The 57177-nt window shown below is 53.5% G+C and carries 54 protein-coding genes, 2 tRNA genes and 2 pseudogenes (2 of these 58 cut by a window edge); 30 read left to right on the forward strand and 28 right to left on the reverse strand.

The genetic code is table 11. The features are described 5' to 3' along the window. The 5 genes from LQ945_RS04480 to LQ945_RS04500 all read right to left on the reverse strand — a co-directional run. Positions 1 to 527, reverse strand: partial view of an amino acid permease gene (locus LQ945_RS04480; RefSeq protein ID WP_262240680.1) — the 5' end (the start) only. It extends 895 nt beyond the left edge of the window; 527 of the gene's 1422 nt are visible here — the first part of the coding sequence; it begins with the start codon at positions 525 to 527; its stop codon lies beyond the left edge, outside the window. 17 nt (positions 528 to 544) lie between these two features. Then, positions 545 to 1732 carry an amino acid aminotransferase gene (locus LQ945_RS04485; protein WP_270102355.1) on the reverse strand — a complete coding sequence of 396 codons (1188 nt, stop codon included), beginning with the start codon at positions 1730 to 1732 and terminating at the stop codon, positions 545 to 547. Between the two features lie 59 nt (positions 1733 to 1791). Beyond that, positions 1792 to 2163, reverse strand: coding sequence for a RidA family protein (locus LQ945_RS04490; RefSeq protein WP_269933669.1), 372 nt, complete (start codon positions 2161 to 2163; stop codon positions 1792 to 1794). A 3-nt stretch (positions 2164 to 2166) separates the two neighbouring features. Beyond that, complete coding sequence (locus LQ945_RS04495; RefSeq protein ID WP_270102356.1) at positions 2167 to 2961, reverse strand: alpha/beta hydrolase; 795 nt, start codon at positions 2959 to 2961, stop codon at positions 2167 to 2169. Between the two features lie 161 nt (positions 2962 to 3122). Beyond that, a complete protein-coding gene (locus tag LQ945_RS04500; RefSeq protein ID WP_270102357.1) occupies positions 3123 to 4022 on the reverse strand; it encodes a LysR family transcriptional regulator in 900 nt (299 codons plus the stop codon). A 98-nt stretch (positions 4023 to 4120) separates the two neighbouring features. Between LQ945_RS04500 and LQ945_RS04505 the strand changes: the two genes are divergently transcribed. Then, complete coding sequence (locus LQ945_RS04505; RefSeq protein WP_270102358.1) at positions 4121 to 4738, forward strand: glutathione S-transferase; 618 nt, start codon at positions 4121 to 4123, stop codon at positions 4736 to 4738. A gap of 5 nt (positions 4739 to 4743) precedes the next feature. Beyond that, the gene (locus LQ945_RS04510) at positions 4744 to 5664 is read left to right on the forward strand and encodes a pyridoxamine 5'-phosphate oxidase family protein (RefSeq protein WP_270102359.1); all 921 of its coding nucleotides are present in this window, start codon (positions 4744 to 4746) and stop codon (positions 5662 to 5664) included. Between the two features lie 30 nt (positions 5665 to 5694). On the opposite strand, the gene LQ945_RS04515 is transcribed toward LQ945_RS04510, so the two are convergent. Beyond that, a complete protein-coding gene (locus LQ945_RS04515; protein WP_020827617.1) occupies positions 5695 to 5910 on the reverse strand; it encodes a glycogen synthase in 216 nt (71 codons plus the stop codon). A 228-nt stretch (positions 5911 to 6138) separates the two neighbouring features. On the opposite strand from LQ945_RS04515, the gene gabD reads away from it, so the two are divergent. Together gabD and LQ945_RS04525 are read left to right on the forward strand one after the other, a co-directional pair. Continuing rightward, positions 6139 to 7614: an NADP-dependent succinate-semialdehyde dehydrogenase gene (gene gabD / locus LQ945_RS04520; protein WP_182822919.1), complete on the forward strand. Its 1476-nt coding sequence runs from the start codon at positions 6139 to 6141 to the stop codon at positions 7612 to 7614. Positions 7615 to 7696: 82 nt separating this feature from the next. Beyond that, positions 7697 to 8065 carry a glyoxalase superfamily protein gene (locus tag LQ945_RS04525; RefSeq protein ID WP_044552262.1) on the forward strand — a complete coding sequence of 123 codons (369 nt, stop codon included), beginning with the start codon at positions 7697 to 7699 and terminating at the stop codon, positions 8063 to 8065. A gap of 11 nt (positions 8066 to 8076) precedes the next feature. Here the strand turns inward: LQ945_RS04525 and LQ945_RS04530 are convergent, their stop codons facing one another. Further along, positions 8077 to 8487: a cupin domain-containing protein gene (locus LQ945_RS04530; RefSeq protein WP_270102360.1), complete on the reverse strand. Its 411-nt coding sequence runs from the start codon at positions 8485 to 8487 to the stop codon at positions 8077 to 8079. 120 nt (positions 8488 to 8607) lie between these two features. Further along, entirely contained in the window at positions 8608 to 9597 is a 990-nt protein-coding gene (locus tag LQ945_RS04535; protein WP_270102361.1) for an aldo/keto reductase, read from the reverse strand. 459 nt (positions 9598 to 10056) lie between these two features. Here LQ945_RS04535 and LQ945_RS04540 point away from each other — a divergent pair, with 459 nt between their 5' ends. Together LQ945_RS04540 and LQ945_RS04545 are read left to right on the forward strand one after the other, a co-directional pair. Further along, a complete protein-coding gene (locus tag LQ945_RS04540) occupies positions 10057 to 12432 on the forward strand; it encodes a glucose/quinate/shikimate family membrane-bound PQQ-dependent dehydrogenase (protein ID WP_270102362.1) in 2376 nt (791 codons plus the stop codon). Positions 12433 to 12755: 323 nt separating this feature from the next. Then, positions 12756 to 12950, forward strand: a complete 195-nt coding sequence (locus LQ945_RS04545) for a hypothetical protein (protein ID WP_044552266.1) — start codon at positions 12756 to 12758, stop codon at positions 12948 to 12950. A 12-nt stretch (positions 12951 to 12962) separates the two neighbouring features. Here the strand turns inward: LQ945_RS04545 and LQ945_RS04550 are convergent, their stop codons facing one another. Beyond that, complete coding sequence (locus LQ945_RS04550; protein ID WP_269933679.1) at positions 12963 to 14219, reverse strand: MFS transporter; 1257 nt, start codon at positions 14217 to 14219, stop codon at positions 12963 to 12965. Positions 14220 to 14300: 81 nt separating this feature from the next. Then, positions 14301 to 15608: an alpha-glucosidase/alpha-galactosidase gene (locus LQ945_RS04555; RefSeq protein ID WP_270102363.1), complete on the reverse strand. Its 1308-nt coding sequence runs from the start codon at positions 15606 to 15608 to the stop codon at positions 14301 to 14303. A gap of 200 nt (positions 15609 to 15808) precedes the next feature. Between LQ945_RS04555 and LQ945_RS04560 the strand changes: the two genes are divergently transcribed. Further along, the gene (locus tag LQ945_RS04560; RefSeq protein WP_270102364.1) at positions 15809 to 16666 is read left to right on the forward strand and encodes an AraC family transcriptional regulator; all 858 of its coding nucleotides are present in this window, start codon (positions 15809 to 15811) and stop codon (positions 16664 to 16666) included. 3 nt (positions 16667 to 16669) lie between these two features. On the opposite strand, the gene LQ945_RS04565 is transcribed toward LQ945_RS04560, so the two are convergent. The 3 genes from LQ945_RS04565 to LQ945_RS04575 form a co-directional block, all read right to left on the reverse strand. Then, a complete protein-coding gene (locus tag LQ945_RS04565; RefSeq protein WP_270102365.1) occupies positions 16670 to 18133 on the reverse strand; it encodes an EmmdR/YeeO family multidrug/toxin efflux MATE transporter in 1464 nt (487 codons plus the stop codon). A gap of 146 nt (positions 18134 to 18279) precedes the next feature. Next, positions 18280 to 18642: a diacylglycerol kinase gene (locus tag LQ945_RS04570; RefSeq protein WP_262240664.1), complete on the reverse strand. Its 363-nt coding sequence runs from the start codon at positions 18640 to 18642 to the stop codon at positions 18280 to 18282. A gap of 229 nt (positions 18643 to 18871) precedes the next feature. Continuing rightward, entirely contained in the window at positions 18872 to 19996 is a 1125-nt protein-coding gene (locus LQ945_RS04575) for an N-acetyltransferase (protein WP_262240663.1), read from the reverse strand. 792 nt (positions 19997 to 20788) lie between these two features. Between LQ945_RS04575 and LQ945_RS04580 the strand changes: the two genes are divergently transcribed. From LQ945_RS04580 to spt, 4 genes are read left to right on the forward strand one after another with little or no spacing between them, the layout of a single operon-like run. Beyond that, on the forward strand, positions 20789 to 22528 hold the full coding sequence (locus LQ945_RS04580; RefSeq protein WP_262240662.1) for a fatty acyl-AMP ligase: 1740 nt from the start codon (positions 20789 to 20791) through the stop codon (positions 22526 to 22528). Further along, a complete protein-coding gene (locus tag LQ945_RS04585) occupies positions 22525 to 23439 on the forward strand; it encodes an NAD-dependent epimerase/dehydratase family protein (RefSeq protein ID WP_270102366.1) in 915 nt (304 codons plus the stop codon). The genes LQ945_RS04580 and LQ945_RS04585 overlap by 4 nt, the downstream gene beginning before the upstream one ends. A gap of 31 nt (positions 23440 to 23470) precedes the next feature. Continuing rightward, positions 23471 to 23731, forward strand: a complete 261-nt coding sequence (locus LQ945_RS04590; protein WP_020827632.1) for an acyl carrier protein — start codon at positions 23471 to 23473, stop codon at positions 23729 to 23731. After that, the gene (gene spt, locus LQ945_RS04595) at positions 23718 to 24890 is read left to right on the forward strand and encodes a serine palmitoyltransferase (protein WP_269933684.1); all 1173 of its coding nucleotides are present in this window, start codon (positions 23718 to 23720) and stop codon (positions 24888 to 24890) included. Before LQ945_RS04590 ends, spt begins: the two co-directional genes overlap by 14 nt. A gap of 127 nt (positions 24891 to 25017) precedes the next feature. On the opposite strand, the gene LQ945_RS04600 is transcribed toward spt, so the two are convergent. Beyond that, a complete protein-coding gene (locus tag LQ945_RS04600; protein ID WP_044552291.1) occupies positions 25018 to 25749 on the reverse strand; it encodes an ATP-binding protein in 732 nt (243 codons plus the stop codon). Between the two features lie 373 nt (positions 25750 to 26122). Between LQ945_RS04600 and LQ945_RS04605 the strand changes: the two genes are divergently transcribed. The 7 genes from LQ945_RS04605 (at position 26123) to lptG (ending at position 33083) form a co-directional block, all read left to right on the forward strand. After that, complete coding sequence (locus LQ945_RS04605) at positions 26123 to 26833, forward strand: hypothetical protein (RefSeq protein WP_420136123.1); 711 nt, start codon at positions 26123 to 26125, stop codon at positions 26831 to 26833. A gap of 30 nt (positions 26834 to 26863) precedes the next feature. Continuing rightward, on the forward strand, positions 26864 to 27619 hold the full coding sequence (locus LQ945_RS04610) for a hypothetical protein (RefSeq protein WP_270102367.1): 756 nt from the start codon (positions 26864 to 26866) through the stop codon (positions 27617 to 27619). Positions 27620 to 28065: 446 nt separating this feature from the next. Further along, the gene (locus tag LQ945_RS04615) at positions 28066 to 29403 is read left to right on the forward strand and encodes a lipopolysaccharide biosynthesis protein (protein ID WP_041415487.1); all 1338 of its coding nucleotides are present in this window, start codon (positions 28066 to 28068) and stop codon (positions 29401 to 29403) included. Next, complete coding sequence (locus tag LQ945_RS04620; protein ID WP_081835859.1) at positions 29400 to 30236, forward strand: hypothetical protein; 837 nt, start codon at positions 29400 to 29402, stop codon at positions 30234 to 30236. Before LQ945_RS04615 ends, LQ945_RS04620 begins: the two co-directional genes overlap by 4 nt. A 63-nt stretch (positions 30237 to 30299) precedes the next feature. After that, the gene (locus LQ945_RS04625) at positions 30300 to 30866 is read left to right on the forward strand and encodes a YtfJ family protein (protein WP_270102368.1); all 567 of its coding nucleotides are present in this window, start codon (positions 30300 to 30302) and stop codon (positions 30864 to 30866) included. A gap of 70 nt (positions 30867 to 30936) precedes the next feature. After that, complete coding sequence (lptF, locus tag LQ945_RS04630; protein WP_270102369.1) at positions 30937 to 32007, forward strand: LPS export ABC transporter permease LptF; 1071 nt, start codon at positions 30937 to 30939, stop codon at positions 32005 to 32007. Next, positions 32004 to 33083: an LPS export ABC transporter permease LptG gene (gene lptG / locus LQ945_RS04635; RefSeq protein WP_270102370.1), complete on the forward strand. Its 1080-nt coding sequence runs from the start codon at positions 32004 to 32006 to the stop codon at positions 33081 to 33083. The genes lptF and lptG overlap by 4 nt, the downstream gene beginning before the upstream one ends. A 57-nt stretch (positions 33084 to 33140) precedes the next feature. Here lptG and LQ945_RS04640 read toward each other — a convergent pair whose 3' ends face one another. From LQ945_RS04640 to LQ945_RS04650, 4 genes and pseudogenes are all read right to left on the reverse strand, one after another. Then, positions 33141 to 33509 carry a VasL domain-containing protein gene (locus tag LQ945_RS04640; protein WP_122079764.1) on the reverse strand — a complete coding sequence of 123 codons (369 nt, stop codon included), beginning with the start codon at positions 33507 to 33509 and terminating at the stop codon, positions 33141 to 33143. Then, positions 33478 to 33773 (reverse strand): annotated as a pseudogene (locus LQ945_RS24875) (hypothetical protein). Before LQ945_RS24875 ends, LQ945_RS04640 begins: the two are co-directional and overlap by 32 nt. Continuing rightward, the gene (locus LQ945_RS04645) at positions 33682 to 34362 is read right to left on the reverse strand and encodes a hypothetical protein (protein WP_270102371.1); all 681 of its coding nucleotides are present in this window, start codon (positions 34360 to 34362) and stop codon (positions 33682 to 33684) included. Before LQ945_RS04645 ends, LQ945_RS24875 begins: the two are co-directional and overlap by 92 nt. Positions 34363 to 34894: 532 nt before the next feature. Further along, the gene (locus tag LQ945_RS04650; protein ID WP_270102372.1) at positions 34895 to 36097 is read right to left on the reverse strand and encodes an MFS transporter; all 1203 of its coding nucleotides are present in this window, start codon (positions 36095 to 36097) and stop codon (positions 34895 to 34897) included. 226 nt (positions 36098 to 36323) lie between these two features. On the opposite strand from LQ945_RS04650, the gene LQ945_RS04655 reads away from it, so the two are divergent. Beyond that, positions 36324 to 37238, forward strand: coding sequence for an AraC family transcriptional regulator (locus LQ945_RS04655; protein WP_122080647.1), 915 nt, complete (start codon positions 36324 to 36326; stop codon positions 37236 to 37238). A 39-nt stretch (positions 37239 to 37277) separates the two neighbouring features. On the opposite strand, the gene LQ945_RS04660 is transcribed toward LQ945_RS04655, so the two are convergent. The 4 genes from LQ945_RS04660 to LQ945_RS04675 all read right to left on the reverse strand — a co-directional run bounded on the left by LQ945_RS04660 (position 37278) and on the right by LQ945_RS04675 (position 41157). Continuing rightward, positions 37278 to 38741 (reverse strand): aldehyde dehydrogenase family protein, encoded by a 1464-nt coding sequence (locus LQ945_RS04660; RefSeq protein ID WP_270102373.1) that lies wholly within the window; start codon positions 38739 to 38741, stop codon positions 37278 to 37280. Positions 38742 to 38763: 22 nt separating this feature from the next. Continuing rightward, positions 38764 to 39513, reverse strand: a complete 750-nt coding sequence (locus LQ945_RS04665) for an SDR family NAD(P)-dependent oxidoreductase (protein WP_219648247.1) — start codon at positions 39511 to 39513, stop codon at positions 38764 to 38766. A 127-nt stretch (positions 39514 to 39640) separates the two neighbouring features. Further along, positions 39641 to 40273 (reverse strand): LysE family translocator, encoded by a 633-nt coding sequence (locus tag LQ945_RS04670; RefSeq protein ID WP_270102374.1) that lies wholly within the window; start codon positions 40271 to 40273, stop codon positions 39641 to 39643. Between the two features lie 68 nt (positions 40274 to 40341). Continuing rightward, positions 40342 to 41157, reverse strand: a complete 816-nt coding sequence (locus LQ945_RS04675; protein WP_238387471.1) for an AraC family transcriptional regulator — start codon at positions 41155 to 41157, stop codon at positions 40342 to 40344. Between the two features lie 324 nt (positions 41158 to 41481). Between LQ945_RS04675 and LQ945_RS04680 the strand changes: the two genes are divergently transcribed. After that, positions 41482 to 41787: a helix-turn-helix domain-containing protein gene (locus LQ945_RS04680; RefSeq protein ID WP_270102375.1), complete on the forward strand. Its 306-nt coding sequence runs from the start codon at positions 41482 to 41484 to the stop codon at positions 41785 to 41787. An 85-nt stretch (positions 41788 to 41872) separates the two neighbouring features. On the opposite strand, the gene LQ945_RS04685 is transcribed toward LQ945_RS04680, so the two are convergent. After that, positions 41873 to 42793, reverse strand: coding sequence for a TolC family protein (locus LQ945_RS04685; protein ID WP_333482956.1), 921 nt, complete (start codon positions 42791 to 42793; stop codon positions 41873 to 41875). Between LQ945_RS04685 and LQ945_RS04690 the strand changes: the two are divergent. Then, positions 42752 to 42946, forward strand: a pseudogene (locus LQ945_RS04690) (DUF4942 domain-containing protein); the annotation flags it as partial. The gene LQ945_RS04685 and the pseudogene LQ945_RS04690 sit on opposite strands and share 42 nt — an antisense overlap. 140 nt (positions 42947 to 43086) lie before the next feature. On the opposite strand, the gene LQ945_RS04695 reads toward LQ945_RS04690, so the two are convergent. Continuing rightward, positions 43087 to 43176, reverse strand: a tRNA-Ser gene (locus LQ945_RS04695). Positions 43177 to 43268: 92 nt separating this feature from the next. Between LQ945_RS04695 and mtfA the strand changes: the two genes are divergently transcribed. Next, positions 43269 to 44057: a DgsA anti-repressor MtfA gene (gene mtfA / locus LQ945_RS04700; protein ID WP_270102376.1), complete on the forward strand. Its 789-nt coding sequence runs from the start codon at positions 43269 to 43271 to the stop codon at positions 44055 to 44057. Positions 44058 to 44158: 101 nt separating this feature from the next. Beyond that, positions 44159 to 44234 (forward strand) — tRNA-Asn (locus LQ945_RS04705). A gap of 208 nt (positions 44235 to 44442) precedes the next feature. Here LQ945_RS04705 and LQ945_RS04710 read toward each other — a convergent pair. Both LQ945_RS04710 and LQ945_RS04715 read right to left on the reverse strand, forming a co-directional pair. Next, a complete protein-coding gene (locus LQ945_RS04710; RefSeq protein ID WP_270102377.1) occupies positions 44443 to 45060 on the reverse strand; it encodes a dTMP kinase in 618 nt (205 codons plus the stop codon). A 581-nt stretch (positions 45061 to 45641) separates the two neighbouring features. Beyond that, positions 45642 to 46322, reverse strand: coding sequence for a Crp/Fnr family transcriptional regulator (locus tag LQ945_RS04715; RefSeq protein WP_182822874.1), 681 nt, complete (start codon positions 46320 to 46322; stop codon positions 45642 to 45644). Between the two features lie 232 nt (positions 46323 to 46554). On the opposite strand from LQ945_RS04715, the gene LQ945_RS04720 reads away from it, so the two are divergent. From LQ945_RS04720 to LQ945_RS04730, 3 genes are all read left to right on the forward strand, one after another. Then, the gene (locus LQ945_RS04720) at positions 46555 to 47517 is read left to right on the forward strand and encodes a nucleoside hydrolase (RefSeq protein WP_270102378.1); all 963 of its coding nucleotides are present in this window, start codon (positions 46555 to 46557) and stop codon (positions 47515 to 47517) included. Then, positions 47514 to 48527 (forward strand): adenosine deaminase, encoded by a 1014-nt coding sequence (gene add / locus LQ945_RS04725; RefSeq protein WP_270102379.1) that lies wholly within the window; start codon positions 47514 to 47516, stop codon positions 48525 to 48527. The genes LQ945_RS04720 and add overlap by 4 nt, the downstream gene beginning before the upstream one ends. Positions 48528 to 48593: 66 nt before the next feature. After that, entirely contained in the window at positions 48594 to 49754 is a 1161-nt protein-coding gene (locus LQ945_RS04730) for an MFS transporter (RefSeq protein WP_270102380.1), read from the forward strand. 207 nt (positions 49755 to 49961) lie between these two features. Here the strand turns inward: LQ945_RS04730 and LQ945_RS04735 are convergent, their stop codons facing one another. Next, positions 49962 to 50879 carry a LysR family transcriptional regulator gene (locus LQ945_RS04735; RefSeq protein WP_269933697.1) on the reverse strand — a complete coding sequence of 306 codons (918 nt, stop codon included), beginning with the start codon at positions 50877 to 50879 and terminating at the stop codon, positions 49962 to 49964. Between the two features lie 104 nt (positions 50880 to 50983). On the opposite strand from LQ945_RS04735, the gene LQ945_RS04740 reads away from it, so the two are divergent. Then, the gene (locus LQ945_RS04740; protein ID WP_044552325.1) at positions 50984 to 52192 is read left to right on the forward strand and encodes an MFS transporter; all 1209 of its coding nucleotides are present in this window, start codon (positions 50984 to 50986) and stop codon (positions 52190 to 52192) included. Between the two features lie 330 nt (positions 52193 to 52522). Here the strand turns inward: LQ945_RS04740 and LQ945_RS04745 are convergent, their stop codons facing one another. Beyond that, the gene (locus tag LQ945_RS04745) at positions 52523 to 53575 is read right to left on the reverse strand and encodes a LacI family DNA-binding transcriptional regulator (RefSeq protein WP_081835861.1); all 1053 of its coding nucleotides are present in this window, start codon (positions 53573 to 53575) and stop codon (positions 52523 to 52525) included. 207 nt (positions 53576 to 53782) lie between these two features. Between LQ945_RS04745 and LQ945_RS04750 the strand changes: the two genes are divergently transcribed. The 3 genes from LQ945_RS04750 to LQ945_RS04760 form a co-directional block, all read left to right on the forward strand. Further along, the gene (locus LQ945_RS04750; protein WP_020827657.1) at positions 53783 to 54811 is read left to right on the forward strand and encodes an ABC transporter substrate-binding protein; all 1029 of its coding nucleotides are present in this window, start codon (positions 53783 to 53785) and stop codon (positions 54809 to 54811) included. A gap of 106 nt (positions 54812 to 54917) precedes the next feature. Then, the gene (locus tag LQ945_RS04755; protein WP_270102381.1) at positions 54918 to 57146 is read left to right on the forward strand and encodes an ABC transporter permease; all 2229 of its coding nucleotides are present in this window, start codon (positions 54918 to 54920) and stop codon (positions 57144 to 57146) included. Next, positions 57143 to 57177, forward strand: the 5' end (the start) of a protein-coding gene (locus LQ945_RS04760; protein WP_044552333.1) for an ABC transporter ATP-binding protein. It continues 1027 nt past the right edge of the window; the window shows 35 of its 1062 coding nt (coding positions 1-35); its start codon is at positions 57143 to 57145; its stop codon lies off the right edge, out of view. The genes LQ945_RS04755 and LQ945_RS04760 overlap by 4 nt, the downstream gene beginning before the upstream one ends.

Raw genomic sequence — 57177 nt, forward strand, 5'->3', positions numbered from 1 at the left:
ATGGCGATAAAGGCCGCGATGGCCACCACCTTGATGGTCGACAGCGCATATTCCACCTGGCCGAACGATTTGACGCCAATCACGTTAATCAGGATCACCGCCGCAGAGAACAACAGCACCCAGGGCCAGATTGGCGTGGTCGGAAACCAGAACTGCATATACATGCCGATGGCGGTCACCTCGGTCCCTACCGCCAATACCACGCAGGACCAGTAAGAATAACGCACCAGAAAACCAAACAGCGGGCTGATGTAAAATTCGGCATAGTCGCCAAACGAGCCCGGCGTCGGGTGTTCGGAAGTCATTTCTGCCAGGCATCCCATCAGCAGCAGCGCCACGACGCCGCCGATAAAATAGCTCAACAGTACGCTGGGCCCGGCCATCTGAATGGCGTAGGCGCTGCCGAGAAACAGCCCGGTACCGATAGCGCCGCCGATCGCCAGCATCGACATCTGCCCGGCGGTGAGCTGTTTCTGCAACCCGCCTTGCCGCCGGGCGATTTCGTCAAAACCTTTTATCTGTTTCATAGCAGGCTCCTACCTTTTCATGCAGTGCGGGTGACGTCCAGAATGGCGGCGGTAACGTAGTCGATATTGTTTTGGTTCAGGCCCGGCAGGCACATGCGGCCGGGCGCCACCAGATAGATGGCGTAATGCTGCCGCAGTCGTTCCAACTGCTGTGGGTTCAGGCCGGTATAGCTGAACATCCCTTTTTGGTCACGAATGCGACGGTAGTCCAGTTGCGATCCCCCGTGCTCCAATCCGGCGGACAGAATTTGGCGCATCTGTTGAATGCGTTGACGCATCTCCGCCAGTTCGCTCTCCCACAGCCGACGCAAGCCTGAGTCCGCCAACAGGGTTTCCACAATCTGGCTGCCGTGGATCGGTGGGCAAGAGTAACTGCGGCGGATCAGGGTTTTTAATGCGCCTTTGACGTTCTGCGCACTGTCCGGGCTGGCGCAACGAACCGAAAGCCCACCCAGCCGTTGACCATAGAGGGCGACATTTTTCGAAAATGAGTTGGCGACCGTAAATTCCAGATCCGTTTTCAGCGCCTCACGCAGGGCAAAGCAGTCTTCATCCAGCCCCTCGCCAAACCCCTGATAGGCGATATCAAAGAACGGCAGCAGACGGCGACGCTGCAGCACTTCGAGGGTGGCACGCCACTGCGCCTGGCTGAGATCGGTACCGGTCGGGTTATGGCAGCAGGGGTGCAACAGCACCACGCTGCCTTCCGGCAGGCTGTCCAGCGTATCCAGCATCGCGTCAAAGCGCAGCCCGCCGTTGGCCTCATCGAAGTACGGATAGGTGTGTACCTTCAGCCCGGCCCCCTCAAAGATGGCCCAATGATTGGCCCAGGTGGGATCAGAGACCCAGATGTCACGGCGCGACAGAAAGTGATGAATAAAATCCGCCGCCAGCTTCAGCGCACCGGAGCCGCCGACGGTTTGTACCGTAGCTATCGACGCCGTTGCCGCTTCGCCAAACAACAGTGCCTGCACCTGTTGGGCAAACAGCGCTGAACCTTCGATCGGCGGATAGCCGTGCGGGCTGCGCCGCTCAAGCAGGCGCTGCTCCGCCTCCTCCACCGCCTGCATCAGCGGGATCCTGCCCTGCCGATCGTAATAAAGCCCAATGCCCAGGTTCACTTTCTGGTTATTTCCATCCTGTAAATAAGCTTCCATCAACGACATAATAGGATCGGCCGGCGAACGGCCAATGTGATTAAACATAGCGATTCCTTTATTCATTATTGAATGAATCAGCAGGTGGGGATTAAGTCATAGATTAATCAGACGGTGGCGCTAACGGTTATTTCTATTTTCATGCCAGGCACCACCAGTTTATCGACTATCACCGTTGAACGATTGGGATAAGGGAAGTTAAAGTATTTTTTGTAAATTTCATCGAGTAATTTAACGTCATTGACATCGGTCAAATAAATAATGACCTGTAATACATTATCGCTGTGGCTATTTGCCGCTTTCAGGGTTTGAGCCAAATTATCGAATGTCAGGGCGATCTGCTTTTCCGGTGCGCCGGTTTCAATACTGCCGTCGGCTTTGACCGGGCCATGGGCGGTGAACAACATGCCGCCGCCTTGCGTGGCCCAGGAGAAAGGTTGACCGATTTCCGGCAGGCCGGTGTCGATGATGGTGCGCATGGTTTATTTCCCCGTAGTGGTTAGCAGGTGAGTCAGGGCGCCATCCCAGGCGAACAAGGCATCCAGCACGTTATAATGGTTGGCGCCGGCTACGGCGACCAGGGTGACAGGCTGGCTTTTTTCCTGCAGCGCAGCGTAATAGTGCCTTGACTGGCCAATCAATTCCGGCAGCTCGTTGGCACCGTAAAACAGCGTCATCGGCTTGATGCGCTGCGGAATATGCCGCACCGGACTCAGTTGGGCAATTTGTTGCTCGGTCAACTGCAGCCGTCGGTTAACGTAGGTGTTTAATAGCGGCTCTAGTTCGAAAATGCCGCTGATCGGTAACGTTGCGTCGACCACCGCGTGATGCTGCCAGAAGCTGGCCAGATGGCCGCCGGCAGAGTGGCCGCACAGGTACACTGGCATTGGCTGACTGGCGGAAAGCCGTTGTTGAATAGCGTCCAGCGCCGCACCGGTTTGCTGGCAAATATCGTCGAGTCGGGCCTCCGGCGCCAACGCATATTCCACCAGCATGACATCAAAACCTAAAGACAATGGCACCTGCGCAATAAAAGCAAAATCGTCCTTACGGCAAAACTGCCAATAGCCACCATGAATAAATATTAAGGTCCCTTTAGCTGGTTTGTCGGAATATAACCAGTCAAAAACTTCCCGCGGTGAATTTCCATAGGCAATATTGCACTCATTGCGAGTTTTTTGATAAACCGCCTGACTGCGGATTTGAAATGAGCTGAGGATCTCATCTTCATTATCCACCGTGCTACCGTTGTCGTAACTCCCCGCAACAAGTTTCATATATTAAACTTCGTTTATTATTTAAGATGTGCGTTAACTATTAGCAGTCGTCAAAATATTGTCAAGAGAGGCGTTACAGCAATGCGCGTCCGGTAATATAAATCTTTTCCCGCGCCAAATAAGTTTAACCAGTGAAACTTATTTGGCGCCAATAGCTATTTTTATCCTGCCTGAATTTGCGCTAATCGACTTAATTCCTGCCAGGCGTAATCCCAGAAGGTGCGCACCTTGAGCGGCATGCGCTGCATGTTTTGCGCCACCAACTGCACCGGCATCGGCAAAGGTTCAAACGCCGGTAACAGACGGACCAGAGTCCCCGAGGCCAAATCGTCTGCCACCTGATATGACAATAGCCGGGCGATGCCCTTGCCCGCTCGCACCGCCAGTAACTGTGTTTCGACGTCATTGAGCAACAAACGTGGCGTAAGCCGCACCCGCTCGCCATTCTCCTGCGGGCCAAAGCGCCATTCGCGCAGCGATGCCCGCTGGGTACCGACGATGGTGTCATGCTCAGCCAGCTGCGCCGGCTCCTGCGGTTCACCGCGCCGCGCCAGGTAGTCCGGGCTGGCGACGGTCACCCGGGACACCTGCCCCAGCCGGCGGGCCACCCGCGAAGAGTCCTGCAAATGACCAATGCGCACCGCGACGTCCAGCCCCTCGTCAATCAAGTCCAGGTTGCGATCGTTGAGGACCATTTCAATCTGCATCTGCGGATAGCGGTCAAGAAACGCCATCACCACCGGCGCCACATGCTTGCGTCCGAACTGCACCGGCGAGGTAATACGCAATAACCCGGTGAGCTGGGTGTCCGCCGTGTCCAGCACCGCTGCCTGATATTCAGTAAGCAGCAAGTGCGCACGCTCCGCCAACCGCAACCCTGCCTCGGTCGGGGCTAGCCTTCGGGTGGTGCGTTCGACCAGCCGGGCGCCAAAGCGCTGCTCCAGCGAGGCGATAGCCCGGGTGACGGCAGGTGCGGAACGTCGCAGCTTGCGCCCCGCCGCCGCCAGGCTGCCGTGCTGGACTACCGCCACAAAAATAGCCAATTCGTCCAGGCGATCCATAGATTGTTCCATAAAGTGAAATTATCAATTTCTACATTGCCGGATTACGCTCAATGATCGCAAGAGTATGCTGATAAAAATTGCTCAGGAGTCTGACCATGCACAAGCTAAAACTGTACGGCACCCCGCTTTCCGGCCACGTCCACCGCGTGGCATTACTGCTAAGCATGCTGGAGCTGCCCTACGAATTTATTGAATCCCCGGCCGATGTTCGCCAAAGCGAAGCGTTTCGCCGCCTGAACCCTTTCGGCCAGATCCCGGTACTGGTGGACGGCAATTTATCGCTGGCCGACAGCAATGCCATTCTGGTTTATCTGGCGAAAAACTACGCGCCGGGCAGCCACTGGCTGCCGGAGACGCCACTGGCGGCGGCGCAGGTGCAGGAGTGGTTGTCTAAAGCCGCCGGTGAAGTGCGCTACGGTCCGGCCTCCTGCCGATTGATCGCCCAGTTTGCAGCACCGGAGGACGATCGGGTGGCGCTGGGGATAACCGCGCGTTTCTTACCGCAGATGGAACAGCATCTGAGTGTTCAGGCTTTCCTGGCGACGGAGCAGCCCACCATCGCCGATCTGGCCTGCTACAGCTATGTGGCGGTGGCCCCGGAGGGCGGTGTTTCGCTGGCGCCCTATCCTGCCATCCGGCGCTGGGTGGCGCGCATCGCCGCGCTGCCCGGTTTCTTCGCGATGCCCGCATTGCCGCACCCTGCGCAAAGGTAAATCCGATGAGCCAGCCGATGTTCCACCCTGATGAACTGCGCGCCCAGGCATTGGCCGGTTTTGACCGCGTGGGCGGCTACATTTACACCAGCATGCCCGAGCAGCACCGCGAATTTTTCGCCGCGCTGCCTTACCTGTTCGTCGCCACCCTGGACGATCGGGGCTGGCCGGTGGCCACGCTGTTCAACGGCCCCCCTGGATTTTTACGCACGCCGGACAGCAACCACCTGCGCATCAGCGCCCCGCGTCGCCAGGACGACCCGGCGCAGGCAGCCTTGCAAACCGGGAGTCTGGTGGGGGCGTTGGGGCTGGACTTCAGCAATCGGCGACGCAACCGAGCCAACGGGCGCATTACGCGCACCGACAAAAACCGCCTGGAAATTGCCGTCAGTCAGAGCTTCGGCAATTGTCCGCAGTATATCCAGCAACGGGAGCTGTATCCGGTAGCCGCCCATCCCGCGCCGATTGAACATCTCGCGACGCTGGACGCGGCGGCCCAGACATTGATTCGCCAGGCGGATACCTGCTTCGTCGCCAGCTGCGCCCACAGCACGCTGGAACAAGGCGGCGTCGATATCTCACACCGGGGTGGCAGACCGGGATTTATCCATCTTCAGGGGAACAGCCTGTGGATCCCGGATTTTCGCGGCAACCGCTATATGAACACGCTGGGCAACCTGCTGGCGGAACCCAGGGCAGCGCTGTTGTTTGTCGATTTTGAGCGCGGTGATGTGCTGCACCTGCAGGGAGAAACGCAGATCCTCTGGCAGGCGGAAAGCGGCCAGGGTGTCGTGGGAGCGGAACGTTACTGGCGCTTCGATATCCACAGCGCATGGCGTTTTTCACAGGCACTGCCGTGGCGCGGGCGCAATCTGACGTATTCGCCGGCCACGCTGAACACCGGCGTGTGGTCGGAACCGGCGTAAAAAACCCCGCAGAGGCGGGGTTAGGTAAAGTTATACGCTATGTTCCGCCGTCGCAGCAGCCTGATAGAGCTGGCGGAAATAACTCAGGCGTTCAAAGAACAAGCGGCTTTGTGCTTCGGACATGTTGCCCGCCACCTTGCCGGCGTCGATCTCACGCCCCTGCCACTCCATCAGCGCAATGCTGGAAGCCAAAAAATCCATGTTGCTGCTGTAGGCCGCAAGGTGCCGACTCACTGAAGTCATCATGCTGCACGCTCCTTTTAGGTCATAAGGTCATTTCAAAAATGGGTCATATGCCTGCTGATTTCAGTATCGGCCTGGTCGCGGGCATTTTTTGTACAGAAGGTGCGAATGGCGATAAATTGATCTGTTGCCAAGGATCGGGCAAATCAAGGCGGAAAAATTTGCTAGGGTAAAGGGTAGCCGTTTGGGGTAGGTCAACCCGTGTTGAATTCTGAAAAAGGAAGATAACCGATGAGCACTAACTTCTCCGCCCGCCTGAAAGATCCCACGCTGTTCCGCGAAGCCAACTACATCGATGGTCAGTGGTTGGCGGCCAAAGGCGACCAAACCATCAAGATCCATAACCCAGCCACCGGCGAGTTGGTCGGTCAGGTGCCCGCTTTGGGAGCCAAAGAAACCGCGCAGGCGATTGCCGCCGCCAAAAAAGCCCAGCCGGCCTGGCGTGCTTTGACGGCCAAAGAGCGTGCCGGCAAGCTGCGCAAACTGTTCGAACTGATGATGGAAAACCAGGAAGATCTGGCCATCATCATGACCGCCGAGCAAGGCAAGCCGTTGGCAGAAAGCCGGGGGGAAATTGCCTACGCCGCCTCCTTCATCGAGTGGTTCGCCGAAGAAGGCAAGCGGGTTTACGGCGACACCATCCCGCAGAATCTGTCCGGTCGCCGCATTATCGTGCAGAAAGAGCCGATTGGCGTTTTCGCCGCCATTACGCCGTGGAATTTCCCGGCGGCGATGATCACCCGCAAGGCCGGTCCCGGCTGGGCGGCAGGCTGTACCGGGGTGATCCGTCCCGCCAGCCAGACCCCGTTCTCGGCGTTGGCGCTCGCCGTGCTGGCCGAACGTGCAGGCTTACCGGCCGGCGTGTGCAATGTGATCACCGGTCCAAGCCAGGCTATCGGTGGCGAACTGACCGCCAATCCGGACGTACGCAAACTCTCCTTTACCGGCAGCACCGAAGTGGGTGCGCAACTGCTGGCGCAGTGTGCCCCGACCATCAAAAAAACCAGTATGGAACTGGGCGGCAATGCGCCGTTTATCGTGTTTGACGATGCCGATCTGGATGCCGCCGTCGCCGGTGCCGTCGCATCCAAATACCGCAACGCCGGCCAGACCTGCGTTTGCACCAACCGCTTCCTGGTACAGGACGGTATTTACGACGCCTTTGCCGAAAAGCTGAAGGCGGCGGTAGCCAAGCTGAAAGTCGGTAATGGCATGGATGATGGCGTTACCATCGGCCCGTTGATTAATCCGGCCGCCGTGGAAAAAGTCAGCGAGCATATCGCCGACGCGGTGCAACACGGCGCTTCGATACTGCTGGGTGGCAAACCCCATGAGCTGGGCAATAACTTCTTTACGCCGACCATTCTGACCAACGTGCCGCGGCAGGCCAAAATCTTCCATGAAGAGACCTTTGGTCCGGTAGCGCCGCTGATCCGCTTTGACAGCGAAGCCGAAGCCATTGAGTTGGCCAACGATACCCCTTTCGGACTGGCTTCTTATTTCTACAGTCGCGACATTGGCCGGGTAATGCGGGTTGCCGAAGCGCTGGAGTACGGCATCGTCGGCATCAATGAAGGGCTGATCTCCACCGAAGTGGCCCCCTTCGGCGGGGTTAAAAACTCCGGGCTGGGGCGTGAAGGATCGAAGTACGGTATCGAAGATTATCTCGAGATAAAGTACCTGTGCCTGGGCGGGTTGGGGATCTAGCCACCCAACGCTTTTATGCGGCCCGCTCACGCGGGCCGGTCAAGCCTGATTACCTATAGCAGTCGCTCAAGCGAGGTCAACAATGGAGTTATCCCCTGCCGTTCCCATTCTTCGCATCTTTTCGGTTGAAAAGGCCCGGGAGTTTTATCTGGATTTTCTCGGTTTCACGCTGGATTGGGAGCACCGTTTCAGTGAAGATCTGCCGCTGTACATGCAGATCACGCGTTCTGGCCTGAGATTGCATCTCAGCGAGCATCACGGCGACAGCACGCCCGGTTCTGCGGTGTTTATTCCCACCGAGGATATCGACGCGCTGCACCGAGAGCTGACGACCAGGCAATACCGCTACGCCCGACCGGGCGTCGACACCCTCGACTGGGGAAAAGAGATGAATATCACCGATCCTTTCGGCAACCGGCTGCGTTTTTGTCAGCAAATCGGCGACGCCTGACCCTCTGGCGGTTAGCCGCCCAGAGAGGGCTTCAGGTACTGCGCATCGCTGACCTTCTCCATCCAGTCAACCGGGCTGCCGTTCAACGACTCGGCGATGGCAATGTGAGTCATGGCAGTATCCGGCGTCGCACCGTGCCAATGTTTGACGTCCTCCGGGATCCACACAATGTCGCCCTGGTTCATTTCCTGGATCGCCTCGCCCCACACCTGGATCCAACCACGCCCCTGAGTCACTATCAGCGTCTGGCCGAGCGGATGGGTGTGCCAGGCGGTACGGGCTCCTGGCTCAAAGGTCACGGTGGCGCCGCCCACGCGGGCCGGTTCGCTCCCGGCAAAAGGCGCATCGATGCGAACTTTACCGGTAAAGTACTCTTCTGGCCCCGGACGAGAGGGTTGGGTGCCGCTGCGTTGAATTTTCACTTGTTTCTCCAGTTCGGCAAAGGCTGCCGACGTTAACATTGACAGAATAATTGTAGAGAGTGCGTGTCATTTCGCCGCTCGGTTACTGCGATTCAAAAGCTACCGCGGGCAACGGCCGCATCAACGTCCGACGTTTTTTTGCAAATGCGCCGGATAGCGATCGCCCTGTACCTCGATGACGGCCAAGGCCGCTTCAATGCTGCGCAGTTCCTCTGACGACAGCGCCAGCGACGCGGCCCCGAGGTTTTCCTGCAGGCGATGCTGTTTGGTGGTCCCCGGGATCGGCACAATCCAGGGTTGCTGTGCCAGCAGCCAGGCCAGCGCTATCTGTGCCGGGGTGACCCCTTTTTGCTGAGCTATCTGCCCCAGCACCTCCACCAGCCCCTGGTTGGCTCTGCGTGCCTGCTCACTGAAACGCGGCACCACATTGCGGAAGTCGCTGCTGTCAAAGGTAGTATTTTCATTGATTGCCCCGGTCAAAAAACCCTTCCCCAAAGGGCTGAAAGGAACAAAACCTATGCCTAACTCTTGCAGCGTCGGCAAGATTTCCTGCTCGGGCTCCCGCCACCACAGCGAATATTCACTTTGCAACGCCGTCACCGGCTGCACCGCATGGGCACGGCGAAGCGTCTGTGCCCCCGCCTCGGACAGGCCAAAATGCTTCACCTTCCCCTCCTGGATCAGCGCCTTCACCGTGCCGGCGACGTCTTCAATCGGCACCTTGGGATCGACCCGGTGCTGATAAAGCAGGTCTATCGTTTCGATGTTAAGACGCTTTAACGATCCCTCCACCGCCTGGCGGATATGTTCCGGCCGGCTATTGAGCACCTGTTTGCCATCAGGCTGCGGCAGTTCAAAACCAAACTTGGTGGCTATTACGACCCGATCGCGCACCGGTGCCAGCGCCTCACCCACCAGCGACTCATTGGTGAAGGGGCCATAAACTTCTGCGGTATCGAAAAAGGTCACGCCCTGATCCACCGCGGCTCGGATCAGGCCAATCGCCTGTTGCTTGTCGGTGGCCGGGCCATAGCCAAAGCTAAGCCCCATGCAGCCCAGTCCCAACGCGGATACCTCCAGCCCACTGCTACCCAGCTTACGTTTTTGCATTTTTCCTCCTATGTGTACGAATGGGTCACCGCTTGTGCGGGGCGACCAAGTGCGATCACTGTAAGAGGCAACCGGGCAAATAACTACGCGCTGAATATGCATGAGCTTATGAGCTCAATTCATAAACCCGCAAGGCGCTAAAAAAAAGCACAAGGTATTCAATAAAAGCAGAATAATTAGAGTACCCTAGCCGCGCTTTGGGCGGCGTCGTCACATCCGTGCAACATCATCGAAACGGCTACGCCTGATTCAGCCTGTTTGGGGCTTTACCTCTGACGAAAGCGTTTATTCAACGTCCAAAACTGTCCGCCTTATTTTTGATTGCCGCTGCCTTTTAGCCTTGGCAACAGGGGGATATGCCAGACACCGGGGATGGATTTTTGGGGAGAAACCGCGTGTTTTTTTGGATATGGCTTAATCTCTAAATCGGGGACTTTTCATTTTGGTAAGGATAATACTATGCAAAATAAAGCGTCATCATCGCCGCTCATTATCATCACGGCACTGTTCGCCGCGTTGAGTGGGCTCTATCTGCTGGGAGGCGGCATCTGGCTGGCCAAGCTCGGCGGTTCGCTGTACTACATCATCGCCGGCCTGGTGCTGCTGATCACCGCCTGGTTACTGGTCCGCCGTCGTGCAACCGCTCTGTTGCTGTACGCGATCTTTTTACTCGGCACCACAATTTGGGCGCTGTGGGAAGTGGGCCCGGACTTCTGGGCACTGACGCCGCGTCTGGACGTCACCTTCTTCTTCGGCCTGTGGCTGGTACTGCCTTTTATCTATCGCAAGCTCCACGCCAAGGGCAAGCTGGCCTACAGCGCGCTGAGCCTGGCGCTGGTCGTCACCGTGGTGGCACTGGCCTACGCAGTGTTTAATGATCCGCAAGAGATCAACGGCACCCTCGAACCTGCGCAGGTAAAAGTCGAACCTCAGGCATCAGACGCCGACTGGCCGGCCTATGGTCGCACCCAGGAAGGCACGCGTTACTCTCCACTGAGCCAAATCAATGATAAGAACGTCGGCCAACTCAAGGAAGCCTGGACTTTCCAGACCGGCGACCTGAAAACCGCCAACGATCCGGGGGAAATCACCAACGAAGTGACCCCGATTAAAATCCGCGACACGCTCTATCTGTGTACCCCGCACCAGAAGCTGTTCGCGCTGGATGCCGCCACCGGCAAGCAAAAGTGGCAGTTCGATCCTCAGTTGAAATTTAACCCGACCTTCCAGCACATCACCTGCCGTGGCGTGTCTTATCATGAAACCCCTGTCGCCGCAGGCACAACCTCAGAAACCGCCCCGGCGCTGTGCGCACGACGCATTATCCTGCCGGTGAATGACGGTCGTTTGTTCGCTCTGGATGCCGATAGCGGCAAGCCTTGCGCCGACTTCGCCAATAACGGCGAACTCAACCTGCAAAGCAATATGCCGTATGCGACGCCGGGCCATTATGAGCCAACGTCGCCGCCGGTGATCACCGATAAGGTGATTGTGGTAGCCGGTGCAGTGACCGACAACTACTCCAACCGCGAGCCTTCGGGCGTGATCCGCGGTTTTGACGTCAACAGCGGCAAGCTGCTGTGGGCATTCGATCCGGGTGCGAAAGATCCGAACGCCATTCCGGCGGACGAGCACCACTTCACCCCGAACTCCCCTAACTCTTGGGCTCCTTCTGCCTACGATGCCAAGCTGGATATCGTTTATCTGCCGATGGGCGTTACCACGCCGGACATCTGGGGCGGCGATCGCACGCCGGAAATGGAGCGTTATGCCAGTGGCCTGCTGGCGCTGAACGCCTCCACCGGCAAACTGGTCTGGTTCTATCAAACGGTGCACCATGACCTGTGGGATATGGACGTACCGGCGCAACCGACGCTGGCGGACATTACCGACAAGAGCGGCAACAAGGTGCCGGTGATTTACGTGCCGACCAAAACCGGCAACATTTTCGTTCTGAACCGCACCAACGGTGAGTTGGTGGTGCCGGCACCCGAAAAACCGGTTCCTCAGGGGCCAGCCAAGGGCGATCGTCTGTCACCGACCCAGCCTTTCTCTGAGCTGACTTTCCGTCCGGAGAAAAAGCTGACCGGCGCGGACATGTGGGGCGCCACCATTTACGACCAACTGGTTTGCCGGGTGATGTTCCACAGCCTGCGTTACGAAGGCACCTTCACGCCGCCTTCCGAGCAGGGCACGCTGGTGTTCCCGGGTAACCTGGGCATGTTCGAATGGGGCGGTCTGTCTGTGGATACCGACCGTCAGGTGGCTATCGCCAACCCTATCGCGTTGCCGTTTGTTTCCAAACTGATCCCACGCGGTCCGGGCAACCCGATCGAGCCTGACGAAAATGACAAAGGCGGCTCAGGTACCGAGTCCGGCGTGCAACCGCAGTATGGCGTGCCGTTCGGCGTGACCCTGAACCCGTTCCTGTCGCCGTTTGGCCTGCCGTGCAAACAGCCAGCCTGGGGCTATATTTCCGCCGTGGACTTGAAAACCAACGACATCGTGTGGAAAAAACGTATCGGTACCGTACGCGACAGTTCTCCGCTGCCGTTACCGTTCAAAATGGGCATGCCGATGTTGGGCGGGCCGGTGTCCACCGCCGGTAACGTCTTCTTCATTGGCGCAACCGCGGACAACTATCTGCGCGCCTTCAGCGTGACCAACGGTGAAAAACTGTGGGAAGCGCGGCTGCCGGCCGGTGGCCAGGCAACGCCAATGACCTATGAGGTCAACGGCAAGCAGTACGTGGTAATTTCCGCTGGCGGTCATGGCTCGTTCGGCACCAAGCTGGGTGACTATATTGTCGCTTACGCCTTGCCAGACGAGAAATAATCGCAGAGGATAGTCTTGTCACAGGGCACGCCGGATGGCGTGCCCTGTCACTTTAAAACCGCAGTAAAAAGCTTTCCCTCCCGCTCATCCTCGTCCTGCAATAAAATTTTACGCCAAGTATTGATAATGATTATCATTCGCAATATTATATCTGCGTTGGCCCCGGCAGTGGCCGACAATCATCTTCATATCGCAAGCAGTAACCGGTGGCCGCCTTCGGGCGGCCCTATTCGGAGGCACATGGTCGAGCACAATCACAGGCAAAAAAACAGCATAGCCCCCCTACGGGCCCCCCCTTTTTCCCTCAGCACGGAGACGCCAGAATGAGCCAACAACCGTTGACCGCCATGCTGATGTTGATTTACGTGCTGCTGATGGTACCGGCACTGTTTGCCATCGATAGCCGCCTGAGCGCCACCCGCTGGGGCCACAGTCGCCTGATGCGCAAGACGCTGCAGACCGGGTTTATCATTGTGCTGACGCTGCTGTTTTTTAGCCTTATGACGTTGCTGTATTGAGTTGAGCCGGCACTAATTCGCCGCGACCGGCAGTGCGCCCTCCTGCTTGGCTACCGCGACCTTACCGCTAAGGGCAAAGGCTGAAATCAGCGTGAACAGCAAGGCGATGCAGCCGAGGATCAGGTAAGAGGTTTTGAAACCGTAATTGACGTACATCAGGCCTGCCGCATAGGACATACCGATGGCCGAGAGCTGCTTGAAGAAGCAAAAGCCCCACAGGTAAATCGACGCCGAGAGGTTAACGTTAAACTGAGTGGTGATGTATTTGAAAATGCCCACCAACAGGAACGGCACCTCGAACATATGCAGGGTTTTGAGGATAATGACCGCGGTGACCGAATCCGCCTGCGATGAACCAATAATCCGCACCGACATTATCACCCCGGCTATCAACAGCGCATTCTTGCCGCCAATACGATTAATGATCAACGGCGCAAAGAACATGATGAAAGCATTAAGAAACTCGCCCAGCGTCGTGACATAACCAAACGCCTGCGTTCCCGCATGCCGGTCGCTGAAAAACGACGTAAAGAAGTTGGCGAACTGCTGATCAAAGACGTCATACACGCAGGCCACCCCCACGATATACATCACCAGACACCAGAATTTGCGCATTTTCAGCAGGTTCAACGCCGCCTTTAACTTGATGGGTTTGTGGTTTAACGCCAACCCGTCTGCCACCGCCAGCGTGCTGCTCTGATCGGGTTTGAACAAATAAAGCAAACCGGCCAGGATCAGCGCGAAGCTGGAGGCCAACCAAAACGCGAACTGGTTGTTGATGGTAAACATATAGCCGACGATCGACGCGCAAATCGCCCAACCGATACAGCCGAACAACCGGGCGCGGCCATACTCGAACTGACTGCGTCGGCTCACTTTTTCGATATAAGCTTCAATGGCCGGTGAACCGCCGCTGCACACCAACCCCAGGTAAACCCCACACAGCAAGGCCCCCCACACAAAATGGGTTTGCAGCAGCGGCGAAAACACATAAATAAACAGCGGTGCCAGAAACAGCAGCAAGAAGATGATCATCCACAGCAGATGTTTCTTCAGGCCAAATTTGTCGGTGACAAAACCGAAAATCGGTTGAAACACCAGGGCAAACAGCGCCATGCAGGCAAACACCAATCCGGTTTGCTGTTGGTCGAGCTGGTTGACGTCATGCAGCCAGATAGGAAAGAACGGCAGCACCGCCCCCATGATGAAGAAGTAGAAAAAACAGAAGGCCCCAAAGATCCAAAAATTCTTGTTTCTCAAATAAAACATGGCTCACCACCCTATTTTTGATGGCGCAGGAAGCCCCGCGCCTTGTGCGTTTTGAGGAGGTAATACGGTTAAATTCGGCGATCAGTGATAGGCAGGGAGCCAGCTGCCGTGAGCCTCAATCAGCTCGTCGCACAGCTTACGTATATCATCAATGGAAAGTTCGGCGGAAGTATGAGGATCCAACAGCGCTGCATGGTAAATCGCGTCGCGTTTGCCCGTCACTGCCGCTTCGATGGTCAATAGCTGGGTATTGATATTGGTGCGGTTGAGCGCCGCCAGTTGCTCCGGTAAATGGCCGACGTAACAAGGCGTGATCCCCTGCCCATCCACCAGACAGGGCACTTCCACGCAGGCCTCTGCCGGCAAGTTGGTGATGAGACCGGTGTTGAGCACGTTGCCGCCAATCTTGTACGGCCGGTCGGTCTCCATCGCTTCGATAATGTATGAGGCATATTCGTGGGTACGTGAATGCGTCAGGTTAGCGTCGTGGGTCAACGCCAGCTTGCGTTGCTGCCATTGGTCGATTTGCTCGATACAACGGCGCGGGTACTCGTCGAGGGGGATATTGAAGCGCTCAATCAGTTCCGGGTAATGACGTTTAATCCAATACGGCATGTATTCGGCATTATGCTCGGAAGATTCAGTGACGTAATAACCAAAGGTTTTCATGATTTCATGGCGCACCATGTCGTCATGCTTGCCCTGCAGCGCGTTGGCGCGGCGCTTGATTTCCGGGTACAGATCCTCGCCGTGGCGGCGAACGTCCAGCAGCCAGGCCATGTGGTTGATGCCGGCAATGTGAAACTGAACGTCGTCGGTAGGCATATCGACGCTTTTCAGCAGGGTCTCCGCGCACACCTGAACGCTGTGACATAACCCAACCGTTTTCACCCCGGTATGGCGCAGCATGGCGCCGGTTAAGGACGCCATGGGGTTGGTGTAGTTCAGCAACCAGGCGTCCGGGCAGACCGCCTCAATGTCCCGGGCAAAATCAAACAGCACAGGAATGGTACGCAGCGCGCGGAAGATGCCGCCGATGCCCAGGGTATCGGCAATGGTCTGCTGCAGGCCGTACTTTCTGGCGATGGTGAAATCGGTGATGGTGCAGGGATCGTAACCACCGACCTGAATGGCATTCACCACGTAATTGGCGTTTTTCAGTGCCGCACGGCGGTTTTCTACCCCGAGATAAGGGGTGATCTTCGCCCTGCCCGCATTAATATTGCGGTTGATATTGCTCAGCATGGCGAAAGATTCATTGAGACGCGCGCTGTCAATATCATACAGCGTGATATCCACCTCTTTCAGGGCCGGCGTCGCCATGATATCGCCGAGAACGTTCTTGGCGAAAATGGTGCTGCCTGCCCCCATAAAAGTCACTTTAATCATCGTATTTCTCCGCTGCTGTGGTTTTCGATAAGCTGAAACTACGCGGCAACGCATTCGCAATATAGGGATAAATGTGACCTTGTTATGGCGAAAAATGACGCAGCATGAAAACTGTGAGCCAGGTCTGGATCTGAAGATCGCCCCACCGTCGTGCCACGACTACACTGCTACAGTAAGTGAAAATACAGGGGCCATCACTGATGCATAAGAGTTTTACTCTGAGTCGCACCGACAATATCGAGCTGAACCTGTACCAATATGGCGAGGAGAACTGTGACAAAGGGCACAACTTTGGGCCGGCGGTACGCCAACACTATTTATTTCATTATGTGATAAGGGGTACCGGAGTGCTGAGCAGTGAATATGGCTCTTTTCCGGTGGTGGCTGGAGAAGGTTTTTTGATCCACCCGCATGACGTGACCACCTATCGCGCCGACTCAAAAGATCCCTGGCACTACATGTGGCTGGAGGTCGACGGGCTGGTGGCCGGCAAGATTTTCGAAGAGTGCCGCCTGAGCCGCCAGTTCCCGATTTATCGTCCCCGCCAGAACGAAGATGCTCCTCTGGCGCTGCGCTATCTGCGGCAACTCATCAGCCATGGTGATGAGCATCGGTTAAAGACGCTGGGCCTGAGCTATCTGTTTTTTTCTGCGCTGATTGATAACGCTTTGCAAAGCATCGCCGAGCCACCAAGCGACAAGGCACAGCATCTGCGCAAGGCGGTAAAGCTCATTGAAAACCGCTACCATGAACCCCTCACCATTGAGCGCCTGGCCGCCTACTGCAACATTAACCGCAGTTACCTGTGTCGGCTGTTTAAAGGCACCTACGGCATCGGACCAAAGGAATATCTGCTGAACTTCCGCATGAGCATCGCCGCCAGCCTGCTGTGCAATAGCCAGACGTCAATCAAGGTGGTGGGCATTTCGGTGGGGTATGAAAACCAGCTGCACTTTTCCAAGGCCTTTAAACAGGTCCACGGCCTCTCGCCGGCCAAATGGCGCCTGGAAAATAGTCAGGCATCATCGGTGCCGGGCCGGGTAGAAGCGAACGCCTGACCCTTACTCGCCGCTTTTTTCCGCCCGGATATTTTCCGCCAGCGCGTTCGATTTTATGCGCGGGTATTTCCACAGCCACCGTCCGCTGACCATACGCCAGTAGAACAAGACGCCGCGTACCGCCCAATCCATAAACATCCCCAACCAGACGCCGACCACGCCCATGCCCAACATGATGCCCAGCGTATAGCCGGCGACCACGCGGCAACCCCACATGCCCAGCATCGAAACCCACATCGCAAAACGGGCGTCGCGCGCGCCTTTCAAACCGGCGGGCAGCACCCATGAGGCCGCCCAGATAGGCATAAAGGCGGCATTGAGCCAGAGCAACACCTTTACCACCTCCTTCACGTCGTCTTGTTGGGTATAAAACGAGGCGAAGACCCCCGCCAGGGGCGCGGTACCCCAGGCAATCACCGTCAGCCCAATCGTTGCCAGCCAGAAAATGTGGCGCAATTGGCGCTCCGCCTGCGCTATTTCTCCTTTGCCCAGGCGTTTGCCTACAATAATGGTCGACGCCGACCCCAGGGCGTTGCCCGGCAGGTTAATCAGCGAAGCGACAGAAAAAGCGATGAAATTGCCGGCGATCACGTTGGTGCCCATGCCGGCGACAAACATTTGGGTCAATAACTTGCCGCCGTTGAACAACACCGACTCAATGCTGGCGGGAATACCTATCCCCAGTACTTCCCACAGGATGGTCAGCTTCAACGGGGTAAAGTAACTTTTCAGCGTGATGTGCAGCGCCGGATTAAAGCCGATCATCAGGACGTAAACGATCGCGATGGCACCAATATAGCGGGAAATGGTTAGCCCCAGCCCGGCACCGACAAACCCCAGCCCGTGCCAGCCCAGCATGCCGTAAATCAGTATGCTGCTGATGATGATATTCAGGATATTCATGCCGCCGTTGATCAACAGCGGGATTTTGGTGTTGCCGGCACCGCGCAGCGCCCCGCTGCCGATCAAGGCAATGGCGGCGGCGGGGTAGCTCCACACCGTGGTTTGCAGATAAGACAGCGCCAACGCCTTTACCTCCGGCGTGGCGGCACCGGCGATCACATCAATAATCTGCTCACCCGCCAAATGAATGCCGATCGCCAGCGCCAAGGCCACCAGGGTCATTAACACCAGCGACTGGCGTGCTGCCGCTCGCGCTCTTTTTCTGTCCCGCTTGCCGAGGCTGAAAGCCACCACCACCGTGGTGCCCAGATCCACCGCGGCAAAGAACGAGATGATCACCATGTTGAAGCTGTCCGCCAGCCCCACCCCGGCCATCGCCTCTTTGCCAATCCAGCTCACCAAAAAGGTGCTCAGCACCCCCATCAGCAGGACGCAGGCATTCTCCATAAAGATCGGCACCGCCAGCGGCGTGATCTCACGCCAAAACAGGACGCGATAGCTTTTGCGTTTAGGATACCAGGGCGTATTTTCCACGCGCTGGCGCAGGGCGGCGTATAAGTTCAAGATCGGCTCATGGCATAAAAGTGAAACAACATTTCAAATAATGAGCGACAGAACGTTATCCTGCAAAGAATATTTTGCTTCCTTGATGAGGGCAGCCGAAAGCTGGCGTTACTTCCGGAAAAATCTGGCTGCCCCGAGGGTATTAATCAGCCCAATAAGACCACCAGCCAAAGAATTATTGTCATCACCACCGCAACCAACTGTGCCGCGCCGCCCAAATCCTTGGCGCGCTTGGATAAGGGATGTATCTCCAGAGAAATGCGATCGACGACGCTCTCAATGGCAGTGTTAAGCAACTCAACAACCAGTAAAAGGAAGCTGCTGGCAATCAATAACAACCTTTCTACTTTTGTAATATCTAAAGTAAATGTAACAACCAGTAATATTACGTTAATAACCAGCAATTGGCGGAAAGCATCTTCGGTAAAAACGGCATCAGTAAGGCCCGCCAGTGAGTTTTTTATGCTACTTATTAAGCGATTTATTCCTTTTTTCTTTTCAAATGGCATGCATCTTACTCTTATAAAAATTCGGGTAATTCTTAACACCAACAAATAACGCGCAGTAACTTATAACGAAATTGGTTAATGAAATTAAATAATCACCCGTGTGACATTATTTTCCCGGCAACGTTGAATCGCAAACAGCCAAAAAGCAATTTTGGCCATAGGTATTCTCTGAGCGCAGCGCGCTTTGCATCCTGTTAAGGGCCGATAAATTCAGCGTCTTGCAGAGGGGTTAGAGTTGTTTTTCATATAGGCGATAACGCTTGTAAGGAACCGCGCCAATTCGCTCCAGGATGGTGCGCATGCCGGTATTCGATTCCAGTATCCAGGACATCTCTAGCGCATCAATACCGCGTTTCTCGAAGGGATCATGTAACGCTTCAATCAGCAATAGCGCAATAATCGGCCCTATTCGGCTGAATTGATACTCCTGGCGAACGCCCATCAGCGGCACCCTCGCGGTACGCACGCCGCTCACTTTCAAACGCCACAACAGCTTCGCCCAGCCAAAGGGAAATAAACTGCCGTTCAGATCGGCAATAGCCTCGTTGATATTGGGCAAACCGACGATGAAAGCGCAAGGCACTGAATCGACTTCGGCAATATAAATCATGTCATCAGGCACCAGGAACTTCAGCTGATCGCCCATGGTGGCAAACTCATGCTCGGTGAAAGGCACAAATCCCCAGTTATCCTGCCAGCCGGAATTGAAAATTTCGCGCAGCACCTGCATTTCCTCGCTAAACCTTTTGCGATTGAGGCGGCGCAGGGTGACCTTTTTACGCACCTGACTCATCATTTTTGCCAGGGAAGGCGAAAAATGCAGGTCCGTTCGCTTCATCCAATAGGCCAGCAAATCTATGCCTTGCGTATAGCCCTGGCGCTCCAGATTGGTAGCGTAGTAGGGTTTGGCGTGCGTCATCAGCGCCGACGGCGGAGTATCAAACCCCTCGACCAACAGGCCACTTTCCTGATTGATATTAAGACTGAAGGGACCGGTGATTTTTAATGCGCCCTTAGACCTCAGCCAGGCTTCTGCCGCGGCAAATAACGCACTAAAAACCGCCGGATCCTCGATGGCATCGATCATACCAAAGTGACCGGTATCCTCGCCGTAGCGTTCCCGGTGCAAAGCGTCAATTTGAGCGGTGATCCGCCCGACCACCTTCCCCTCTTTTTTGGCCACCCATGCCTGCCATTCTATGTGGTCAGTCCCAGGATTCTTCTTAGAGAGATGCTCTTCGCGCTCTAAATACAAAGGGTCAATCCAATTAGGATCGTCACGAAACAGGGAAGAAGGAAAAGCGATAAATGCCTTAAGATCACGCTTATCGAGGACTTGCTCAATATGAATCATAAATAACCTTACAATTTAGTGACATGCTCAAAAAAAGAACGTTATGACGCCAGTGATATTTTCTGAAATGAGATCGGCTCTCGGCTATGACTTATCCCTTTAAGAGATAAGAAAAATCAATTAATACCTATTATCCTGCAGGATGTTACCCGAGCAGAGTTTACACTGACACGTGCTGTTCTTTATCAAAAGTGATGCCAGACAGGGGCGTGAGTGATCTGAGCAAATTATGCTTTTTATTATTTCGTGCTATTTCCAGCAAAAGAAAACCAATCGTTTTTTAGTTTACTAATTCTGCTCTGGAGACGCATTGGCATATTTTAACATTAAATGCTTTTTCTATCCTTGGGGTTAAATGAGGCTTTCACTTTTGGCCATCTTCCGGATACTGTTTATGATATGTTTAAGTACGGAGATAGCCATGTGCAAGATCAGATCCTATGAATCTACGATTATTGCCTTCCGGAAATGTGCCGACAACAGGCACCCGGTGAAGGCTGTCGGGCAAAGGGCTGTGATATCTGGCGCCAACGATGGCAGCCCGTATATCCACAGTTCCTCAGCTATGGTCCTCACGTGAAAATAGGCTTGGTAATAATCTTAGGCTAATCCCTCACCTTTAGTTCAGAGTTGGCGCGGTGGTTATTAACCATTCGATATGCCATTTGTGGAATGAAAGAAAATGACTGAATAACAAATATATTCAAAACATTTTCATTGTAAAAACATTAACTCTCTCGCCAATCGTCGTTTATCTCTTTTGGTGATTTTTAATCTATGGCTAATTTGTATATGTCTGAAACAAGCTCCACTCATTCTCTTCCCATGCGTTATGCAGATTTCCCCACCCTGGTGGAGGCTTTAGATTATGCGGCGCAGGGCAGTACAGGAATGAACTTTTACGATCGTCGTAATCAGCTCGTGGCCGTACTGGAATATCGCACGCTAAAACAGCGGGCGATTGTGGGTGCGCGACGCCTGTTATCACTGAACCTCAACAAGGGCGATCGGGTTGCGCTTATTGCGGAAACCAGCGCCGGTTTCGTTGAGGCTTTTTTTGCCTGCCAATATGCCGGTTTGGTTGCCGTGCCCCTGGCGATCCCTATGGGTGTCGGGCAACGGGACTCCTATACCATCAAGCTTCAGGGCCTGATCAACAGCTGTAAACCTGCCGCCATTATCAGCAGTGAAGAGTGGGTACCGTTAATCAGTTCCGCCACCCTGGATGCACCGCCAACCCATATTCTCAGCGACGCAGATTTTAACGCTCTGCCCGAGCGGGATGTGGAGCTGCAGGCACCGTCGCCCGACGATATTGCTTATCTCCAATACACCTCGGGCAGCACTCGCTTTCCACGTGGGGTTATCATTACCCAGCGTGCGGTGATGTCCAACCTGCGCGTGATTAGCCATGACGGGATCAAACTGCGTGCGGGCGATCGCTGCGTTTCCTGGCTGCCCTTCTATCACGATATGGGCCTGGTCGGTTTCCTGCTTACCCCGGTGGCGACTCAACTGTCCGTTGACTATCTGCGGACGCAAGATTTTGCCATGCGTCCAATGCAATGGTTAAAACTGATCGCCAAAAATCGCGGCACCGTGTCCGTCGCACCGCCGTTTGGCTACGATTTATGCCTGCGCTACAGCAACAACAAAGAGATCACCGACCTGGATCTCTCCAGTTGGCGCGTAGCCGGCGTAGGGGCTGAACCTATTCCGTCAGATTTGCTTTCTCAGTTCGCTGAGCACTTCAGCCATCTTAACTTTGACCGCAAAGCGCTGATGCCCTGCTATGGTTTGGCCGAGAACACTCTGGCGGTCAGTTTTTATGACGAAACTTCCGGCACGCCGATCAACCAGGTCGACCGAGACATTTTGGAATACGAAGGTAAGGCGGTAGCGCCCGGCAAAAAAACGCGGGTCACATCGACCTTCGTCAATTGCGGCAAGCCACTGCCCGGTCACCGTATCGAAATTCGCAGCGAAACCGGACTCCCGTTGCCAGAGCGGCAGGTCGGCCGTATTTGTATCTCCGGCCCCAGCCTGATGAACGGTTATTTCCGCGACGATACGTCTCAGCAGCAAATCCAGGCAAGTGGCTGGATGGATACCGGTGACCTGGGCTATCTGCTGGATGGCTACCTGTACGTCACCGGCCGCAAGAAAGATTTGATCATCATTCGTGGCCGTAATATTTGGCCGCAGGATATTGAATATGTTGCGGAGTCCGAGCCGGAAATCCGCTCTGGTGACGCCATTGCCTTCGTGACCGAAGAGCACGGTGACGGCGCCAGAATTATTCTGCAAATCCAGTGCCGCGTGAGCGCAGAAGATCGTCGGGAGCAAATCGTCCACACTCTGAGCGCCCGAATTCAAAGCGAGTTCGGCATTGCGGTGGATATTGAGCTGTTGCCACCCCACAGCATTCCCCGCACCTCCTCGGGGAAACCTGCCCGTGCAGAGGCGAAAAAGCGTTGGCTGACCACCTCCATCTGCCCGCCGATGCAGCAACTGGCAGGCTTTGCGCAATGACAGGCACCGTAGCAGTCACTGGCGTAACCGGCTTCATTGGCCGACATATCGTTCAGAATCTGCTTTCGCGTGGTTTTACCGTGCGTGCCCTCACCCGGCGCGCAGGTCAAACCGCCCCCCCTAACCTGACCTGGGTTCAAGGGGCGCTGGAAGATCAGGACTCGCTCACCGAACTGGTTCGCGGCGCTGAGTTCGTGGTGCATTGTGCGGGCCAGGTTCGGGGAGGGACGGAAGAAACCTTCACCCGGTGTAATGTCAACGGCAGCCAACACCTGATGCAGGCAGCCCGACAAAGCGGCAGCTGCAAGCGTTTCCTGTTTATCTCTTCTCTTGCCGCTCGCCATCCTGAGCTGTCCTGGTATGCCAATTCCAAACATGTTGCTGAACAACGGCTAACCGCCATGGCTGCGGATATCTCACTGGGCATCTTTCGCCCCACCGCGGTTTACGGGCCCGGCGATAAAGAGCTTAAGCCGATATTTAGCTGGCTGCTGCGCGGCGTGCTTCCACGACTGGGCGCAGCGGAAGCAAAGCTGACGTTCCTCCATGTGAGCGATTTAGCCGAAGCCGTGAGCCAGTGGCTATTGGCCCCTGGCCCGCAGACGCAAACTTATGAACTTTGCGACGGGGTTGCCGGCGGTTATAGCTGGCAGCGGTTACGGGAAATAGGGACCACCGTGCGCAATGGCCCGGTGCGGCTGGTGGGGATCCCGCTGCCCCTGCTGAAAATTTTGGCCGACGGCAGCATGTTGCTGAGCCGCTTGACCAAGAAAGAACCGATGCTGACCCACAACAAAATACGGGAATTAACCTATCCGGACTGGTCTGCAAACAATCGAAGCCTGTCCGAGAATATTCATTGGGTCCCCAAGGTCAGTTTGAAGCGCGCACTGCGTGAAGGTTTATTTTAATTATCTACATTAGAGGTTTGCCAAAATTCTTATGCGAAATCGCGACGCTGTAATGAATTATATTCTGACTTGCCTGCAAGGTCTGGTCGAAGGCGGGTTAGAAATCAAACCTGATAGCGATCTCGTCAACGATCTTGGCCTGGAGTCCATCAGAGTCCTGGATCTGCTGATGATGTTAGAAGACGAATTCGATATTTCTATTCCTATCAATATATTGCTTGATGTCAGAACGCCAGAGCAGCTGCTTGACGCTCTACTCCCTCGCCTGGAGAAAACCAATGGGTCTTTATGATAAATTTTCGCGGCTTACCAACGATCGTAAGCAATTCCAGGCCGATGGCCTGAACCCCTTTGGCACCTGCATCGACGAGGTTTACTCGGCAACCGAAGGGCGTATTGGCAATCAGAAAATTGTTCTGGCGGGGACCAATAACTACCTGGGCCTGACCTTCGATGCGCAGGCTATTGCCGAGGGTCAGGCGGCCTTGGCCGCACAGGGCACCGGCACAACGGGCTCACGCATGGCGAACGGCAGCTACGGTTCCCACTTGCAGTTAGAGCAAGAGCTGATGGCCTTCTTTGATCGCCCTACCGCCATCGTCTTTTCCACCGGCTATACCGCGAACCTGGCGGTCATCAGTACTCTGGCAACCCCCGGCTCGGTCGTGCTGATCGACGCGGACAGCCACGCGAGTATTTATGATGCCTGCGCCCTGGGCGGCGCTGAAATCATTCGCTTCCGCCACAACGATGCCAAAGATCTGGAACGTCGCATGGTGCGCCTTGGCGAACGAGCCCGAGAGGCGATCATTATCGTCGAAGGCATTTACAGCATGCTGGGCGACGTGGCTCCGCTGGTTGAAATCGTCGACATCAAACGGCGGCTCGGCGGCTATTTGCTGGTAGACGAAGCTCATTCATTCGGCGTAATGGGTACTCACGGGCGGGGACTGGCTGAAGAGCTGGGCGTTGAGCAAGACGTTGATATTATTCTGGGCACGTTCAGTAAAAGCCTGGCCTCTATCGGCGGCTTTGCCGTGGGTGGCAAAGACATGGAAGTGCTGCGCTACAGCAGTCGCCCTTATATTTTTACCGCTTCGCCTTCGCCATCCAGTATCGCTTCGGTGCGCGCTTCTTTGAAAAAGATCGCGCAACATCCTGAGCTGCGGAAAAAACTCTGGAGCAACGCGCATCGGCTCTATCAGGGGCTGGCTAAGCTGGGCTACGAACTGGGGCCGCGCATCAGTCCGGTGGTGCCGGTGATGATTGGCTCAAAAGAAGAGGGTTTGCATTTTTGGCGCGACCTGATCGCCAAAGGTGTTTATGTCAATCTCGTGTTACCCCCGGCAGCGCCGGCCGGCATAACGCTCCTGCGATGCAGCGTTAACGCCGCGCACAGTGAAGAAGAGATTGATAAGATCATTGGCGCTTTTGCCGCGCTGAAAAAATAATGCCCTTCCCGCTGCCCATAAAACTCATGGGCAGTGTTCCAATCGATAACTCTCTTCACCTTGCCTGCCAGTGCCGAAAAGTTATCGGCACTGGAATCAAACTTTCTGACGGCAAGAACTGAAGTAATCAGTGGGTCGCTACCGATTCGCCTTCGACAACAAAGCTATATCCCTGCGCTTGCATAAATTCCGCGACGGCTTTTTCAGCGGCGGATAACACTTCATCCAGCGGTTTATTGGCATCGACATCCGCAATTTCCGCACCTTCAAAAGTGAGCAGTGGCGTAACGGCAATCTTTTTGGCTAATGCTTCTTTACGATGATCGGGTTTACGTGCGCAGGCAACGTCCAGATCCACATTCAGCTTGATCACCAGGTCCGGCTTATTATCCGCCATCCATTGAAAAGCTTTGCGTTCGCGCCCCGCCAACCATCTGACAAAATGGCTGCCCTGGGTATTTTCGGGAAAAACGGTGCCATCATAAGCGCCGGGGATTTGTACCTGCGGGAAACGATCGGTTAATACGATCAGGCCTTGCCGACGAAAAGCCAACATGCGACGAAAACGCAACAGCCGACGCAAAACGAAAGTGATAATGACCAGACCCGGCAACAACCCCACCCTGGACTTTTTGGATTTCACTTTTTTAGTATTGCGTTCGATGGCCTTGCCAACAGAATTGCCCATCAGCGGAAGTTGCGAAACCGCACGCCCGACATTTCCTGCCTGCTTACCCAGATGCACCTTCACTGCGGGACCGTATTTTTTCACATACTCAATGAGATATTCACAAACGGTAGACTTACCCGAGCCATCGCTGCCAATTACCGCAATAAGCGGCGGGAGTTTTGAATGCATAATAAGATTCTCTTCTAAGACACCTGTAAAAATGTACCATTTCGAAAACAAAAAGTCGCTTAATGACGTTATCAATGCCATGAGGAGTAAATATTGCCAACCCCAGACCAAAGCACACAAAAGATTAAGAAAACAATGAGGAAATCTGTTCCATTACCCGGTACCGCAACGCCTAATTAGCATTAAGAGCTATAAGAACAATCGCAGCCGTGGTTAGCACAAAAAAACAAGACGGATTTACCAAAACATAATCATCAATAATAAACAAATTTGATTACCACTGAGATAATACGCAATAAATATCTTGAACCCAAGGCTGGTTATAATACAATAGTTTCTTTGATTTGGACCAATTATTGTGAGTCAACAGACCATGCCCATTGCTAATCATCCCCCCGTACGCGTAATTGCAATAACGGGTTGTGATGGCTCGGGAAAATCAACTTTGGCTGCCAGTCTGGTCAATCATCTCTCATCGCAAGAACCGACGGAATTACTTTATCTCGGCCAGTCTTCAGGGCGTATTGGGGAATGGATCAGCAACTTGCCTATTATTGGCGCGCCCTTCGGTCGTTATTTACTGGCGAAGTCCGATCGCGTTCATGAACATCCTTCAACACCGCCGGGCAACCTGACCACGCTGGTGATCTTTTTGTTGTCATATTGGCGAGTTTATAAGTTTCGCCGAATGCTGGCGAAAAGCCGCAAAGGACAATTGCTGGTCACCGATCGTTATCCGCAAGCGGAAGTGGCGGGTTTTCGTTTCGACGGGCCGCAGCTGGCAAAAACGGATGGCGGAAATCGCTGGGTACGCTGGTTGAGAAAACATGAGCAAAGGCTGTATCAGTGGATGGCATCATATCCGCCTTTCTTATTGATTCGTCTCGATATTGATGAGGAAACCGCATTCTCGCGCAAGCCCGATCACAAGCTTTCTGCGCTGCGCGAAAAGATTGCCGTCATTCCGCATCTTACTTTTAACGGCGCAAACATTCTGGATTTAGATGGGCGAGAGCCGGCGAGTAAAATTCTCGATGAATCGCTGCGAGCCATTCGAACCTCCCTGGCGACACCCGAGGTTTAGTCTGCCGATAACTTATTAATACTGAAAAAAATGCAAACAGATAAATCAAATACCGCCAGCGATCCCACATCGACCGTTATTACCGGCCTGATTGCGGTCGTGGGCAGTGACGGCACGGGGAAATCCACGCTTACCACTGACCTGGTCAAAAACCTGCAAAAATACCGGGCAACGGAACGGCGTTATTTAGGACTGATCTCCGGTGAAGATGGCGACAAAATTAAGCGCCTGCCGGTTATTGGTGTCTGGCTTGAACGCCGTCTGGCCGCCAAGTCCGACAAAACTCAGCGCATGAGCAATAAGCCGCCGGCACTTTGGGCAGCCCTGATTATGTATGGTTTTTCAGTGTGGCGTGCGGCCAATTTACGCAAAGTACAACGTCTGGCACAAAGCGGCGTGCTGGTGATCAGCGATCGTTTCCCGCAGGCCGAGATTTCCGGTTTTTACTATGACGGTCCGGGCATTGGCGTGGAGCGGGCAAAGGGCTGGTTAATGACTCGCTTGGCGGCACGCGAAAAACGTTTATATCAATCAATGGCCTTATACCGCCCTGAACTTATCATTCGCCTCGATATTGATGTCGATACCGCCTTTTCACGTAAGCCCGATCACAGCTACGAAGAACTGAAGGACAAAATATCTGCCATGGTTCGGCTGCAATATAATGGTTCCAGAATTATAGAGTTGGATGCTAAAGCGCCTTACGATGAAGTACTGGAAAAAGCGCTGAATGCAATATCCTCCGTTGCTATGATCCCTTCGCGTCCCCAGGCTTCTCTCGGATAGCGAGTTCATTCATCTACAGACATGTCAATAATATCGTTCACTATTAAGATTCAGGGATAAACAACGCTAATGTTTATTACCCAAAAATTAGGAAATCGCACTTTTTGATCATGTTTTAAAATGAATATCAGCACGGAAAGCATGACCAAACAGCATTGAATGGTAAAAACATTTCAGCCTGGAAAAGTATTATTGGAGATATTTTCATGATTATATTTCAGGTGTGAAAGTTTTTACCGGAGCCTGTCGCTCGCAATGTAAAATAGGGATTGAGCCGCTATCAATCCTGGTGAGAGTATCGCCAGGCAAAACGGGCGATTCTTTACTTTTCACTCCATGAACGGATGCCTATCCCTGAATTTCGTCGCACAGGATAGGTATGCAAGGCCAGCTTATGTCCGCTGAGCTATTGATAACCTGAAGTGGTCAGTATGGCTGGTTTTACCATGAAGCATTGGTTTTCCGATGGAGCCTTTCGTTCCATCCTACGTAACGCCGCTTATTTAGGTTCCGGCAGTGTCGCCAGCGCCTTGCTCGGGTTGCTTGCGCTTTCTTGCGCCGGTAAAGGTATGTCGCCCGAAATGTTCGGGGTTCTGGTTGTTATTCAAGCCTATACCAAAGCCGTCAGCGACTTTATCAAGTTTCAGACGTGGCAATTCGTTGTTCAATTTGGGACTCCGGCGCTGGAACGCCAAAACATTCAACGCTTTCGTGACGTCATTTCATTTTCGTTCGGTCTGGATATCGCCAGCGGCACCATTGCTGTCCTGGGCGGCATGTTGCTGCTCCCTTTCCTTTCGCATGCCTTAGGGTTGGATACGGAAAGTTTCTGGCTCGCGATCCTTTACTGCACCTTAATTCCATCGATGACGTCATCCACCCCTACGGGAATTTTACGCGCGTTTGACCGCTTCGATCTGATTGCCGTTCAGCAAGCCATCAAGCCCTTCCTGCAGGCCGTCGGCAGCGTCCTGTCCTATTATTTTGATTGGGGATTTCCAGGATTCATCGTCACGTGGTATGCCTCCAACCTGATCGGCGGCACGCTATTTTGGTGGTTCGCCGCGCGTGAACTGCACCGCAGGGATATCCATAACGCATTGAAACCACGGCTATTCAAGACCGCTCGTCGTATCGAAGGCGCCTGGAATTTCGTCTGGACCACCAATTTTGCCCATACTATTTGGGCTACCCGTAACTCGTGCAGCACGGTGTTGGTCGGCGTCGTTTTGGGCCCGGCCGCCGCCGGGCTGTTCAAAATCGCGATGACCTTCTTTGACGCCACGGGGACCCCGGCCAAGCTGCTGGAAAAAAGCTTCTACCCTGAGATCATGCGTCTGGATCCCCGTACCAGCAAACCCTGGATGCTGGGCCTCAGATCGGCGTTGTTGGCTGGCGGCATAGGCCTTGCCGTGGCGTTGCTGGTCATCGTCGTAGGTAAGCCATTAATTTCCTTTGTGTTCGGTCAGCAGTATTTGCAAGCCTATGATTTAATCCAAATCATGCTGGGCGCCATTATCGTTTCCATGCTGGGTTTCCCGCAGGAATCCTTATTGTTCATGGCGGGCAAACAGCGTGCTTTCTTGATTGTGCAGACTTTTTCTGCGGTCGCCTATATAGCGCTGCTGGTGGGCATGTCTCATCTGTTTGGTGTGCAGGGTGCGGCCTTCGCTTATTTGGCAGGCCAATGTTTGGACGTTTTATTGACGCTCATACCGACGATAGGCGCTTACCGTAATCGCTATTTACTGGGATTCAACGTATCCAGAGAGAGTAATCAATGATGAATAGCAGCAACGGGAAAAAATTCTCTGCTGAAACTACGCAGTTACTGTTTATTGCCGTAGAGACGGATGACATTGTTGATGCAAATATCAGTTTGCCACAACATATTGATTTGCAATGCTCATATGAGAGCATTCAGGATAATTACGCCCTGTGCCTGCAGTTTTGGCAGGACGGTTTTACCCGGCGAGAACTCCTGGGCTTAGTGAATGATTTTCTTAAAGATTCAGACTTACCCGCCGCGACGCGCATGCGCTACAAATATATTCGCGCGCGCTATAAACATTTACGCTTTGCCCAGCGTCTTTACAGCAAAAAGCACAGTGCCGGCCGCCTTTTTCACACCACCACCGTGGTGCTCGGCCATTTTCAGGATGCGTTTCGCAATGGCAACCAACAGAACCTGAAATTCTACGGCAATCTTCTTCGGCTGCTGCTGAGCAGGCCGGTCTGGTCGCTGGTGAATTACGCTTTGCAGCATATCCAATTAGAAACCGAGAGTGATTTTATTGCCTACCGTCAGGAGCAAATGCGCTCACTCCAGGAGCTGATTGTGAATCCAGAGCTCACGGGAAAGCAGTTCCACGACGTGCGGAAAATCGTCAGCCAGCAGGTCTCGTTCTATGACACGCTAAGATCGATAGATCCAGGCAACCGCGAGGCTCTGCAGATCTCCAGATTCCTGGCCGCGATTAACGGGCTAATGGGCGATCGTCATGATGTGATGGTGGCGGACAAGCTGGCTGGGGGGAAATCCTATGACCAACCCACCATGCTGGATGTCGATATCCGCCAACGCCTGGAGTTACTTCTTGAGCGCTATCCTATGTAGCTGTCACTCGGGGGAGATAGCCGCTCCCCCGGCCGCAGCCACTGATAAATTATGGTTATGTTCATGATGCTACGCGGATTACTGCCCTTGTCACTGCTGCTGTTGCCACTGATGGCATCAGCGCATAATTTTGTTCAGGGTAAGCCTGTCGTATCGGTTGCCATCGCCGATCGGGGTGAGTTGCTGCTGGAAAATGGCACTTTCAGCTATAAGCAATGGGACAGTGCAGAACTGGCAGGGAAAGTGCGGGTCATCCAGTGCATCGCCGGTCGCACCTCGGCCAAAAAGAAGAACTCGATGCTGATTACCGCCGTCAAAGAGGCGAACTTTCCAAACGACCGTTTTCAGCCCACCACCATCGTCAATACTGACGATGCGATCCCCGGCAGCGGTTTTTTCGTCCGCGGCAAAATTGAGAAAAACAAAAGGCATTATCCCTGGGCGCAATTTATCGTCGATAGCGACGGGTTGGTGCGTCAAGCCTGGCAACTGCCAGAAGAGAGTTCAACCATTTTGGTGCTGGATAAACAAGGCCGCGTCCAATGGGCAAAAGACGGTGCTCTGACCCCTGATGAGGTTAACCAGGTCATCGCCCTGCTGCAAAAGCTGATTAACCATGATCAATCATGATGAAACACAGGCTGAAAGCCGGTCTTCCTCTGCAAAACATGCGTTTGATAATAAGGGACGTCTATAACTTATGGTGTTGATTGAGCGCTATATCATGGTTGAAATCCGCCGATTGGTGATGATCATCGTGGGTTTTCTGATTTTCATGTTTGCCAGTTATTCGGCCCAGCGCTATCTCACCGAGGCCGCCAACGGGACACTGGCGCTGCACATCGTATTCGACGTTGTCTGCTATAAAATATTGATTGCCCTGGAAATGCTGCTACCGGTAGGCCTGTATGTTTCCGTCGCCGTGGCGCTGGGGCAGCTCTACAGCGATTCCGAAATCACCGCCATTCACGCCTCAGGCGCCAGCCCATGGCGGCTGTACAAAGCGGTGTTGGTGCTCGCCATTCCGCTGGCCCTGTTTGTCACCCTTTTGTCCCTGTATGGCAGACCTTGGGCGTACGGCAACATTTATCAGTTGGAACGCCAGTCGCAATCGGTGCTGGATGTCAGCCATCTGCAGGCAAACAAGTTTAACATTAACGGCAGCGGCCGAATGATCATGGCCTCGCGCATTGACCCGACCTCAAACCACCTGACGGATGCACTGATTTATTCACGCTCGGCCAATAATACCAGCCTCTATCGGGCTCATTCCGTCGAGGTCATAGATCCTTCGCCCTCAAGCCCCTCCGTGATACTGAAAACGGGCACGGCCTACGTGCTGGAGCGCAAAGGGACCGATGACAACATGCAGAATTACAATAACTTCAAGATATCACTGAAGCCCTTTATCGAAAGCCTGGAAGTGAAGCGCAAATCAGCTTCCCTGGGGGAATTGTCACGCTCATCGGATCCCGCAGACCGGGCGGAATTGCAATGGCGAGAAAGCCGCGGCGTCACGACCCTGCTGATGGTGCTATTGGCGATCCCCTTTAGCCGCATCAAACCTCGTCAGGGACGTTATGCCACCTTGCTGCCCCTGACCCTGCTGTTTACCGCCATTTTTTATGGCGGAAATATCTGTCGGACATTGGTCGCTAACGGAACCCTCCCAACCACGCCGGGCGTCTGGCTGGTGCCGATGCTGATGCTGGCCGGGATGCTAATCCTGATCGCCCGCGATTTTTCCCTGCTGCGGAAGCCCTTCCGATGAACATTTTCAGCCGTTATTTGATCCGTAATCTGTTTATCGGGTTTGCCGCCGCGGCCGGATTGTTAATCCCCTTGTTTACCACCTTTAATCTGATCAACGAGCTCGAGGACGTCACCCCTAACGGCTACCATTGGAACCAGGCATTACTGGTAGTGTTAATGACATTACCCCGAAGCCTGGTGGATCTCGGCCCCTTTATCGCGCTGCTTGGCGGCATCATCGGGCTTGGCCAGATGTCTAAAAGCCTTGAATTAACGGCAATCCGCACCGCCGGTTTTTCAATTTTCCGCATTGCTATGGTCACACTCTACGCCGGCCTGTTTATCAACCTGTCGTTAGGCGCACTCGATGAGTGGGTAGCTTCCCCTCTGCAGCAACGCGCATTGCAGCTTAAAGACGGCGCCCTGGCAAAAACCGGTAATGCCACGGATGCGGGGAACGCCCTGTGGGCGCGAAAGGGCAATGAATTTGTTACCGTGAAATCTCTGGACGAGCATAGCCAACCCGTCGGAATTGAGATTTTCCGCTACCAAGACGACCTGTCGCTGGAGTCCTATGTGTATGCGGAGACGGCCACCACGGCCGATAACGGACTGTGGACGCTACATAAAGTTATGCAAAAAAAATGGGACAACAAAAAAGAGAGCGTACAAACCCAGGATACTTTGCTCTGGCAATCCCTTTTTGCCGGAATGAACCTGAAAGGGCTGACCTTGCCTGCCGACAGCTTCTCCATCAAACAGTTGAAGCAGTACATCACCTACCTGCAAAGTTCGCAGCAACCCAGCACCGAGTATCGGATCGCGTTATGGCAAAAATTGGGCCGCCCCCTGTTGGTGCTGGCGATGATTTTATTGGCCATCCCCTTCACCTTCAGTATTCCTCGCGCCCCCGGGCTAGGCAGCCGTTTAGCCGTAGGGGTGATCGTGGGGTTGCTCACCTACATTATCTACCAGATTATCCTCAACCTCGGGCTGCTGTTTTCGCTTAATGTCCCACTCACGACGCTGGTCCCACCGCTGTTGCTGTTACTAGTCGCTTTAGCCTTGGTTTACCGCTTCGATAAACAACACTAGGGCCTGTCCCTCAGTCCACCTTAAACCTGGCTTGTATCAGACGACTGCAACCAGAGTTTAAGGTTGCTCTAACGATGAATATCTAAGCTGAAGGCCGCTGAAGTGCCGTTGGATCTGTTGCTGTGTGGCCAGTGCTGCGTTGCCTTGTTGAGTTTGCAGAACGCGCAGTTGCTCCTCGAGCGGCACGGTATTACGGAAGTTGTTCATCATTTCGTACACGCTCGATTTCAGCTCGCTGACGGTAATGTATTTACCTTTTTGACCATCGAGTGAGTTCAGCCGGTCGGCCAGTCCTTGAAGCTGTTGCATGCCATCATGCCAGCCTGTCAGAGAACGATCAGAGAGTCCGTACGCTGCAACTCGTTGTTGCCACTGCTTATTCATTTCTGCCACTTCAGGGCGATCGGGCCACATCGACGATGTCATGAGGGGAAAATTCAAATTCGTTCTGGCAGATTAAGTATTCATCCACCAGCGTGGTTTGCAATAGTATCGGGTCGTCGGTATTGATGGTCGTGATGACCCCGGCGTCCCGCAGCCGGGATAGGCGCCAAGTTTGATGTTCGAGGTTAGGCATACGCCGATAGGGATACGCCGTTCAGCCAATAATTCCACGACAGCCGGGTCGTCTATCGCCCGAACGCCGTGATCGATGCGATCGGCCCCCAATAGCAAGATGGCCTCGCGCATGCCCTCTGCGCCGCTCGACTCTCCGGCATGCACGGTTCGCTTCAACCCGGCCCGGCCGGGCGAAAGCCTGCGCGAAACGCGCACCGCTGCCTTTGGTGACGGCCTCATTGCCATCGACGGACAGCGCGACCACTCTGGGATGCCGCAGCACGGTTAAAAAATCCACCAGCTCACTCGCCTCGGCGGCCGTTTGCTGGCGGAGCAAACTGACGCATAGCCAAACGGACGCCAATCCATCCTCTTCGGCCGCGCGCAAACCGGCGTCAATCGCGTCGATCATCTCACCGAGCCTGCCGCGCCACGCTTTCCAATGGGTCGGATTGAAAATAAGATCGGCGTACAGCCCACCATTCTGCGACAGCCGTTGCGCATAGGAGTAGCTTAACTGGGCACGGCGCTCACGGCTGCTCACCAGGCCGCAGGACCAGTCGAGGAACGCGAGAAAATCGGCAAGCCCGTTAAAATTCAACAGCGCGTCCTGCTTTCTGGACATGGAGATCCCCGAGGATAACGCCCAGACCGCGAGCTGTTCCGGATCAAAACAGCCCTCCAGATGCACATGCACTTCCGCCTTCGGCAGAGAAACCATCTGCGCTCGGGAGAGCCTGGTTTGGTTTACATTCCATTCCAAAAAATGGTTCTCAATGGTTATTTATGGAGGCCAACGAGCCAAGCTTTCGAGAACCGTGAGTGACGGAATCGGTGCTAAAGCTCCGTTGAAGGGGGAGTGAATGCGGTAAAAAACGCGGTGAAACGGGGGAATGATTTAGGGTAAGCATCGCAATATGTTAATCCTGTAATGAGTTAGACGGCTGACCATCTTAGAATTCATCAACAGGCCAGCAACCTATGCGTGAGGCTACCGGCGAAGGCGGACAATAGCTCTCTTCACCGAAGCCGGCACAGCATCACCCCATCCTCATTGCAACGCCGGTATCCGTGGGCGCCAGCAAAAACCGTTGGGGCCGTTCTCTTACCTGAACATATGTAGAACATGTGCGTGTCAAAAACAGATTGCTCGCTGGGTCGCCGTTATTATGCGGCAATCGCCAACAATCATCGTCTAAACACGCCACCAAGCCTATGGAAAGCCAGGGAACTTTGTAAAGCCATTCCCCCCATCACGCCTTTCTCAGCAACAGCGCCCACAGCGCCAGCACGGCAAAGGCGATGTATATAGCCATAAAAAGGACAATGGCGGCAAACAAGGCGCTCACTACCCCTATTTTATCCGCCAGCCAACCTGCGGCCGGCGGCATGATATTGAACAAATAGACGATAAAGTAAAACTTCGACACCGCGTTCCCCCCAGGCGCCACAAGCGAGAGCTTATTGACCAGGATAGCGCCGCCCACAAAAACCGCGCCGTACGAGAAGCCGGACAGCGCCAGACTCACCGCCGCGCTGGCCACAGAACCGCTCTCGAGCGCCATGGTCATCATGACCATGGAGAAAACCTGCGCAATCAGCCCTAGCACCAATGAAAACTCAGGCTTCAGAAAACGCGGGATCGTGAACTGCACCACGCCGGCCACCAGCAAATAACCGGTGGCGATATAGCCAAAGCCCGCGGGTGACTGGAGCCCGAAGACCTGGATCGCGGCCGTCGGCCCCAACGACAGGATCAGTGCAGCGTATGACCAGGAGATAAACACGCACAGCGCAAGCAGATAGAACAGTGGTTGGCTAAAACCGGCGCTCTTTTCAGGCGTTTTCGTGTCCGCAACGCCGAGGGCTGGCAATCCCTTCTGCGGCCAAAGCAGAACGATGGCGATCGCGGAAAGGAAAACTAACGCGGCGATAGTCACCGCCGGCGAAGTGAGCGGGTAAAAAGCCAGCTGAGCGTAAATGCTGCTGATAACCGGCCCCAGCGCCAGGCCGGTCACCAAAGCCAAACTGCCCAGCAGAGCGGCGCGTTTGGCGCTATCGCCGCGACTGAAGTTGATCAACAAGATGTTGATGATGGCCGTGGCCGTACCGGCCCCCAAGCCGGAAATAAATCTGAACAGGCACAGCGCCTGCAAAGAACGAGCAAAGGAAAAGCACAGCGTTGGCACCACCACCACCATCAGCGAAACCACCACCAGCAACCGGGCATTTTTATCGGTGATGGTGAGCCTGCGTGATAAAAACAAGGCCAGCAATACGCCAAACCCATAGGAAGAGAAAATGAAGGTCAGGTCGATATTACTCAGGGCAAAGGTTTCTTGATATAAGGGATATAACGGCGTGGGAGAGCCGCTGTTCAACAAGATAAAAAATAAAGCGATCGTCAACGCCGCTAATATGCTCACCTGGCTGCGGTTTGTCTGCTCAGAAGTCATTATGCCACCATTTTGGAAAATACCGATCGTAGCACCCGACCGGATCGCAAACTTTCGCGTTTGCACTTTTTTCTTTATCGTTCGGACAGGACGGCGGGATAGCCTGTACACCGGCTGCCACCTCGCCCATAATGAGTTCGCCTCACCGCACTGCCGGGGGCAATGTATAACCTTGGCAAAATAGCGACTATGCTCAACAGTAAACGCATAAGACAAGCAGGTAATAATGGATCCATTATCCGATATTGTTTCCAGGTTAAAAATCAGCAGCCAAAAAATTGTCACGTTTGACATGACTACCAATACCAAAGCGCTGTTTCCAGGCTATTCCGGAATGAAGATCTATATCGCCAAGAGTGGATCTTTTTTCATTAAAATGGCAGACGATGCAACCGCTTATCCGGTTGCGCAAGGTGATGTGCTAATCTTATCCAGCGGACGTGAATTCAGCATTTTTGATAACCCTAACGCGCCGGCCATCGATATAAGAAAAATTCACGTGATGAAAGACAGATCGTCCTGCTTTACCAACGGCGGATGTGATTTCTCATTTGTAGGCTGTCGATTTGTATTTCAAATCAATGATACATTCCGTTTTATCACCAGCCTTCCCGAACCCATTGTGATCAATACGCAACGAGAAGAAAACGAAGGCATTAAGGATTTTTTGAGCCGGCTCTCATCGGAGATTGAAAAACCGGGCCCGGGCAGTGAACTTATCACTGAGCATCTTCTGCAGATCATTTTGACGCAGGCGCTGAGAGTACTGCTGTCTTCCGGCGCGCTTGGCCGTGGCGAAGGCTGGTTTTACGCGATGGCGGACAAAAATATCGGCCTGGCGCTGACCAGCATACATGATCAGCCGGGAAGGAAATGGCGTCTGGACGAGCTAGCCAGCGTTGCCGGCATGTCGCGCACCGCCTTCACCACCCGGTTCAGAAAGCTGGCTGGCTACAGCGTTAACGAATACATTCGCATCTGGCGTTTTAGCCTGGCCATCGAGCGGATGGTCGCCAATAAAGAAAAAATATCCCAGATCGCTTTTGACCTGGGATATGAATCGGAAAGCGCCTTCAGCACCGCGTTCAAGAAAAGCATGGGCGCGTCGCCAAGGACTTATATCGGCAGCCATACCCCCTGAAGCTACCAAAGGGGGCACGTCCCTGTGCCGGTCTTATCCTTATTCTGCAAACCAGACCGCAGGCAGATCAGTCTGCAGTGTGATGGTTTTTATTTGCGTGTAGGCATTGAGCGTTTCCTTGCAGAACTCGCGGCCGATGCCACTGTTCTTGTAACCACCGAACGCGGTGCCATCGGTAATGTTCGAGTAGCTGTTGATCCAAACGGACCCGGCTTCCAGCCGGTCTGCGGTCGCTAGGGCATTTTTCAGACTGCGGGTGTAGATCCCCGACGCCAGCCCATATTCGCTGTCGTTAGCCTCGGCGATCATCTCGTCATACTCTGACCATTTGATCAGCGTCAGCACCGGCCCGAAAATTTCTTCCTGGCAAACGCGCATTCCATTTTCCGCAGCAAAAATCGTCGGCTCAATGAAGTAGCCGTGCTCGCAGCCGGCGACGACGCGGCGTTTGCCGCCGGTCAGCAGGGTGGCGCCCTCCTCGAATCCGGTCCGAATATAAGCCAGCACCCGCTCGCCCTGTTTCTCAGAAACCAGGCAGCTTACCCGGGATTGCTCGGCCAGCGGTGAACCGACGCACACCCGTTCGAAAGCCGTCACCAGTTTGGCGCTGAAACGCTCGTAAATATCCGCGTGGACGAACAGCCGGGTGCCCGCCAGACAGGACTGGCCGTTATTGTGGATGGCGGCAAAGGTCACGTTGTCCACCACCGCATCCATGTCTTCGATGTCCGGGAACACAATATTGGGGCTCTTCCCGCCCAGCTCCAGCGTGACGGGCACCAGCCGCTCCGCGGCGGCCTTGGCTACCAGCTTGCCCACCGCCGTGCTGCCGGTAAACGAAAGCTTGCGCACCTTCCGGTTGCCGGTCAGCGCCGCCCCCGCCACGCTCCCCAGCCCGGTAATGATATTGACGACGCCGGCAGGGAAAATGTTGGCGATCATCTTGCCCAGCTCCAGCGTGGAGAGCGAGGCGTTTTCATCGGCCTTCAGCACCACAGTGTTGCCAGTCACCAGTGCCGGCGCCAGCTTGAAAGCCGCCATAATCGCCGGCGCATTCCAGGGGATAATCTGCCCGCAGACGCCAAGCGGCTCGCGTTTCGCCAGGCTGTAGCCGTCCGCGATGCTTCTGCCGCTGTCTTCGTGCCCCATGACAACCGCGGCGAAATAGCGATAGTGTCTGACCGCCGTTTGATAATCGCGGCGCACTTCGCTGATACAGCGGCCTACATCCTGCGCGTCGATTTGCGTCATTCTTTCCTGATCGCTTTCCAGCACATCCGCTAGCTGCGCCACCAGGCGGGCGCGGACCTGCTGCCCTAATGCCTTCCAGGCGGGGAAAGCCGCTTCCGCAGCCAACACGGCACGCTCGACGTCCCGTTCGTTACAGTAGCGCAAATCCGCCAGGCGCTCCCCGGTAGAGGGAGAAATAACGGGATGAATATCCGTGCCATCCAGCTCGAATACGCCGTTAATCAGTGGCCCATAGGCTTTATCTAATGTCATCTCTGTTCCATTCTTCGCTAAATTAATGTAAACCGCCGCCGACGATCAGGCTCTCGCCGGTGACCCAACCCGCCTCGTCCGAGGCGAGATAGGCCACGGCTGGGGCGATATCTTCTGGTGTGCCGATGCGTCCCAACGGGGTGATGGATTCAATGTGCGTTTTAAAATCGGCGTCGAAAAAGCCGCTGTCATGCACGCCTTCCGTGATGACCAAGCCAGGATTGACCGCATTCACCCGGATCTTGCGCCCGCCAAGCTCGTTGGCCAGCGTCTTGGTGATCGAATCCACCGCGGCTTTAGAAGCGGTATAAACCAGCGAATTGGCTGGTGTAAACGAGGTCACGCTGGAGCTGATATTGACGATGCTGCCGCCCGATTCAGGCATGGCGGCGACCGCCGCCTTGCAGCAATAAATCAGCCCTTTGACATTTAAGTTGAAGTGCCTTTCATATTCCGCATCGCTAAATGCTTCCAGGCTATTGGTGGCATAAACACCGGCGTTATTGACCAGCACGTCTAGTCGACCATACTGCTCTACAATGTTTTGCATCAGGCCTTTGACTTCGGCCTCAATGCCGACATTGGCCTGCAGTGGAAAAGCGACGCCGCCCTGCTCATTGATTTCTTTAACCAACCGGTTGGCATCTTCACGCCCGCGGGAATAGTTAATGAAAACCACGGCGCCTTCCGCCGCTAGGCGTTTAGCAATGGCTGCGCCAATTCCCTTTGAACTGCCCGTCACCAGGGCAACTTTATTTTCAAAGCGTTTCATTAGTCATTCTCCTCTGTATTTGTGAAACTCAGGAGGAGATTACGGGAATTTCGCAGTATGCTGGATAGCGGTGCGAACATAAAACCTTATCAATCGAACAACGTTGCCAATCTGCGTATTTAAGACCCTAGAATAAATGCGAAGCCAGAATGGAAATGGCCAACATCAGAATAACGGTGCCAAAAAATTTATTAATATAGATAGCTATGCTAGGGTGATTTTTTATTTTCATTGCAATGTTACCGGCCAGAAACACCAAGGGAATTTCAATCAATAACATAATGAAGATTAGCTCAAAACCCAATATCAGCATCTGCGTACCAGGCATGCCCGCCTCAACCCGAATAAACTGCGGTATAAACGCCAATGAAAAGATGATGGCCTTAGGGTTCAGCAAATTGGTCAGTAATCCTTGCGAATAAAGTTTATGAGGGCTTTTCCGCTCGCTGTTGTTTTGAAGGCTGATCGCGTTTTTGTTGTTAAAAATGCTCAAGCCTACCCACATGATATAGAACGCGCCGCCAACGACAAAAAACTTATATAACACAGGTGAAGAGGCGATCAGTGCCGTAACGCCGGCAATCGAAAGACCGATGTGACACGTCACTCCAGTGACGGAGCCCAATAAGGTAATCAGCCCCGCTTTCGTGCCCTGGCTTATGGCATTAGACAGTGCGCAAAGCATGTCGGCACCAGGAATAAGCGTTAACGCAGCGGCCGAAAGAGCAAATAAACCCAGCGTGGTAATATCGATGAACATGTTTTCCTCCCGTCGTCAAAAAGGCACATTGTCAGTCCTTTTGTGTCGGCGAGATAGAATGATATTGCTCAAGTACACCGGTCGCGATAGCTGCGCGGAGTGACTCCGTAAGTCGACTTAAATACCCTGCCCATATGCGATTGATCGGCAAATCCGCAGGCGCTGGCGATTTCCGCAATGTTGCCGCCTCGGGAAAGCAAGACCTTAGCCTGTTGCAATCTGAGCTGCCGTTGATAGCGGTTCGGCGATAAACCGAATTTCGCGGAAAACTGGCGACATAGGTGGAACTTCGACATGCCGACAGCCTGCGCCAGTATATCCAGACGCACCTCCTGGGCATGATGATCGTGCAGATATTCTTTTGCTCTGCTCAAGCTTGGCGAGATGTCGCTGGCCATCGTAAAAGACTGCCACGGGGAAAACACCTGAAGCAGATCCGCCACACAGTGGCTCCATACCACTTCACGGTCAAAGTGACTGGATTGTGCATCGGTCAATACCATAGCGGTTTCACACAATTTCTTAGCGAAAGACCTATGTTCGATATGCTTCCCCTTGATCGCGGGTAAATGCATTGCCATGCTTTCCGCTGCGCCAAGCAGCATCTGGTGACTGGGATAAAACATAAAATAGTGACAGCCTTCATTACCCAAAGCGGTGCCGGCATGCATCTGCCCTGGCGCGATGATGCTGACTTGCCCACGGCAAACGATACCGTCGGCATCGCCTTTGGCGCTGTTGTTATTGGCGCCGCGCAGGACAACGCCAATCGACCAGGTATCATGCCAATGCACGTCAAACCGATGGTCTGAAAAATCCGCGACGAGCAGTTCAAGCCCGCCCAATGCGTCAAAACGATGCATAAATGCCGAATTGCCCATCATCTTTTACCCGATTGCCGGTTATACGCGTCGGCCAAAATAACACACAACGTACGCCTTCGCTCTACACGGAAGCGGCTTTCAGAACATAAAGAAAAGGGGCCTTCTGGCCCCTTCACATTCTGTTCGTCTACCTTATTCCCTTGCTCTCATGCCGATTAATGTTGATTAATCGCGCCATAGTTCAACGGCTGCCAGTCGTAACCTTTCCTCCCTTTATTGAGCAACCATTATATAGGCTGGTTTTCCGCGCTGGCTGACAAACAGTTAGGGGCGGCGATCGCAGCGGTTCACAACGCTTTATCGTTCCCCTGGACAGTGGATAACATGGCGAATAAGGCCAATATGTCCCGCTCTGCGTTTGCCCACCGCTTCAAAGATGTGGTCGGATTATCGCCTATGGAATACCTCACCCGTTGGCGGATATTGCAGGCCTGCGATACGTTAAAAAATGGTGAATTATCAATATCTACGATTGCATTTGAGCTGGGGTTTCAGTCTGAAAGCGCCTTCAGCACCACCTTTAAACGGATAATGACGCTATCCCCTCGCCATTATCAGCGGCTGCCCGCCACCGGAATGAGCATTCTGCCGCCTATCTCATTGACGGCCTCTCCTGACATGCATCAGTAAAACCGCCACTCTATACGCAGTACTTAAACCTCCGCGTGCGCCCGAGCCGCCAGCGCGTACGGAGAACCCTTTACCGCACAGAGCATTATGCACGCCGTGTTATGACGTCACCCTCCCCGTAGACCATCCCCCCCAATGCCTTATATACCATCACTATATCGATAAACGTTCCCGTATCCGCCTCTGCCGGGCTTTCCTCAGCCGATAACCTTGTGCGATCGGCTGCCAGGCTGGTCAGATAGGGCGCGCCACCGGCTTTGTAGCGAGCCTCAGCTAACGTGGCCGCTCGCCAGCTTTCCGACACCGCTTCCGTCAAAGCCTGTAAGCGCTGCTGCGACTGGCTATAGCGCATTAAAGCGCCTTCAGTCTCCTCTATTGCTTGCAACACCGTCGGCCTATGCCGTGCTTCAGCGCCCTGAAGGCGCGCTTGCGCTTGACGTTGTTTGGCCTTCACTGTGGCGAAATGCAACGCAGGCCAATCTATAGAAGGCATGACGCCAAAAGCTCTGCTGTCTCCATTAGGGATATCTCCGCCTCGAATAGCGACAAACACGATAAATCCGCCCAGATTAATGCGCGGATACAGCTCGGCGGTCGCTGCGCCAACATCCGCCGTTGAAGCCGCCAACGAACCCTCCGCGTTGGCTACGTCCGGGCGCTGGCGTAACAGCTCGTCCACGTCGCCGATCGGTAAACGAACGCTCAACGTCGGCAATGGCGTTTTGGGTATGACTTGCTCAACGTCGTTCGGGCGTAACCCCATCAATACGGCTAATTTATAACGCGCAAGATAATATTGCTCTGTCATCGGCGCCAAGCTGGCCTCGACGCGAGCACGTTCGGCCCTTGCGCTCGCGAGTTTATCTTCTTGCCCGCGCCCAGCAGCAACCATCGCTTCAACCACCCGCATCGTTTGTTGTTGATTGGTTAAATGCCCATGGGCGATCTCCTGTTTTTTTGCGCACATCGCGAAGATGTCACTCGCCGTCTTGGCGATCATATCCATTCAAAAAGGAGCAGTACCTACTATGAGGATGATATGTTCGCAATCAGGTACTTTCAGAAAGCGACGGCGCATATCACTTTCAAATGCCACGACTTAGTTCACAAATTGAATGACATAGTCGCAAAGCACTATCCGAATATGCTGGCTAAGTGATAACGTGTTCTGCAGAAAGTTGTCTAATAGAGTCCAGAAGGAATCAAAGCAAGCTAGTCATGAATGGCATACTGATTGGCATACCGGAAGATAGTTAAATGATAAAAAACTATTTAACTCAATGAGATAATACAATTTAGTGGCGGAGAGAGGGGGATTTGAACCCCCGGTAGAGTTGCCCCTACTCCAGTTTTCGAGACTGGTCCGTTCAGCCGCTCCGGCATCTCTCCTTCAAGTGCTTGCTATCATGCCCCTTTTTGCGGCATTTTTACAGAGTTAGCCTCCAGCCGAATGTTCAAGTGACGATTTTACGAGCAACGCGATGATTAAATGGCCGTGGAAAACGCAACAACCGCAGGCGGAAACGCTTGCCCAGTGGCAAGACGCGCTGGCAATCCCTCTGCTTTCCCCCTTGGATGAGCAGGAACAACAGCGGCTGATTGCCGTTGCCGGGCAGATTTTACAGCAAAAAAGCATCGTCCCCTTGCAGGGGCTGCAGTTGACGTCACAGATGCAGGCGCGCATCGCCCTGCTGTTCGCCCTGCCGGTGCTTGAGCTGGGTGCCGAATGCCTCGACGGTTTCAACGAGATCCTGCTCTACCCTACGCCTTTTGTGGTCGAAGACGAATGGCAGGACGACTTCGGCCTGGTGCACACCGGGCCGGTGGTGCAGTCCGGTCAAAGCTGGGAACAGGGGCCGATCGTGCTTAACTGGCAGGACGTGCAGGACTCGTTCGATCTTTCCGGTTTTAACCTGGTGATCCACGAAGCGGTGCACAAGCTGGATATGCGCAACGGCGGCAGTGCCACCGGTGTGCCCCCTATTCCGCTGCGCGACATTGCCGCCTGGGAGCATGATCTGCACGCCGCAATGGAAAACCTGCAGGACGAGATCGACATGGTAGGCGAAGAAGCCGCCAGCATGGATGCCTACGCCGCCACCGATCCGGCCGAATGCTTCGCCGTACTGTCGGAATATTTTTTCAGCGCACCCGAGCTGTTGGCCAACCGCTTCCCGGCGTTGTACCAACATTTCTGCCGCTTCTATAAGCAGGATCCGCTGGCGCGTTTACAACGCTGGCAGGCCGAGGCAGGCGTAGACCGGCCGTAAGCTCGCCACATTGCTCAGATGCTGAGCAGTCGAACCGAATCGGCGAATTTAGCGTTGACACACTCTGGGTGGCTGGATATGATGCGCCCCGTTCAGACAATTCCTCTGTAGTTCAGTCGGTAGAACGGCGGACTGTTAATCCGTATGTCACTGGTTCGAGTCCAGTCAGAGGAGCCATATTAGAGAAGCCCGCTTAAGGAAACTTAAGCGGGCTTTTTGCTGTTCGGGATTATTGAATCTCCGACAGAATCCGATTTTATCCATAACGATACCGCGTTAACGGTGTTGAAGGTATAGCGTCAGTGCTTTCAGCCAGGAAGCACTATAGCTTTTTGAAACTCACACAGGTAATGAGTGGCGGAAGCTCTGCCCGCCAAACCTATGACTATGGGCATCCGGGCACTCTGTAGATCTCAGAAATCACCTGCATCGTTGCGTCTTCAAGCGAGCCTTCATTACGGCATAAAAACCAGCCGTGGTTTGCAATTTCTCGCTCGAACGCATGGGTACAAGCAACGTGCTCTTCCAGCTTATGAATCACCGTACTGCTTAGCCCACGCGGCCGAGCCGCTGCCCTCGCCCATGAGATATCAGGCGCAGTGACAACCCCGACATGCAGGTCTGGCGTTCGCACGTTTCGCTCCACGTTAAGCTGTAAAATCTCTGCAAATGGGACCATCCGACGAAACGCGGCATCCGAGGGATACCAGCGATCCATCAAGATAATGCTGTCCGGTGGCTGTTTAGTCAGCACGTGCCGGGAAATCCATGCACGGCTTTCCGCAAAACGCGCGCAGACTTCCAGTTCCAAATCCAGAGTGGGATTTCTGGCGAGTTTGTTAACAAGGGCCATGGTTTCCGCCCTGTAGGGATCGCTTTTTTTCTCGCAAAGTCGGATCACCTTCTTGTTGTCGGCCCTTAGTCCTTTCGTAATGGCTTCCAACAGTGTGGTTTTACCGGCTCCCTTGGGGCCATCCAGAGCAACAAACAGCTGACGACTCATTCTGCAAATGACGATTGATATAAGGTTTTTGTAAAGCTTGAATCTGGCAAAAGCATCTTGCTTCCTTGGTATGAATAGCTGCCCTCCCTCTTGGTTCGTCGGGGCATCTGGCGCGTCAGCGCGAATCGGATAGAGGGATTTTATCAACAGACAGCGATGAATATCCTGACAACGGCGCTAAATCAATCGTTTAAAAACCCAGGATTACGGCCGTTTATGTTCATTGCCCATAGGTTGTGCCCTACGCGAGGTAGTTTAAGGGATCCGCTGACAAAACGGAAAACCTCCCACGCCGCGCCTGTTTTTTAAGCAGACAAGCGTTGATGGGCAGTTGTGAGTGAAGAGCAGACGTTGAGGTAATACATCCGTGTTCATCAAATCTGTAACGTCTCAGAACCTGATATTAATCCATACGGCAAAAGCTCCTGCCTTTTAGGTGCTTTTGACTAAATACCATAGATCAAGTTTTCCCAAGCAGAGTACTCAACATGCGACGTAAAGGTTCTGCCGCTCCCCACAACAGCTGAACGCCACCGTACAGCTAATGCTGCCGCAACAACTTCAAAACCCGCAGGAAAGGGTTAAAGGTTATCAGGGGCCTGATGAATGACCACAGATTTGTTTTTATGGCTGATCATGCCGGTTCTGTTTAAATTATCCAGCGCACGCGTTAGCTGTCTGACAGAAATGCCCAGCATTGATGCCAGTTGCTCACGTTTGATTAACTGAAAACTATTCCCATAAATAATTGATTGTATATAAAGATAACGATGTAGCCTCTCAGTGGCAGTCAACAGCATTGATATTTTATTCTGGGAGGTTTCAAAAACTTTTTTAGCCAGATGCTTGCACAGAAATTTTAGAAAGCTGGCATCATTCAGGCCAGAAGTATGCAAAGCCTGTTCCGGAAATAAAATAACACGTGATGCCTGCAGCGCCTGCACTGTACTGAATGTGTTGTGCTGGCATTCATCACAAAACAATTCCAGGTCACCCACAACAGATAATGCGTTCTGAACGGTAAAAATAATATTTCCACCATTTTTGTCATACTGGCTAATCTGAAGCATACCATCGACGAGCAGATATACCCCTAAAGGCCGGCTATTCTGCATAATCAAAAAATTATTCTTATTCAGGGTAATCAACTTCGCTGCCGACAATAAATCAACAGGAATTATGGTGTCAATACTGAATGACCGGAGATAGTCTAATATGTGATGTCCTTTGCCCTGACCACTTCTTAAAATTGGCATGCTCATCTTACATTGTCCCGTTATATCCGGTGGTTCCGGAATGGCTTTGCTACCATCCTGATATCCAGTCAACATAATGCTGAATATATATCCCTGCTATGGGCCGGTTATGAATGCTTGCGATGAAGCATAGCTGAGTCGCATCTGTATCGGCAATACCGACAGCAAGAAATGGTCATGTGTCCTTTTTTTGCTATCAGGCTAATGCCAGAGTTAGGCCATCCACAGACAGGAGGGCATGATGAGAAAACTACTTATTGATACAGATACGGCTTCTGATGACGCAGTGGCATTACTGATGGCTTTGCGAGAACCATCAGTAATGGTGGAAGCTATCACGGTGGTTGCGGGCAACTGCAAACTGGAACAATGTGTGCGTAATGCGCTGGTTAGCGTTGAAAGAGCCGGTACATATATCCCGCCTGTTTATGCAGGAATGACCCGTCCCCTTATGCGAGATCCTTTTGTGTCACATCATATCCATGGGGCTGACGGAATGGGGGATATGGACATTTCATCACCCGCTCTGAAACAGGAACATCTCCATGCGGTTGATGCCATTATTTACTATGCCGAAAAGTACGCAGGTGAACTGGAGATCGTCACACTTGGGCCGTTGACCAACTTGGCGATGGCCGTACTAAAGTCACCCACGCTCATCGAGAAAATAAAGCATGTGTACGTTATGGGGGGGGCCGGCCTGACCCCTGGGAATATAACGCCTCTCGCTGAGTTTAATTTTTATGTCGACGCCGAGGCTGCCGACATTGTTATCAAATCAGGTTTATCGCTCACCGTGGTTGGCTGGGAAATAGGCATGGGTGAGGCATTTATCAATGAGCTTGATATCGATTATCTGAACCAGCTGAGTCCTCTTGGCCGCTTCACAGTACGATGCAATAAAACCCTGATGGAATTTAATGCGGGCAGAACAGATCGAAAAGGATTCGATTTACCCGACCCCACCACGATGGCAGTGGCATTGTATCCCGACATTATTCAGGAAGCTCTCGTCCGTTATTCCTGGGTAGAGTACAAAAGCCAGTCTTCATATGGCCATTATGTTATTGACTCAACGAACCTTACCGGAAATCCCGCCAATGCCAGGATCGTACTCAAAATTAAAAGCGGACTATTTAAAGAAAAATTATTCAGATTGCTGGCTGATCCTGTCAATATATGCGGAGGAAACAACTTATGAGTTTTGACGCACGGAACATTCCCAAAGTTGAACTACACGTTCATCTGGATACCTGTATCAGTTATCACTGTGCACGGATGCTTATGCCATCCCTCAATCTCAGAATGTTCAGAACGCATTTTATCGCCCCCGAAAAATGTAATGATTTGAGCGATTTCTTAAGCAGAATTACACCACAATTAGATTTATTACAGACCACTTGCGCATTGCGTCAGGCGGTCGATGATATCTTCGATCAGTTACATGCTGATGGTGTCATTTATGCTGAATTACGCTTTGCCCCTCTATTACATTTGAACCAGAACCTGACGGCCGAGCAGGTGGTAGAAACCGTTCTGGGAGCCATGCAGGCCAGAAGTCAGATATATGGTATAGAGGCTAATCTGATCCTGTGTACCTTGCGTCATTTTACGGCACAACAAAGTCTGGAAACCGCGAGGCTTGTAGCCCGCTATCTGGGAAAAGGTGTTGTCGCATTAGATCTGGCGGCGGATGAAGCGCGTTATTCTCTGGATAACCACATAAAGGCATTTGATTATGTCCGGAGTCATGGTGGGGATTGCATTGCTCATGCCGGAGAAGCGCGGGGGTTTGCCAGTGTGAATGAAACGCTAGATAACCTGAACGTATCGCGTATCGGACATGGTGTCAGGAGCGTTGAGGACAAAGCAACGCTGGACCGGCTCCTCCGGGATAACATCCATCTTGAGGTGTGCCCAGGCTGTAACATTGTCTGTAATATCTATCCGTCCATCGGGGACCATCCTGTCAATACACTTTTTCATGCAGGGATCTCCCTGAGTATCAACACGGATGCAAGAACGGTAGCCAATACAACGCTGAATGAAGAGTACCAGCTTTTACACCATATTTTTGGATGGAAGGACGAGGAGTTTCTGACCTGTAATCTGAACGCTATCCGAGCGTCCTTTGCCCTGCCGCGGGTCAAACAACGCCTTGAAAGAATCCTGCTGAGCCAGACGCTCTTGGACAAGCATGACACAGTTTAAAGCCTGAAATTTATGATTTGCTTCTAAAGTCTAATTTTAAAAAACTGCTGTTGTCCGTTATAAGGTATGGATAGTAAAGTGAAAAAGGTGCCAATATTTTTTTGTCTTGTCCTTTGTGTGATGACGTCCATTGCCGGTACAGATCTTGTATTGCCTGCAATTCCGCAACTGATAAGAGTCTTTCATACCACACCAGATGTATCTCAGTGGATACTTTCTGCCTATGTGGGGGGCAATGCCTGTGGCTTATTATTATTTGGCCGTCTTTCCGATTATTTCAGCAGAAAGAAACTACTTTGTTCTGCATTGTTTATTTTCTCACTGGCTTCGTTCGGATGCGCATATGCACCTAGTATATCCGTATTGGTAGCCATCCGGTTTGTCCAAGGAATAGCTTCAGCAGCAGCACCGGTATTCATTCCTGGCTTTATCAGGGAGTTATTTGATGAGCGAAGAACCGCCCGGGCTATTGGCCTTTTGGGGAGTCTTCAGGCACTGGTTCCGGCCGCTGCTCCACTGGTTGGGGTCATATTACTGGCTTTATTTGACTGGAGCATTTCGTTCAAACTGCTGGCGATACTGACTGCCGCTGCGGCTGGAATGGTAATGATTCAGGAGCTTCCTGAGAGGCACCACCGTCACCGTTCCTCAGGGGATTTCACAAGTTTATTGCGAAATCCTATCTACCTGCGTTATGCGCTGACTCATGCTCTGACGGTAGGAGGGATGATCACATTTGTTTTTGGCGCGCCAACGGTTATCACGCTGACGATGCACGGTACCCTCAACGATTTCATCATCATGCAGGTCACCAATATTGCTGGATACATCGTGGCTGCTAATCTATCCCCAAGGCTGGCAGAAAAATACGGTGCAGATAAAGTCATCATGGTAGGTACATGTCTGGCCTTATCAAGTGCCATCGCACTGACCGGATATGGCATGCTGAATGGCACTGGCACCTATGTTTTAGCAGCGCTGTTTGCCCCCATGGGGATTGCAATTGGTCTGAGAGGCCCGACTGGATTTTACCTTGGTATTGTGATTTCAGGAGACAATAATGCAAGAGGGGCCGCTCTGATTGCGTTTTTCACTTTTACTATGGTGACACTGGGGTCACTTGTGAGCGCAGAATTTATTACTCATGGTCTAATGGCGCTGGCAGCCTTTGTCATGGCTATGCATCTGTTGTCATTATTGTTATTTGTGATGCTACCCCGACCATAAATCAGTCCCTGTAAGGCATTTTATTTTCCAGCGTGAGAATACATATCCTCTCCCAGGTTTTCTCGAGGACGATGGTTGCTGTGATCTTTTCCCTGAGAGTTAGCACAGTACGAACTTAGCAAGGTCCGCTATGCGAACAGCGGACGTTCTGCGTTAAGTGGAGATTCATTGTGCCAACTGGGCACTCTGTAGCGATTCAATGCCGCCTTATGTTACTGAGGGTATATTGCTCAATTTCTGGTGCATGAAATCAATGAGCGCTCTTGTTTTAGCGGGCAAGTAACGTCGATCAGAATAAATAGCGAACAATTGCAATGGGGCTGCCGATTGTTCGAACTTAACCTCGATTAACCGTCCATCGCTAATGTAGGGTTGGCAGGCCTGTTTCGATAGAATTGCAAAACCGACACCTGATACCGCAGCTCGCCCAGCCATTTCTCCGCTGTTTACCCGATAATGTCCATTAACCTTTATTGTCTCGAATCCCCCCTTTATATTGACAAACTGCCAGGGAGCTCCTTTCAGTGCACTTACCGTTGTAATACAGGGTAATTCTTCAAACTGCTGGATATGAGAAGGAGTCCCATAACGCTCAATGACGGAGGGGGCTGCAACAATAGTGCAAGGGATAGTCACAAGATGACGGGCTATATAGTCACTGTCGTCCATCTGACCACGGCTGACAATGATAGCTAAATCCAGATCATCTCGCAGGGATTCAAAACCAGACAAATTTGTAACGCAGCTGACCTCCAGGTCCGGATACAGACAGGCAAAATCGGCAACAATAGAACCCAGCAATGCAGGACCTATTTCATTGGGAATACAGATGCGTAATGGCCCCTTGAGTTGCATTTGTCGCAACGTTAATTCTGTCTCAGTTTGCTCAAGCGCCTCCAGTAATGGCTTCGCTCGGGTATAGAGCAAGTGCCCCGCTTGGGTGAGTTTCATGTGTCGGGTACTGCGCTCAATAAGCTGAAGATTCAGTTTTTCTTCTAACTGAGAAATACAACGGCTCACATTTGATGTCGGCATTTCAAGGACTTTCGATGCCCCAACAAAACTTTCTCTTTCAACCACGGCCACAAACACTTTTAGGGTATTAAAATCAAGAGCCGAACGCATCAACTATCCCACATTTGATAATAATGAATGCCATTTCTACCATATAATAGACACCATTGATAGCAGTTACACTCAGGGCATCTTTTATCCATAGGTTGCTTGCTATGCCACTGGTCACAGAGACATTTAATTATAAGGCCCTCATGCGGATAGCCATTGTTATGGCTTTTATCCAATTCACTAATGCGCTGGAGTATATGGCGTTAACACCTGTGTTTACTTTTATGGCAGCCGAATTTTCGGTTCCTGTGTCATTTTCTGGCTATGTTTCTGGTATGTACACACTGGGTGCCGTCCTTTCTGGAATTGTTGCTTTTTATATGATCGACCGGTTTAATAAAAAACAATTCCTGGTCAATAATATGGTGCTGTTGGCAGTATTAACATTTTTCTCCACACTCACTACTCATTTTGACACTTTGCTCGCACTACGATTTTTCGCAGGATTGATTGGCGGAACCACAATGGGGGTAGGCACGAGCATTTTGCTCAATTATGCCCCAGCTAACTTACGTGGAAAGATGCTGGCAACGGTGATCGCATCATTCTCGATGGTGAGTATCGTCGGCATGCCAGCTATATTATTTTTGTGTATACACTATGGTTGGCATACTGCGCTATGGTTAATCAGTTCACTTTGCCTACTGTCTTTACCGTTGATAGTATTTATTATCCCCAAGGATACGGTTCCATCAAGCGTGAGGCGTAATCTATCTATTGATACCCAAACCTTACTTTTCGCCTCTTGTACTGCAATAGTACAATTTAGTCCAATGCTAATTATTCCCATTTTGACTCCATTAATGATGCACTCTATGGGAGCACAGCAAGACCTATTACCTTTATTATTCTTAAGTGGAGGTGTTGCAGGTTATCTTTCTACAAAAATAACAGGTGTTCTAACATCACGCTTATCTGCTCTTATGTTGGCAACAATTTCAACTCTGTTCTTTTTGGCAAGTTTGCTGATTCCTGCGATGGGCTATCATAATGCAGTTCTATTTATTACCTTATTTCTTGGAGCCTCATATAGCCGACTTGTTTCCGCTTCGTCGGTTGCTGTCCACTATCCTGAGGATGAACAACGAGCCGGTTTTTCTTCACTACAAACAGCAATTATGTCCCTGATAACAACTCTCGCATTCTTTCTGTCTTCCTTATTGCTACCTGACCAGGGAATAACAACGCAAAATCTGAACAGACTGTTAGTTGTCAGTGCATTAGCCGCATCTGGATTTCCCGTAATGGTCATAATACTTCAAAAGAAACTGGCTAAACGTACTACTCAGCCTGACCACCTCATCATTGATTAGCATAACGTCCGCTTTGCATAAGCGAACATGTATCCTAAGCGGCGAAGATTAATCACATCATCGTTACGAACGCTATGTAACCCTTCTTTGCCCGCACTTTAGATAACGCTATCCAACACCTGGTGATCTGGACTGATTCGCCTTCCGAACGTTTGTGCCGCTTCATCAGCGAGACACTGTACCCCCGTGGCGTTTGGCGCGCTCACATTGCCGAGCTGAAACAGCGGCCAGAATGGGTATCGGGTTTGTGTCAGGAATGGCTACAGGCCCCCCGTCCGCAGCGACCCGTCGATCTGCCAACGCGCCATGCGCAATCTGAAATAAGGACACTCAGCCGCCGCGGATGGTGCCGCGCCAGACGAAATCGGCATGATACAGCCGGGTTTCACCCGGCATTTCCTGGCCCAGCGCCGGCATCGTATTCTCTTCCTTCTGCTCTTGCGCCATCAGCCAGGAAACCGCATCCTGAGCAAATAACGCCACCGGCTGGGTAAAGGTGGTGAGGTTGTAAGAAGACCACGCCGCCTGCGGAATATCGTCGTAGCCCGCAACGCAAAGATCTTCCGGAATGCGCAGCCCAAAACGATGGCGCGCCTCGTCCATAAAACCGCAGGCCAGCAAATCGGTGACGCAGAATACCGCGTCAGGCCGTTCACGTCGGGTCAGCAAACGGTGCGCCAGGATCTGGCCGCTCTCGTAAGAGGTGGTGCCAAACCGCTCGACGCTCACCTGCAGCCCTGCCGCTTCCGCCGCCTGGAGAAAACCGCGTTCGCGAGCCATCAGGCTAGGCGTACCGGCCAAAGAGTTGGCGAAGGCGATACGTCGGCAGCCCGCTCGGGCAAACGCCATTACCACCCTGCCGGCCGCCTCTTCGTTATCCAGCCGGATGCTGAGCGAGCCGGGCAAGGTATCGTTGCGGTTGATCAGCACCAGCCGCTGGCCGTGCTTGTGGCACAGGCGGGCAATGCCGCTGTCCGGCATGCCGGAGAGGACAAAAGAAGCATCTGCGCGGAAGTTAATCGCCTGCTGCAAGGCCTGGGACACGCTGTCATCGGAACGATCGGTGTTGATCAACATGGCGATTTTTCCCGCATCCTGCAGATGCTGGGTCAACAATCGCACCAGGCTGGCCCGATAAGGCGTCGCCAGCTCCGAAACGATCAGGCAGACAATACCACTGCGGTTGCGTACCAGTCCCCGCGCCAAATGGTTAACGTGATAACCCAGCTCTTCGGCCGCTCGCATTACCCTTTCGCGGGTTGCCGCCGACACGCTTGCGCCGGGCGTATAGGTCCGCGAGACCGCCGAACGGGAGACTCCGGCCAGTTCCGCCACGTCTTTTGCACTGATCATCGCCTTGTCCATCGCCATCTTCACTTCCATCCGTTACGCGCTCTGAGAAAAGTTTGCCGCATTTTGCAAAGCTGTGCAAATTTTTAGCAGTCAATTTGTTTCATTTTTGTGACGAGTAGGTTGAATTGTTTCATCACGCGATTGACAGCACAATTTTTATCCTCTAGTTATTTGCACACACGTGCAAAAAGAATAGGCGACAACGTATCGCCACCCTACACAACCAAGGAGAACACCATGCAACGCGTTACTCTGATGGCGGTCCTCGCCGCCGGCACAGCACTCTCTGCCCTGCCAGCTCAGGCTGCCGGGAAACTGAATATGATCTGCTCCGCCGACGTCGTGGTCTGTGAGCAAATGACCAATTTGTTTGAGAAACAGCACCCGGATATCAAAGTCAGTATGGTGCGCCTCTCCGCCGGGGAAGCCTATGCACGTATTCGTACCGAAGCCCGCAATCCGCGCACCGATATTTGGTGGGCAGGCACCGGCGATCCGCATATGCAGGCCGCCGACGAGGGGCTAACCCAGCCTTACCAGTCACCGCTGCTGGACCAACAGCACGACTGGGCGCGCAAACAGGCAGAAAGTGCCGGCTACCGAACCGTCGGCGTCTACGCCGGGGCGCTGGGCTGGGGTTACAACACCAAGCTGCTGGCAGAGAAAAAACTCAAGGTGCCCGCCTGCTGGAGCGATCTGCTGGATCCGGCTTACAAAGGCGAAATCCAAATGGCCAACCCGAACTCTTCCGGCACCGCTTACAACACCCTCGCCACGCTGGTGCAAATAATGGGGGAAGAGCCGGCCTTCGACTACCTGAAAAAGCTTAACGCCAATATTTCGCAGTACACCAAATCCGGCTCGGCCCCGGTGAAAGCGGCGGCACGCGGCGAAACCACCGTCGGCATAGTCTTTATGCACGATGCCGTCGCGATGCAGGTAGATGGCTTCCCGATCAAGGCGGTTGCCCCTTGCGAAGGGACCGGGTTTGAAATTGGCTCCATGTCGATCGTGAAAGGCGCGCGCAACCTCAAGGAAGCCAAAGTGTGGTACGACTGGGCGCTCAGCGCCGACGCCCAATCGCACATGAAAGACGCCAAATCCTTCCAGTTGCCGTCAAATCGCAACGCGGCTATTTCCGAATACGCACCGCGCTTCGAGAACATCAAACTGATCGATTACGACTTTAAAACCTACGGCGCGACAGAAAAACGCAAGGCCCTGCTCAGCCGTTGGGATAAAGAGATCGGCGCCAGCGCCCAGTAATTCAAGCCCTTCCCTCACGCATGCGATGCGCTCTGCAATAAATCGGGCGAGGTCACGCTCGCCCATGCAGGGCGCGGTGAAGGACATATGAACTCTCGAGGTTAAGATGAATGCTCAAAACCGCCGCCTTGACGGGGCCCTCGTGCTGGGCGCACTGGCACTGTTGGTGCTGCCCTGGTACAGCCAGGAAGCCGGGTTCTTCGACTTTGGCTGGCTAAGTACGCTGTGGCAGGATCAGGCGAGTGCACCCGCGCTGTGGCAAATACTGACGTTTCAACGCCCCTGGCTGGCGGTTGCCCTGCTGATGCTGCTGGTTTGCGCAGTAGCTCGCCTGCTGCAAATTGGCCGTTTTCGCTCGCAGTTGCTGATCGCTGCCAGCCTGATCGGCGTGGTTTTTCTGCTGTTTGAAGGCCATGCCATTGGTTACAGCGGCTGGAACTGGCAGTGGAGCGAACACCTGTTCGGCGCACTCAGCGACGGCCAGCCCGCCTTTGGCGCCGGCGCTATTTTACTGATCACCACATTTTTGCTGCTGTTCTCTTTCGCGCTTGCCGAACGCGGCGTGCTGAAGGGCGATGCCTTTGTGGTCGCCGCCATTGTACTGCTGGTCGCGCTGGTCACCACCTTCGTGCTTTACCCGGTGCTGAGCATGTTTGTCGCCTCGGTGCAGGACGTGGACGGATCGTTCAAGCCAGACGGCCTGATCGCCAATATGCAGGATCCGGCCATTTGGAGCCTGAGCTGCCTGAAGGGCGGCAGTTGCGGCACCGCCTGGCGCACTCTGACGCTGGCGCTGATGACCGCCAGCGGATCCACGCTGCTCGGCCTGGCTTTTGCCCTGGCTGCCACCCGTACGCCGCTGCCGTTCAAAAAAGGGCTGCGTATGTTGACGGTACTGCCGATCATTACGCCGCCGTTCGTGATCGGCCTGGCGCTGATGCTGCTGTTTGGCCGTGCCGGGGTGGTGACCGAGCTGCTCGCCGGGGTGTTCGGCATCGAGCCCGGCCGCTGGCTTTATGGCCTGACCGGCATCTGGATTGCTCAGGTGCTCTCCTTTACCCCGATTGCCTTTCTGGTGTTGATTGGCGTGGTGGAAGGCGTCAGCCCCTCGCTGGAAGAAGCTTCGCAAACGCTGCGGGCCAACCGCTGGCGCACTTTCCGCTACGTTTCCCTGCCGCTGATGGCCCCCGGGTTGGCCAACGCCTTCCTGATCAGCTTTATCGAAAGCATGGCGGACTTCGGTAACCCCATGGTGCTGGGCGGCAGCCACGGCGTGCTGTCGACCGAGATCTTCTTCTCGGTGGTCGGCGCGCAAAACGATCCGAGCCGCGCCGCCGTGCTGGCGATTATCCTGCTGTGCTTTACCCTCAGCGCCTTTATTTTGCAGCGCCTGTGGTTGGCAGGAAAAAGCTTCGCCACCGTTACCGGCAAAGGGGATTCCGGCACCCACTGTGGATTGCCGCGGGGCTTGCGCTACGGCGTATACGCGTTGGTGATCCCCTGGGGCCTGTTCACGCTGGTCATCTACGGCATGATCCTGATTGGCGGCTTCGTGCAGTCATGGGGACTCGACAGCAGCCTGACGCTGGGCCATTACGCCCGCGCCTTTGGTTTCCACTGGAACAGCGGCCAGATCGTCTGGACCGGCGTCGCCTGGAACTCGTTCTGGACCACGTTGGAAATTGCCCTGATCGCCGCGCCGCTCACGGCCATCGTCGGCTTGCTCACCGCCTGGCTGATCGTGCGGCAGAAGTTCGCCGGTCGCCAGACCTTCGAGTTTATGCTAATGCTCAGCTTTGCCATCCCAGGCACGGTGATCGGCGTCAGTTACATCATGGCCTACAACCTGCCGCCGCTGGAAATCACCGGCACCGCCCTGATCCTGGTCGCCTGCTTTGTGTTCCGCAATATGCCGGTCGGCGTTCGGGGCGGGATCGCCGCCATGAGCCAACTGGATCGCAGCCTGGATGAAGCCTCGCTGACCCTGCGCGCCAGCAGTTTCCGCACCCTGCGTAAAGTGATCCTGCCGCTGTTGAAACCGGCCATCAGCGCGGCGCTGGTTTACGCCTTTGTGCGCGCGATCACCTCCATCAGCGCGGTGATTTTCCTGGTCAGCGCCCAGTACAACATGGCCACCTCCTACATCGTCGGGCTGGTCGAAAACGGGGAATACGGCGTGGCCATCGCCTACTCCTCCGTGCTTATCGTGGTGATGCTGGCGGTGATCCTCACTTTCCAACTGCTGGTGGGCGAACGTCGCCTGCGCCGCGCCATCCGTATTGCCACACCGCCGGTGACGCCTCCACCGGCTTTACATCAGGAGAATGCCGTATGACTGCCATTCGTTCCGGCTCGGTGGTGTTTGA

The organism is Serratia liquefaciens, assembly GCF_027594825.1.
In the GTDB taxonomy this organism is placed as follows: Bacteria; Pseudomonadota; Gammaproteobacteria; order Enterobacterales; family Enterobacteriaceae; genus Serratia; species Serratia liquefaciens_A.

Coding starts and splice junctions, on each gene's coding strand:
- LQ945_RS04485 (WP_270102355.1), bottom strand. CDS start 1,732: ATGTTTAATCACATTGGCCGTTCGCCGGCCGATCCTATTATGTCGTTG.
- LQ945_RS04490 (WP_269933669.1), bottom strand. CDS start 2,163: ATGCGCACCATCATCGACACCGGCCTGCCGGAAATCGGTCAACCTTTC.
- LQ945_RS04495 (WP_270102356.1), bottom strand. CDS start 2,961: ATGAAACTTGTTGCGGGGAGTTACGACAACGGTAGCACGGTGGATAAT.
- LQ945_RS04500 (WP_270102357.1), bottom strand. CDS start 4,022: ATGGATCGCCTGGACGAATTGGCTATTTTTGTGGCGGTAGTCCAGCAC.
- LQ945_RS04505 (WP_270102358.1), top strand. CDS start 4,121: ATGCACAAGCTAAAACTGTACGGCACCCCGCTTTCCGGCCACGTCCAC.
- LQ945_RS04510 (WP_270102359.1), top strand. CDS start 4,744: ATGAGCCAGCCGATGTTCCACCCTGATGAACTGCGCGCCCAGGCATTG.
- LQ945_RS04515 (WP_020827617.1), bottom strand. CDS start 5,910: ATGATGACTTCAGTGAGTCGGCACCTTGCGGCCTACAGCAGCAACATG.
- gabD (WP_182822919.1), top strand. CDS start 6,139: ATGAGCACTAACTTCTCCGCCCGCCTGAAAGATCCCACGCTGTTCCGC.
- LQ945_RS04525 (WP_044552262.1), top strand. CDS start 7,697: ATGGAGTTATCCCCTGCCGTTCCCATTCTTCGCATCTTTTCGGTTGAA.
- LQ945_RS04535 (WP_270102361.1), bottom strand. CDS start 9,597: ATGCAAAAACGTAAGCTGGGTAGCAGTGGGCTGGAGGTATCCGCGTTG.
- LQ945_RS04540 (WP_270102362.1), top strand. CDS start 10,057: ATGCAAAATAAAGCGTCATCATCGCCGCTCATTATCATCACGGCACTG.
- LQ945_RS04545 (WP_044552266.1), top strand. CDS start 12,756: ATGAGCCAACAACCGTTGACCGCCATGCTGATGTTGATTTACGTGCTG.
- LQ945_RS04550 (WP_269933679.1), bottom strand. CDS start 14,219: ATGTTTTATTTGAGAAACAAGAATTTTTGGATCTTTGGGGCCTTCTGT.
- LQ945_RS04555 (WP_270102363.1), bottom strand. CDS start 15,608: ATGATTAAAGTGACTTTTATGGGGGCAGGCAGCACCATTTTCGCCAAG.
- LQ945_RS04560 (WP_270102364.1), top strand. CDS start 15,809: ATGCATAAGAGTTTTACTCTGAGTCGCACCGACAATATCGAGCTGAAC.
- LQ945_RS04570 (WP_262240664.1), bottom strand. CDS start 18,642: ATGCCATTTGAAAAGAAAAAAGGAATAAATCGCTTAATAAGTAGCATA.
- LQ945_RS04575 (WP_262240663.1), bottom strand. CDS start 19,996: ATGATTCATATTGAGCAAGTCCTCGATAAGCGTGATCTTAAGGCATTT.
- LQ945_RS04580 (WP_262240662.1), top strand. CDS start 20,789: ATGTCTGAAACAAGCTCCACTCATTCTCTTCCCATGCGTTATGCAGAT.
- LQ945_RS04585 (WP_270102366.1), top strand. CDS start 22,525: ATGACAGGCACCGTAGCAGTCACTGGCGTAACCGGCTTCATTGGCCGA.
- LQ945_RS04590 (WP_020827632.1), top strand. CDS start 23,471: ATGCGAAATCGCGACGCTGTAATGAATTATATTCTGACTTGCCTGCAA.
- spt (WP_269933684.1), top strand. CDS start 23,718: ATGGGTCTTTATGATAAATTTTCGCGGCTTACCAACGATCGTAAGCAA.
- LQ945_RS04600 (WP_044552291.1), bottom strand. CDS start 25,749: ATGCATTCAAAACTCCCGCCGCTTATTGCGGTAATTGGCAGCGATGGC.
- LQ945_RS04605 (WP_420136123.1), top strand. CDS start 26,123: ATGCCCATTGCTAATCATCCCCCCGTACGCGTAATTGCAATAACGGGT.
- LQ945_RS04610 (WP_270102367.1), top strand. CDS start 26,864: ATGCAAACAGATAAATCAAATACCGCCAGCGATCCCACATCGACCGTT.
- LQ945_RS04615 (WP_041415487.1), top strand. CDS start 28,066: ATGAAGCATTGGTTTTCCGATGGAGCCTTTCGTTCCATCCTACGTAAC.
- LQ945_RS04620 (WP_081835859.1), top strand. CDS start 29,400: ATGATGAATAGCAGCAACGGGAAAAAATTCTCTGCTGAAACTACGCAG.
- LQ945_RS04625 (WP_270102368.1), top strand. CDS start 30,300: ATGATGCTACGCGGATTACTGCCCTTGTCACTGCTGCTGTTGCCACTG.
- lptF (WP_270102369.1), top strand. CDS start 30,937: ATGGTGTTGATTGAGCGCTATATCATGGTTGAAATCCGCCGATTGGTG.
- lptG (WP_270102370.1), top strand. CDS start 32,004: ATGAACATTTTCAGCCGTTATTTGATCCGTAATCTGTTTATCGGGTTT.
- LQ945_RS04640 (WP_122079764.1), bottom strand. CDS start 33,509: ATGACATCGTCGATGTGGCCCGATCGCCCTGAAGTGGCAGAAATGAAT.
- LQ945_RS04645 (WP_270102371.1), bottom strand. CDS start 34,362: ATGGTTTCTCTGCCGAAGGCGGAAGTGCATGTGCATCTGGAGGGCTGT.
- LQ945_RS04650 (WP_270102372.1), bottom strand. CDS start 36,097: ATGACTTCTGAGCAGACAAACCGCAGCCAGGTGAGCATATTAGCGGCG.
- LQ945_RS04655 (WP_122080647.1), top strand. CDS start 36,324: ATGGATCCATTATCCGATATTGTTTCCAGGTTAAAAATCAGCAGCCAA.
- LQ945_RS04660 (WP_270102373.1), bottom strand. CDS start 38,741: ATGACATTAGATAAAGCCTATGGGCCACTGATTAACGGCGTATTCGAG.
- LQ945_RS04665 (WP_219648247.1), bottom strand. CDS start 39,513: ATGAAACGCTTTGAAAATAAAGTTGCCCTGGTGACGGGCAGTTCAAAG.
- LQ945_RS04670 (WP_270102374.1), bottom strand. CDS start 40,273: ATGTTCATCGATATTACCACGCTGGGTTTATTTGCTCTTTCGGCCGCT.
- LQ945_RS04675 (WP_238387471.1), bottom strand. CDS start 41,157: ATGATGGGCAATTCGGCATTTATGCATCGTTTTGACGCATTGGGCGGG.
- LQ945_RS04680 (WP_270102375.1), top strand. CDS start 41,482: ATGGCGAATAAGGCCAATATGTCCCGCTCTGCGTTTGCCCACCGCTTC.
- LQ945_RS04685 (WP_333482956.1), bottom strand. CDS start 42,793: ATGGATATGATCGCCAAGACGGCGAGTGACATCTTCGCGATGTGCGCA.
- mtfA (WP_270102376.1), top strand. CDS start 43,269: ATGATTAAATGGCCGTGGAAAACGCAACAACCGCAGGCGGAAACGCTT.
- LQ945_RS04710 (WP_270102377.1), bottom strand. CDS start 45,060: ATGAGTCGTCAGCTGTTTGTTGCTCTGGATGGCCCCAAGGGAGCCGGT.
- LQ945_RS04715 (WP_182822874.1), bottom strand. CDS start 46,322: ATGAGCATGCCAATTTTAAGAAGTGGTCAGGGCAAAGGACATCACATA.
- LQ945_RS04720 (WP_270102378.1), top strand. CDS start 46,555: ATGATGAGAAAACTACTTATTGATACAGATACGGCTTCTGATGACGCA.
- add (WP_270102379.1), top strand. CDS start 47,514: ATGAGTTTTGACGCACGGAACATTCCCAAAGTTGAACTACACGTTCAT.
- LQ945_RS04730 (WP_270102380.1), top strand. CDS start 48,594: ATGGATAGTAAAGTGAAAAAGGTGCCAATATTTTTTTGTCTTGTCCTT.
- LQ945_RS04735 (WP_269933697.1), bottom strand. CDS start 50,879: ATGCGTTCGGCTCTTGATTTTAATACCCTAAAAGTGTTTGTGGCCGTG.
- LQ945_RS04740 (WP_044552325.1), top strand. CDS start 50,984: ATGCCACTGGTCACAGAGACATTTAATTATAAGGCCCTCATGCGGATA.
- LQ945_RS04745 (WP_081835861.1), bottom strand. CDS start 53,575: ATGGAAGTGAAGATGGCGATGGACAAGGCGATGATCAGTGCAAAAGAC.
- LQ945_RS04750 (WP_020827657.1), top strand. CDS start 53,783: ATGCAACGCGTTACTCTGATGGCGGTCCTCGCCGCCGGCACAGCACTC.
- LQ945_RS04755 (WP_270102381.1), top strand. CDS start 54,918: ATGAATGCTCAAAACCGCCGCCTTGACGGGGCCCTCGTGCTGGGCGCA.